Below are 56346 nucleotides of genomic sequence, written 5' to 3'. Positions count from 1 at the left end.
GGAGAGGACGCCGTTTCGCTGATTGACAAGGAGTCCTATGACGCGGTGGTGCTGGACCTTCAGATGCCGGGAATGGACGGACTTGAGGCCCTCAAGCGGATCAAGGAGAAAAACCCGGACGTTCAGGTGATCCTGCTCACCGGCCATGCCACGGTGGAAAAGGGCGTGGAGGCCATGAAGCTGGGCGCCATGGACCTGATCGAAAAACCGGCGGACCTGCCCACTATCATCGACCGGATCAAACGGGCCAAGGCCGAGAAAATCATCCTGGTGGAGAAAAAGAGCCAGGAACGCATTCAGGACATTCTGACCCGCAAGGCCTGGTAAACAGGCCGGCCGATGAAGGCACATCAAAATCGCTGTCGAACCCGGGGGTGAACCAACAATGGTCTTCGCTTTCGACAGCGTTTCTGCTTCCGATGTCGGAGAACTAAAGTGTTTTCTGCTGGTCCACCCATAAGGGGGGCAGGTGATTTTCTCCATGAAGGACGCTGACTTGCGTCTGTTCCTGTGAAATCCCCGCGACAATTCGGTTGACTTTGCGTTGTAAGTGCCTATAATCTTATAAAGTATGTTTATTTGAGAGCCTGCCGGGTTCCCAAACGGACCGGCAGGCTGTTTTACGATTGAAGGGAGCAATAATGCGGGTTGAGCAGGTTTATGAGAAGAGAAAAGGTCCGGTTGTTTCATTTGAATTTTTTCCGCCCCGGGATGAAAAAGCCCAGGGCACGTTTGACGCGGTGATAGACGAACTGACGCCGCTGAAACCCGACTACCTGTCGGTCACCTTTGGCGCGGGCGGTTCCACAAAAGACGGTTCCTACCAGACGGTCAAGCACCTGACCGCTGATGCCAACCTGCCGGTGGTGGCCTATGTGGCCGGCTACGGCCTGAGCCCGGACACCATTGTGAATGTGCTGGACAGGTACCGGGCCATCGGCATTGAAACCATTTTTGTTATTCGGGGGGATCAGCCCCGGGAGCCCGATTTTGTTTCCCACCCGGAGAGCTTCATGTATGCCTCGGACCTGATCGCCTTTATCGCTGAGCAGTACGATTTTTCCCTGGGATGCGCCGGCTATCCGGAAGGGCACCTTCAGGCGGAAAGCCTTGAAAAAGATATTGAATATCTCAAGCTGAAAGTGGACAACGGGGCCCGTTACGTGGTGACCCAGTATTTCTACGACAATACCTTTTATTTTGATTACGTGGAAAAATGCCGGGCCGCCGGCATCACGGTGCCCATCATTCCGGGCATCATGCCGGTTTATACCCTCAAGATGACCCGCATGCTGTCAAAGGTGTGCGGTTCTTCCATTCCCGCGTCCATGGAAACGGCCCTGGCCGATCTGGCTGACGCGCCGGCTGACAGGGTGGTGGATTTCGGTATTGAAAAGGCCGTGGAACAATGCCGGGGCCTGCTTGAACAGGGGGTGCCGGGGCTCCATTTTTACACCATGGACCGCAGCCGGTCCACACGGGAAATTCTCACCCGGCTGCGCAATGAAGGCCTGATGTAGTATCTGTTTGAAAGGGGAAGGCAGTTTGGCTTCACATCGTTTTTTGTTGTACAACATTCGATACGGAACGGGCAGTGGGGGATGGCGGTTTCACGCGCCGGTGCCCTTCAGCGGATATTTCCGCAAAACCCAAAAGGCGTTTCCGGAGATCGCGTCCTTTATCCGCTCCTGCGATCCCGACATGGTGGGCCTGGTGGAGGTGGACGGTGGTTCCGGCCGGCACAACGGCATCAACCAGGCCCGGCAGGTGGCCGAGGAACTGGGCTATCACTGCGTTTTTCAGACCAAGTACAAGCCCTCCCCGTTTTCCAGGGCCATTCCCATCATGGGCAAGCAGGGCAATGCCGTGCTGGCCCGGCATGACATTCTCGGGCACCGGTACCACTATTTTGAAAAAGGGATCAAGCGGCTGATCATCGAGGTGGAACTGGAAGACGTGGTCCTGTTCCTGGTGCATCTCTCCCTTCATCCCGGCCACCGGCAGCAGCAGCTTGCCGAGCTGGGCCTGCTGATACGGGGGGTGGGCAAACCGGTGATTGTGGGCGGCGACTTCAACGCCTTTGCCGGGTCGCGGGAACTGGCCGGCTTTCTTTCCGCCACCGGCCTGGTCAGCGCCAATGCCGCCAATGTGCGGACGTTTCCCAGCAAGCGGCCCCGGTGGGAGCTGGACTATATTTTTCACAGCCGGCAGGTGAGGGTGAACGACATGCACGCGCCCTCCGTCCGATTTTCCGACCATCTGCCCCTGGTGTGTGATTTTACCATAAAATAAGGGCGGCCCATGGTACCGTGGGACACGATTCTTATCGTTGCGCTGTACATCTATATCGCTGTTACCATCGTTTATCTGCTTTTAGACAACCGGGAAACCGCTTCCACCCTCTCATGGCTGCTGGTTTTTATCTTTCTCCCCGTTCTGGGATTGGTGGTCTATTTTCTTGTCGGCCGGGGCATGCGCAAAAAAACCACCCGCACCCTGGTGCGCCAGGACCTGGAGACCCGGCTCCAGGACAGCCACGAAAGCCTGGTCACCCAGCAGAAAGACGAAGCGGACGCCCTTCATGTCCGTTACCCCTCGCCGGAAACCCGCAAGCTGATCCGCCTGCTTGATCGCAACTCCGACTCCATTCTGACCCGGCACAACGAACTTTCGGTCTTTTTCAACGGCCAGGAAAAATTTGAGGTGCTGTTCAATGACCTGATGCGGGCCCGTCACTATATTCACATGGAGTATTTTATCTGGAAGGCCGATGACCTTACTGAAATGGTGGTGGCCGTACTCAAGGAGAAGGCGGTCCAGGGCGTGGCCGTGCGGGTGCTTTATGACGCGGTGGGAAACTATCTTTCAGGCCGGTACCTGCGGCGGCTGCGCCGGGCCGGCATCCAGATTTATCCCTATTATAATTTTGTCTCCCCCCTCAAGATCCACACCCTGAACTACCGGAACCACCGGAAAGTGGTGGTTATCGACGGAGAAACCGGGTACCTGGGCGGCATGAACATGGGCCAGGAATATGTGGACGGGGGAAAACGGTTTCCGGTATGGCGGGATACCCACATTCGTATCCAGGGCGAAGCCGTGGCTGTTCTGGAGGAGGTGTTTGCCGTGAGCTGGTTCAACACCACCGGTGAAACCATTGACGTCAAGGCGTTTGTGCCCCAGCCGCCGCCTGACATTACCCACATTCAGATCACCACCTCCGGCCCCGACTCCCAGTGGCACTCCATCAAACAGGTCTATTTTCTGCTGATCTCATCGGCGGAAAACTCGGTGTTTATTCAGACTCCCTATTTCATTCCTGATGCCAGCATTCTCATGGCCCTGAAAACCGCGGCATTAAGTGGCATTGATGTCCGCATCATGCTCACCGGCATGCTGGACAAGCGGGTTCCCTACTGGGCGGCGTTGACCTACATTGAGGAGCTGCTGCAGGCAGGGGTCCGTTTTTATTACTACACCGAAGGGTTCATGCACGCCAAAACCATCGTGGTGGACTCCCTTTGCTGCTCCGTTGGAACGGCCAATATGGATATTCGCAGTTTTGAGCTGAATTACGAGATCAATGCCCTGATCTATGACGCAAACGTGGCAAAGGTGTTTGAGGCCATGTTCAGGAAGGACCTGGCCGCGGCCCGGGAGTTCACGCTGGAAGACTATAGCCGTATGAGCCGCCTCAAAAAGTTTCGCAACTCCCTGGCCCGTCTGTTTGCGCCTCTGTTGTAAACATTCCGGCGCGACTCCGCTCCCGTCGATGGCCGGGTTACCGCTTGACGCTGCTTTGCGCTTCCGTTACACTCGGGTTCCAGGCTTCCAGGATATTGCTTGTTGCCGATTCAGAGAATTTTTTAACCGTTATGTGAACCGAAGGCGAAGCAATCTCCATGGGTTCTTGGGGACGGGAAAACCAATGGATGAAAAACGTCGTGTCACCCGGGCCACGGGCATCATCGGTTCGGCCACCCTGCTGAGCCGGGTTTTCGGCTATGCCCGGGACATGGCGCTGGCCGCCTTTCTCGGCGCCGGCATGGCGTCGGACGCTTTTTTTGTGGCCTTCCGCATTCCCAACCTGCTGCGGCGCCTTTTTGCCGAAGGGTCTTTGACCATCGCCTTTGTGCCGGTTTTCCTGGAGCAGATTCAGCACCAGGGCAGGGAAGAGGCCTTTGCCATGGCCCGGTCCGCCCTGCGGCTGCTTTCCGTTATCCTGGTGGGCGTGACGCTGCTGGGCATCCTGTTCTCACCGGAAATCGTTTACGTAATGGGGTTCGGGTTTGCCGATGTTCCGGAAAAATTCGACCTGACCGTCTCTTTGACCCGCATCATGTTTCCCTATGTTTTTTTTGTCTGCCTGGTGGCCCTGGCCATGGGCATTTTAAACGCCCTGGGCCACTTTGCCGCCCCGGCCCTGGCACCGGTGCTGCTCAACATCGCCATGCTGGCGGCCCTGTGGGCCGTGGCCATGGTCACCGACGACCCGGCCCTGCGGGCCATGGGCCTGGCCTGGGGGGTTATTGCCGGAGGCGTGCTGCAACTGGCGCTGCAAGTCCCTTTTTTGACCAGGCAGGGCCTTTTTTTCTGGCAGAAGGCCAGGCTCTACCATCCGGCCCTGAAAAAAGTGGGGATGCTCATGCTGCCGGCGGTGTTCGGGGCCGCGGTCTACCAGGTGAACATCGTCATCGGCACCCTGCTGGCCACCCTGCTGCCCGAGGGCAGCGTTTCTTATCTCTACTATGCCGACCGGCTGGTGCAGTTCCCCCTGGGCGTGTTTGCCATATCCGCGGCCATGGCCGTGCTGCCCAGTATCTCCCGCCAGGCCGCGGCCGGAGACTTTGATGCGGTCAAGGACACCTTCGGGTATTCCATGCGCATGATTCTTTTTATCTCTTTTCCCTCCATGGCGGGCCTGATCGTGCTGCGGGAGCCAATTGTGGCCCTGCTGTTTGAACGCGGGGGGTTTGACGCCCAGGCCACACGCCTGACCGCCGATGCCCTGTTCTACTACGTGGCGGGCCTCTGGGCCTTTTCAGCGGTCCGTATTGTGGTTTCCACCTTCTACGCCCTGTCCGATACCAAAACGCCAGTCGTCATGGCGGTGATTGCCATCTGCATAAATGCGGCCCTGAGCCTGATTCTCATGGGTCCCCTGGCCCACGGCGGCCTGGCCCTGGCCACCTCCATTGCCTCCATGGTGAACCTGCTGCTCCTCACCCGGGCGCTTGCGGCCCGCCTGGGTCATATCGGGCTGACAGGCATCCTGCGTTCGGCCACCAAATCGGCCCTGTGCGCGGCGTTGATGGGGCTGGCCGTCTGGCTGGCCCTCCCCTTTTTGATTCCGGCCGGCGCCGGTTCCGTCCGGCTGCTGGCAGGCACCGTGGCCTGCATGGTCCTGGGGGTTGTCTGTTTTGTTGTTTTTGCGTATATTCTGAAAAGCAGGGAACTTGGCAGCCTGGTTGCCGGAAAACGGAGCAAGGCCCGTGATACAGTGGTTGAAAAATAACGTAAACCGCATACTGCTGGCCCTGGCCGGCCTGTTTGCCTGTTTCATGGTGGGGGTGATCCTGTTTGCCGACAACGGTTTTCTGGACTACCGCCGCCTGCAGGCGAAAAACGAGGCCGTGGTGCAGGAGAATATTCGCATGCAGCAGGAGAACATGGAGATGCACCGGCTGGTCAAACGGTTAAAAGAGGACCTTGACTACATCGAACACGTGGCACGTAAAGAGCTGGGCATGGTGGGCAGAAACGAGCAGGTCTACACCCTGAAAAAATCAGGAGCGCTTCATGACAAATAACCCTCTTTTTTATACCCCGTCAGTGGCCCGGTTGTGCGCGCAACAGGGATACCTTGAAAAAAGCGCGGAAATCTACGCGTTTCTGCTGGACCAGGACCCGGAAAACCGGGATCTGCGCCAGGCCCTGGATGATGTGAATGCCCGGTTATCGCAACCGGACCAGAGCAAAGATACCGGGATACCGGAGAACCGTCTTGAAGCACTGGTCGGCACATGGGTCAGCCTGCTGGTGGAAAACAACCTGAGACAGAAGTTTGAAAATCTTCGGGACAGCGTCAAGCGGTTTAACCCGGATGCCTCCTGACACACCGGTCCTCTGCCCGGCCGGGCCGCACGCCCGGCCAGATACCCCTCCTGCTGAAGTCCGTTTTACGGCCCCATTGAAAGGAAGATCATGAACATTCTTGTCACCGGTGCCGCCGGTTTCATCGGGTTTCACCTGGCAAAGCGGTTGTGCGAAGACGGCCACACGGTTGTCGGGGTGGACAATATCAATGATTATTATGATCCCGGCCTTAAAAACGCCCGACTGGCCCTGCTGCACCCCTTTTCGAATTTCAGCTTTTTCCAAATCGATATCGCCGACCGCCCCTTCATGGCAAAGCTGTTTACCTCCCATAAATTTGACTGCGTCGTCCACCTGGCGGCCCAGGCCGGTGTGCGCTACAGCCTGGAACACCCGGAAACGTATATCGACAGCAACCTGGTGGGGTTTGGCAACATCCTGGAAGGGTGCCGGCATGCGAAAGTAAAGCATCTGGTCTACGCCTCCAGCAGCTCCGTGTATGGCCTGAACACCACCATGCCCTTTTCGGTGTTCCACAACGTGGACCATCCGGTAAGCCTGTATGCCGCCACCAAAAAGGCCAACGAACTGATGGCCCACACCTACAGCCATCTCTACGGCCTGCCCGCCACGGGCCTGCGCTTTTTTACCGTATACGGCCCCTGGGGACGGCCGGACATGGCCTATTTTTTATTTACCCGGGCGATTCTGGAAGGCACGCCCATCAAGGTTTACAACCAGGGCAACATGAAGCGGGACTTCACCTATATCGACGATATCGTGGAGGGGGTCGTGCGGGTAATGGACCGTGTGCCGGCGCCGGATCCCGAATGGTCGCCGGAGGCGCCTTGTCCTGCCACGAGCCGCGCTCCCTATCGGCTGTACAATATCGGCAACAATCAGCCGGTGAGCCTGATGGGTTTTATCGAAGCCATTGAAAAGGCCCTGGGCAAAAAAGCGGAAAAAACCTTTCTGCCTATGCAGCCGGGGGACGTGCCGGCCACCTGGGCCGACATTGATTCCCTGCGGCAGGCCACCGGTTTTTCCCCGGCCACTTCTCTGGAAAACGGAATAGCAAAGTTTGTCGCATGGTACCTTGATTATTACGGGACATGACGGCAGGCGATCCCTGATCCCTTTTCACGGGCCGCCGGCATCGGGCAACCCGTTATTTTTCCTTGACAGGGGTATTTGTTTTCACTACATATTCTGAAGGTTTTCGCCTGAACATGCCGTGGCATATCCGGTCGGCCTGAATATGCCGTGACCTGTTCGGACGAAAAGAGGCCCGATTCCCGTGTCCCGCGGCGTTGCCCTGTTGCAGCGCCTTTTACTTGCGGTTTACCCGTTGTTGCCCTGTTTCGGGCCCTACGGGCAAACCCGGAACAAGGAGCAACCCATGATCTACGATATTGAATTTGAAACCCTGCCCCGGGAGGCGCTTTCCGCCATTCAGCTGCAGCGGCTGGTATCCACCCTTGAACGTGTTTATGCCACGGTGCCTTTCTACCGGGACGGTTTTAAAAAAGCCGGGGTCAAGCCGTCGGACATCAAGAGCCTGGACGACCTGCGGCGCATTCCCTTTACCACCAAGCAGGACCTGCGGGACAACTACCCCTTTGGCCTGTTTACCGTACCCATGGACAACGTGGTGCGGATTCACGCCTCCTCCGGCACCACCGGCAAACCCACGGTGGTGGGGTATACCCGCCGGGACGTGGATACCTGGGCCACGCTCATGGCCCGTTCTCTGGCCGCGGCCGGGGCCTGGCGGGGCGACATCATTCACAACGCCTATGGTTACGGTCTGTTCACCGGCGGCCTGGGGGCTCATTACGGCGCGGAAAAACTGGGGGCATCGGTCATTCCGGTGTCCGGCGGCAACACCCGGCGGCAGGTCATGATCATGAAGGATTTCGGCCCCACCGTCCTGACCGCCACGCCCTCCTATACCCTGCACCTTGCCGAGGTGGCCCAGGAGATGGGCGTCAACTTCAACGACCTGAAATTCAGGGTGGGCGTGTTCGGCGCCGAGCCCTGGTCGGAGAACATGCGCCAGGAGATTGAGGCCAAGCTACACCTGAGCGCCGTTGACATCTACGGCCTTTCAGAGGTGATCGGCCCGGGCGTTGCCATTGAGTGCTGCGAGGCCAAGAAGGGGCTTCATATCTTTGAGGACCACTTTCTTGCCGAGGTGATTGATCCGGTGTCCGGGGAGGTGCTGCCCTACGGTGAACAGGGCGAGCTGGTGTTTACCTCCCTGACAAAGGAGGCCTTTCCCGTGATCCGGTACCGCACCCGGGACATCACCACCCTTCATGCCGAGCCGTGCATCTGCGGCCGGACCCATGTCCGCATGGAGCGGGTCAGCGGCCGGACCGACGACATGCTGATCATTCGGGGCGTCAACGTGTTTCCGTCCCAGATTGAAAGTGTGCTCATGGAGATGGAAGAGGTGGAGCCCCACTACCAGCTCATCGTGGACCGGAAAGACAACCTGGACGTGCTCACCGTGAAGGTGGAGGTGGGGGAAAAGCTCTTCTCTGACGAGGTGAAAAAGCTTCAGGAGACCGAGCGCAAGATCGCCCACAACATCAAGGAGCTGCTGGGCGTGTCCGCCGATGTCAAACTGGTGGAGCCCAAAACTATTGCCCGCAGCGAAGGCAAGGCCGTGCGCGTGATTGATAACCGCAAAATCTGATGAAAGATTTTAACCATACACCATAAGGGGGAACCATGCGGGTTGAGCAGATTTCCGTTTTTCTTGAGAACAGGACCGGTCGTCTTGCCGAGGTGACATCCATTCTGACCGAAGCCGGGGTTAATATTCGTGCCCTGGCCCTGGCCGACACCTCTGATTTCGGGGTGTTGCGCATGATCGTGGATGACAACGAAAAGGCCAAGCGCGTGCTGCGCGACAACGGCCTGACCATTGGTGCCCACGACGTGGTGGCCGTGGAGGTGGAAGACAGGCCGGGCGGACTTCACAGAATTTTAGACCTGCTGGGCAAGGTCGGGGTCAACGTGGAGTACATGTACGCCTTTGTGCGCAACAGCGGCAACAACGCCATCATGATCTTCCGGTTTGACGACACGGACAAGGCCCTGGCCACGCTGGCGCAGCACAACATTTCCGTGATCAACGGAAAGACCGTCCACACGATGTAGGGGTGCGGGCCCCGTTCCCCGCCGACAGGTGCGAACATTCTATTTTCTTGACGGATGGAGTGTTTGTTGGCATATTGGGGGGCATAACCGCTGGCAAGAAAAGAGGATTTTCGCCATGCCCTTTCTGACATTGAAGTTTAAGGAAACCATTGTAAACCGTTACAAGCTGGATCCTGAAAAGCCGCTTCACATCGGCAGGCGCAAGACCAACGACATCGTGATTGAAAACCTTTCGGTGTCCGGCCACCACGCCAAGGTGGAGTTTGTCAAGGAGGGCTTTGTCCTTACCGACCTGCAGAGCAAGAACGGCACCTATGTCAACAAAAAGGCGATCACCAGCTGTATGCTCAAGGACAAGGATGTGGTCCGCATCGGCATGCATACCCTCATCTATTCCGGCAAAGGCTAAAGGTGAAGGGCACCCCTAAAAATTATCTTTAGTCCCTTCCTTCGACGATCGGAAAAGTTTGTCTTTAAACTCCTGCATGGCCGTCACAATATCCAGTATTGCCTCGTGCATTCCGTCCGCGCTGTCGCTTAATTCAAAGTCCTTTTGCTTTTCGGCCTTCTCCTGGACCGTGGCTTTGATCGTTTTAAAACGTTGAGCGTATTTCTCAAGTTCCAGGAGATGTTCTTCCTTCATCTCTTCGATGATATCCGCATTGATCTGCCGGATGAGTTCATCGGCTTCAGCCATTAATTCTTCGATATCCCTTGATTTCAAATTTTCAGGCATGGTCGCGTCTCCCCGTTTGGCTTGGGTTCATGACAGTTTCATTATTGTCCAAAAACGGTTTTAATCATGGCAGGACAGTCTTCCGGTTGTTTATCGAAATCGCTATCGGTATCGGTGTCGAAATCGAATTGTCTTTACGGCAGTGCTCTTAAAGAATATTTCCCTTATCCTGTTTATCCGTGTACTTTTCCTGGCGGCAAGAAAAGTACCAAAAGAATCACGCCGCAGGCGTGACTTCCCTCGCGCAAACGGTTTTTTCGGCGCGGACTAAAAGGATACGTTAATTCCGGCCCCGTAATACGATGCCCGTATTTTGTAGAACTGGCCGAAGGGGAGATGGCCGTTGTAATATTCACCAAAAACCTGAATGCCCCGTTTCCCGGCATAGGGGCTGCGGATATTGATGCCGGCTTTGACATTCACATCGGTGTCCCAATCGGTCTCCTCCCAGGTATGGCAAAGTGCCCGGCAAAGCGCTTTCGCATTGGGTGCGTCTTTCTTCCAGTTGCAGACGTTGAAATCAGATGGCCCTTCCGGTGTTCATGCGGGAGAAATCCGTTTCATTTTTTTTCTTACGGCATTGACCGCCTCCATTCCTTCCGTATCCGAAACCGCAAAAATCTGAATCTTCATCGGGTCGATTAAAAAGCTCTTGGTCCCCAGCAAAACGCTGAAGCGGTCGCTTCGCATATGCTGGTCCAGTTGTTCACGGGTTTCCCATTCCGAAATCAGGTTGAAAACATTTTCATCCTGGATATCACTGTATATCCCATAGCTCAGGCAGCCTTTTTCTTCCCCGGCCGGCGTAACCATTGAAAGAAGTGTCTGTAAAACCTCTTTCTGCTTTTCAGGGAACACGTTCATGATGGTTCTGATTACGTTCATCATTGTTGAAAGAGATCCTTCGCTCTTCGGCATCTGACGCTTCATTATGCCCGTTGCGGCCGAATCGACGCGCGGAATGTTTCGACCGCCCGGACGGTTCAGCCCTTTTTCCCGCCCACGATCAGCAGGACAATACCCCCCGCGAGCGCGAGACCCCCTACGATCGGCGGCAATGGTATCGTTCGGGTTTTATCCGCCGATATTTCCAGTGGCCCGATATCGACGACCTTTTCCCTGGTCGTGTAGGAGATTCCCTGATACCCGAAAGCAAGGATCCCTATGGCAATAAGAATAATGGCAACAAGTGTGGTTACTTTCATTTGACCCCGCTTCTTATATTGTCTGATTTATGATATGCCGCCGGCTAAATAACGCGCCGGCCCTGAATAACCCTGACCAGAACGACGATGACGGCAACGACCAGCAGGAGATGAATAAACCCGCCCATGGTGTAGCTGCTCACAAATCCCAGCAGCCACAGGATTAACAGTATTACCGCGACTGTCCAGAGCATAAGATCCTCCTTGCGATTTGATTGTGAAACTGCTGCCGGTATTGTAAGCCCCGGCCGGCTGTCCAGGGAGAAAAACACTGATAAAAATCATCTATTTATCCATCAGTTTTTTGATCTGGCCGAGTTTTTCCTGAATCTTTCCCTCTTTTTTTTCTTCTTTGCCTACGGCTTCCAGATCACGATTGCCGGCGATTATCCCGGCGGCCTCCTTGAACTTGCCTTTTACCTGATGAATCTTGCCTTCTGCCTTTTCTCTGTTGCTCGATTTCATGGTTGTTTCCCCTGTTTGATTCCAAATTGAGTGGATGCCGTGTGAATCACGATGGTTCACTTGTCCTTGCTCAATGTTTTTTAATTCAATCTTTGTGCCATGTTTTGAGCACACCGGGTTTTGTCTTCTATGGGATTGATTTTTAATGACAATAACTCTGAAAAGTGTTTTCGTGGTTGTTATTAAAAACTATATAAAAAAGGTCATATCTAACCTGTGGGCGCATGTGACCTTTTTCTCACGGGAGGCTCTGAGAATTGAGATTCTGGTTTGGGGGGGCAACAGAATAGCTCACGGTTGATGTGGCTGCGGATGCAAGGCGCGGGACATGAAGCTGTAGTCGATCTACCGCCATGTGAAAAAATTTCATGAGCTGTTCGGGTTAAAGAAGCGGTATCCATTCCGTCCTGCCTGTTTGACCTGATACATGGCGATATCGGCATGCTTCAGAAGGAGAACCTCAGAGATGCCATCCCGGGGGTAGACGGCGATGCCGATACTCGTTGTCACGATGAGTTGATGGGTGTCGATGGAAAAGGGGTTTCGAAAACCGTCAACGATTTTCTGTGCAACCCGGTCCACGTCTTCTGTCCCCTTTAAGTCGGGAAGAATCAGCACAAACTCGTCGCCACCCAGGCGCGCAACCGTATCACTTTTTCTCAGTGCAGCGCTTAACCGCTCTGCCGCTGCCTGGAGAAGACGATCTCCCACATCATGGCCAAAGGTATCGTTCACGTCCTTGAAATTATCGAGATCAAGTATGATGGCCGCGATACCCTTTTGGTCCCTCCGGGCCTGGGCCAATGCAATACCCAGACGATCGGAGAAGAGCTTCCGGTTGGGAAGACCGGTCAGGGCGTCATGGTAGGCCATTTTCTGGATTTCCTCTTCGGTCTGCTTGCGCCTGGTGATATCCTGACAATAAGCAAGCACTCTGTCAGGCCCAATTGTTGTTGCAACCAGATTAATCCAGAAATTCTTTCCATTCTTCCCGCGTACCATAAGATCACCGTCTACGCGGCCCTCTGTTTTTAACTTTTTAAACGAGGCCATCCCCACGCCTGAAAAATCCGGAGCGAGAAAATCCTGAAGGCTTAATTCCAAAAGCTCTTCTTCCGTGTATCCGCTCATCCGGCATGCCGCCTGGTTGGCTTCAAGGCAACGGCCCGTGTGATCCGCCACGAATATGCCAAGAGGCGCTTTTTCCATATAGGTTCTGAATTTGTCTTCGCTCTCCCGCAAGGCCTTATCCGACAGCTCACGATTGGAGATGTCACGTATAATACCAACCGCATGCCATCCGTCATGGAGCTGCACGCCGGCAAGGGACAGTTCTACAGGAAATTCGTCTCCGTTTTTTCGCAGGGCTTTTAACCGCATGGTTTTTTCAACGTTATTGCCGCAACCTGAACGCTGGAACTCCGGGAACGCCGCCTCAAACAACCTTCGATAATGCTGAGGGGCAAGCAGGGAATGCAGATTCCGCCCCAGTGCCTCATCGCTGGTGTAACCAAGGATTCGTTCAGCCGCGGGATTCCAGTAGGAAACCCGCCCTTCGGCATCCATCATGAGAACGGCATCCCGTGCCGACACGTTGATCGCGCGCATCAGCAATTCGCTCTTGCGCAGCGCCTCGCTGGTCTGCCTGGACTCTGATGCCACTGCCTTCAACCACCGGGGTTTTCCTTTTAAAGCGACGGTATCTTCCGCCTGTCGGTGATAGTTTTTTGGCTGGCCGGTCATATACCGTCTCCTCAACCCGAATATTTCATGAAATATTAAGATTCATTGGTGTCCAAAAAACAGTTCCCAAAAGGACTTTGAAGCTTTATACATCACGTCGGGGCATCAATTGCAGGCCCCCGCCCATTACAGCGCAGGGGAAGCCAACGGCCAGGCTGCACGGATAAGCAGGATAATGGAAATAATCTTTGAGCGCACCGCCGTAAATACAATTCGATCCCGATTTCGATAGCGATCCCGATCCCGATCCCGATTTCGATTTCGATTTGGATTTGGATAAACAACCGGAACGCTGTCCTGCCAGGATTAAACCCTTTTTTGGACAATAATGATTCAGGTTAATCCCTGACCATCCCCAGACACTGGAGCATGGGGCGCAGCTCCTTTAGCCCAAAGGGTTTGAAGAGCCACCCGTCAACCCACTTTGAGGCCACTATTCCATGGCAGTCGTTCTTATCACGTCCCGTCATCATGATGATTTTGGTGCCATGCCGCTTTTTTTTGATCATTCGGCTCAGACGATAACCATTCACGTCCGGCATCTCCAGGTCCGTGAGCAGCAGGTCGTAGGGGCCGGTGGACAGCTTTTCCATGACTTCAGGTTTTTTTTGGGCGGTTTCCACCTCCTGAAATTTGAGCATGGCAAGTATCAGGGCCACGTATCTGAGGATAGTGCTGTCATCATCAATCACCAGGCTGCGGACAGGTTGAACGTTCTGATTGTTCTGCTCCAGAGAATGCGTCTGCCTGTCACCCGCATCTCCAAAGGGTCCCTTGCGGATAGCGGTCATGGTGTCGTGCGTCATTTCATCCCTCCTTATCGCGTTATTCATGCCTGCGCCATCTTGGGTTATACGGCATATTTCCAATCGTATTCGGGTTTGAGGGAGGTTCAGGAATAAAAAATCCCCATGGCTCTTTATTTGTGAACCGTTGTTATTCCCCTATCGCCTGAAGCGTGTTGGCACATAAGACCCAACCAGTTGTAAACATTCAAATTTCGTGCCAGGCGGGGAATGCAGGCGGCATTATCTCTTATGATTTTGATATTTAAAGGAAATCGCTTTAGAAAAGGTTCTTGGTGTGTCGTTAATTGCTGTTTGAAAAGGTCATATATAACCGATGGTCGTATATGGCCTTTTTTTGTTTTTTCTGAGGGTGTGGTGGTGAAAAGGAATGCGGAGGGGCTGGGCCTGATTCGGCTATCCAGGGTTATTTTATTGTTTTGGGGGGGGAGATATTGAGCTTACGCATGCGGGCGCGCAATGTGCTGCGGTCGAGCCCGAGAATTTCAGCGGCGCTGTTTTTACCGCCGACTTTCCATTGGGTCTGTTCAAGGACGCGTACAATATGGTCCCGTTCAACCGCTGCCAGGGTTTTTTCGCTTGAGCTTAACCCCCTGAACGGCCTTTTAAGCTCATCAACCAGACGCAGCTTGGTTCCCGACGAGTTGATCACCGCGCGTTCAAGAACGTTTTCCAGCTCCCGGACATTGCCGGGCCACGGATATGCCTGTAACGTCTCCATAATTTTTGAAGGAATCGTTTCAATGGTCTTGCCCATCCGCCTGGAAATTTTTTTGACGTAAAACTCAACCAGGAGCGGAATGTCGTCCAGGCGATCCCGGAGCGGCGGCATGGTAATCGGAAAAACATTTAACCGGTACCAGAGATCCTCACGGAAATTGCCATTACGGACTTCCTCTTCCAGATTGCGATTGGTGGCGGCAATAATCCGCGCATCGACTTTGGTGGAGTGGGAACTGCCCAGCCGTTCAAACTCGCCGTCCTGGAGTACGCGGAGCAGCTTGGGTTGCAGTTCCAGCGGCAATTCGCCGATTTCATCCAGAAAAAGGGTGGTGCCGTTGGCGACCTCAAAGCGTCCCGTGTGCCTGGCATGCGCCCCGGTAAAGGCGCCTTTCTCATGCCCGAACAGCTCGCTTTCGATCAGGTTTGTGGGCAGCGCCGCGCAATTTACTTTTAACATCGTCCGGTTTTTGCGGCGGCTCAAGTTGTGAATGGCCCGGGCAACCAGTTCTTTGCCGGTGCCTGTCTCGCCAAGAACCAGTACCGTGGTATCGCTGTCGGCGATTTGTTCAATTTTATAGAGTACGTATTTGAGCCCGTCACTTTGACCGATAATGTGCTCATGATTGTACTCCAGTTTGATCTCTTCCTGCAGATAGGCTCTTTCCGCTTCCAGTTGCTGCTTTAACTTTTTGATTTCGGAAAGGGATGTCTCAGCGATGCGATTTTTCTCTTCCGCCTCTTCCAGGGCAACGGTCAGTTCAGCCGTTTTCTTTTTAACCAGCCCTTCAAGGTTCCTTCTATAGCTTACCCGGTCGGTCACATCCTCAATGGCCAGCAGGATCAGTTGGGTCTGGTCTGGCTCAGTGTAAATCCGCCGGGCGTTCAGATGCATGATCTTCCGGCCGATAGTCGCAAAATCATGCTCCACTTCAAAGTCATGGAACAGTGTATTTCCGGGAAGGATATCTTCAAGCAGTTCTTTCAGCCTGGGGATGTTCCATTGCCGGTTGCCAAGATCATATATTAATGCCCCTTCCGTCTCCTTCGGGTTGACGCCGAATGTCAGGTAAAAGGAGCGATTGGCGATTACAACCTTCAGGGCAGGATCCAGCACCAGTAACGGTTCACGAATCGAATCCAGAACGATGTCGGCACCCTGAAGAAAGGCTTCTATCGTTCGCTGATCACATCCGGTTTGTCTTATTTTCTGACCCATGGTTTGTTTTCTTTTTTTCAGGGGAACGACTGCTGCTCATGAGGGGGTTTTTTGTGTAGAATGCAATGAAAGGTATGAAATGTCAAGAGAAAACAGACTTCCCTGCCTCATACGAGGGCGTTAAAGGGACCCTCGAAAAATTAAATTCACCGCAAAAAAGGAGACCGCCGGAAACAAAAATGGCGTTTGGGGTGGGGGAGGAAAAATTCTCATTTATGGATGGAAACTATTCAGCTTTGAAAAAGTCCTCCGGGGCCACAACCACGCCCTCAAAATTTTCAAAGGTCACATCGGTAAAGGCCAGGCCGTATTTTTCCCGCATGCGGGCAAACATTCCCAGGTAGTTGGTCACCAGCCGGTTTTCCCAGGCAAGGCCCAGCTTTTCGGCCCACTGCCGGATGTTCTCTTTATTCGCCTCGATTTCCAGAAAGTCGCCGTAGGGCAGGGTGTCCAGGCAGAGGACAACCGGTCCTGCCGTAAAGGTTTCCCGCCATTTTTCGTAGACCTGCTCCGGCAAAAAGCCCAGCCCGGCAAGGATCTGTTTTGTGTTTTCAAAATCGGTGACTTGAGTCTCAATCTCCCGGTACACCTTGAACTCGGTGTCCGCCACTTCCGGCGGGATTTTCAAAGTCAGGGTGGCCTGGCTGTCCTTTCGCAGCCGCAGCAGCACGTTACGCCGGATCAGGCTTTTTTCTCTGTCTTCAAACCGGATGTTGGTTTCAAATCGCTCGCCCTGGGAAACCGCGCCCAGGGCCAGAATGCGCTGTCGCACCGCAGCCTTGTCTTCCAGAAAGAATTTGACCTCGATCTCCATGTGGGACATGGGGCTTTCCTATTTGTTTTGACCGTACTTTTTAATGTCCGCTGCCAGCTGGCCGCAGGCGGCGGATATGTCGGCGCCTTTGCTTTGCCGGGTCATCACCGTGTACTGGCGGTCATGAAGAATCTGCTTGAAGCGTTCGATGGCGGCATCGTCAGGCCGTTTGAAGGCCGCGCCTTCGTGCTCGTTGAAAGGAATCAGGTTGACCTTGGCCTTGATGGACCGCAGCAGCTTGACCAGGCGCAATGCGTCTTTTTCCGAATCGTTGACCCCTGCCATCAGGATATACTCAAAGGTGATCTTGCGCCGGTTGGAAAGGGGGTAGGTCCGGCACGCCTCCAGCAGCACCTCAATGGGATAGGTCTTGTTGATCGGCATGAGCATGTCCCGGGTTTTATTGTCCGTGGCGTTCAGGGAGACGGCCAGGTTGACCGTGGTGGCCAGGCCCAGCGGTGCCATGCGGGGCACCAGGCCCGAGGTGGAGAGGGTGACCCGGCGGGTGGAAAACTGAAGGCCGCAGTCCCCGTCGCAGATGGTGTCCAGGCTGGTGATCACGTTGTCGTAGTTGGCCAGGGGCTCGCCCATGCCCATGAGCACGATGTTGGTCAGCCGCTCTTCCGGGGCCAGGGTTTTTAACGCGCCGAGAACCTGGCCGGTGATCTCCGCCGGGGTCAGGTTGCGCACAAATCCCTTTTTCGCGGTCATGCAGAAGGCGCACCCCTGGGCGCATCCCACCTGGGTGGAGACACACAGGGTGAAATGGTCCTCCTCGGGAATCAGCACGCTTTCAATATGCTCACCGTCGGACAGTTCAAACAGGTATTTGCGGGTGCCGTCGGCGGACTGCTGGGTTCTGGCAATTTTCAAGCGGCCGATAATAAAGGATTCTGCCAGAAGTGTTCGTACCGGCTTGGAAATATTGGTCATCTGGTCAAAACTCTCCGCCCGGTGAACAAAGAGCCATTTAAACACCTGGTCGGCCCGGTAGGGGGCGATATTGTGCGCGTTCAGCCAGTCGGCAAACCGGGCCCGGGTGAGGTTCTGAATCTCCTGTGGCAAGGCGGTGCTGTTCATGATGCCTTTTATAATGAATTTTGGCGGCCCTGTATAGTATAAATTTCTTGACATGCCGTTGCTAAAATATTAGTTTCAAGGGTTTAGTTTTCGGCCATCCGCTGTGGCAGGTCGCCCGCGGGTGGTTTTTCTTCCCGCTTCCTGTGACGCGGGTCTATCGGGCCGGCCATATTCGTTTCAAACGGGGCATGGGGCCGGTGAAAAAAGGAGTGCAACGGCGAGCATATGTTTGAGAACCTGAGCGACAAGCTGAATTCGGTTTTTAAGAAGCTTAAAGGCCAGGGAACGCTTACCGAGAAGAATATCGACGATGGCCTCAAGGAGGTGCGGTTTGCCCTGCTGGAGGCCGACGTCCACTACCGGATCGTCAAGCAGTTTATCGCCGACATTCGGGAACGGGCCGTGGGCGCCGATGTGCTGGAGAGCCTGACCCCGGGTCAGCAGGTCATCAAGATCGTTTACGAAGAGCTGACCCGGCTGATGGGGGAAACGCGGCAGGACCTGAACCTGACCGGCCAGGCCCCGGTGTCGGTGATGCTGGTGGGGCTTCAGGGCTCCGGTAAAACCACCACCGCCGCCAAGCTGGCCGTTTATCTGAAAAAGCAGGGCAGAAAGCCCTTTCTGGTGCCGGCGGACGTTTACCGGCCCGCGGCCATCGACCAGCTCAAAAAGCTGGGCAGCCAGGTCCAGGTGCCGGTGTTTGCGTCGGATCCCGGCATGAACCCGGTGGATATCTGCCGCCAGGCCCGGGTGGCGGCCCAGCAGCAGGGGTGCAACACGCTGCTTCTGGACACGGCGGGCCGGCTTCACATCGACGAAGCGTTGATGGAGGAGCTGGTCGGCATCAAGCAGGCCGTGTCGCCGTCGGACATTCTGCTGGTGGCCGATGCCATGACCGGCCAGGACGCAGTCAACATCGCCCAGTCCTTTAACGAACGGCTGGACATCGGCGGCGTGATCCTGTCCAAGATGGACGGCGACGCCAGGGGCGGCGCGGCGCTTTCCATCAAGGCGGTGACCGGCAGGCCCATCAAGTTCGTGGGCGTGGGCGAAAAGACAAACGCCCTGGAGGCGTTTCACCCGGACCGCATGGCCTCCAGCATTCTGGGCATGGGCGATGTGCTTTCGTTCATCGAAAAGGCCCAGTCCGTTGTGGACGAGAAAAAGGCGGCGGACCTTGAGCGAAAGCTGCGGAAAAACGAGTTTACCCTGGAGGATTTTCGGGACCAGATGACCCAGATTCGCAAGATGGGCTCCATCGGCGATCTGATGAAGATGATTCCAGGCATGGGCAAGGTCAAACAGATGAAGGACATGGAGGTGGATGACGGGCAGCTCTCCCGCATCGAAGCCATCATCAACTCCATGACAGCGGAGGAACGGCGGCGGCATGCCATCATCAACGGCAGCCGGCGGAAAAGAATAGCAAAGGGCAGCGGCACCAGCGTGCAGGAGGTCAACCGGCTGTTGAAGGACTACACGCAGGTGATGAAAATGGTAAAAAAAATCAACAAGGGCGGCATGCGCGGTCTGGGCCGCGGCATGATGCCGTTCTAAGGAGAAAAGAAAAACATGGCGGTAAAAATTCGATTGGCAAGATGTGGTCGCAAGAAACGTCCCTTTTATCGGATGGTGGTGGCGGACGAGCGGTATGCCCGGGACGGCCGGTTTATTGAAAAGGTGGGTACCTACAACCCCCTGGTGAATCCGGCGGAGGTCGTCGTGGCAAAGGACCGGGTCGAGCACTGGCTGGGCCAGGGCGCCCAGGCCACCCGCACCGTGAAGAGCATTCTGAAAAAAGAGGGCGTTGCGGTCTCATAGATTCTTCGCCCGTGCGTTTCGCGTTTGCGTTTTGCGATAAAAATGGTATACTTTCCACAAGATTAACTTTCACAGCCAGACCAGTGTGTTGTTGACCGTATACGTTGGAGTCGTCTAAACTGCAACGAACACAGCAAGGAGATGCGGCTATGTCCATGAAAGAGTTGATCGAGTACATCGCAAAGGCGCTTGTCGACAACCCCGACCAGACAGTGGTGACGGAAGTGGACGGCAGCCAGACCTCGGTTCTGGAGCTCAAGGTGGCCAAGGAGGATCTGGGCAAGATCATCGGCAAACAGGGCCGCACGGCCCGTGCCTTGCGCACCATTCTGAGCGCTGCTTCGGCCAAGCTCAAAAAACGCACGGTGCTCGAGATCATCGAGTAGCTTTTCCCATGAACAGCAGCGAATTCCTATGTGTGGGCAAAATCGTCGGTATTCATGGAATTCGCGGAACTGTCCGGGTCTATTCCCACTCCGGTGACATCGCGGAGTTCTCGCAGGGAAATACCCTTTTTCTACGAGGTCCCAAAGGCGACGAGCGGGTTTGCACCATTGAATGGTGCAAACCCCATGGTCGCCATTTCCTTTTGGGGGCTCTGGAACTGGACAGCCGCGAGCAGGCCGCGGCCGTGGTGGGATACGAACTATTCGCGCTGCGCGCCTCCCTGCCGCCCCTTGAGGACGACACCTATTACTGGGATGACCTGATCGGCCTGGCCGTGTTTGACAAAAAGACCTTGCTGGGCCGTATCACATCGATTATTCCCACGCCGGGCAACGATGTGTATGTGGTGACCGACGCCGATACCGGGAAGGAGACCCTGGTGCCCGCCCTCAAGTCCGTGGTCGGGCACATCGACCTGGCGGCCGGCACCATGCAGGTGAGCCTGCCGGAATCCCTGTAGCCCGTATCTTTCATGAAATTTTTGGTATGGGTGAATATCTGGATCAGAAACAGTATATCGTAATAGAAATTGCATTTTTTTAAAAACACAAACTGTCATGGACGACTTGAGGCCTTTTGAGCCAATTTTATACCGAAAAATTTCACCCTTCGGGCGAGTCACCTTGACCGCAGTTGCTGTGTTGCGGGACATTCGCGGTAGATTGACTACAGCTTCATGTCCCGCGCCTTGCACCTGCGGCCAAATCAACTCGTGAAAGATACGGGTAGCCCGTATCTTTCATGAAATTGAAATTTTTTAGCCCTGCCACAGGCGGGGCTTGCGGCATATTCGAACCGGCCCGAAAGGCCGGACAAAAAAGGCGTGCCATGAACTTTACGGTGTTGACGATTTTCCCGGAGATGGTGGATGCCTTTTCCCAGCATGGCATTGTCCGGCGGGCCGTAGAAAGCGGCACCATCTCGTGCCGGACCGTTGACATTCGCGACTATACAAAAGATCGTCACCGGACCGTGGATGATCGGCCTTACGGCGGGGGCAGCGGCATGGTGATGAAGCCCGAGCCCCTGGCAGCGGCCATTCGGGATGCCAGAAACGCCTATCCGTCGGCCCGTACAGTGCTCTTGACCCCCCAGGGCCGGGGGTTTACCCAGGAGGCGGCCCGGCACCTGGCCGATGCCGCCGAAGACCTGATTCTGGTGTGCGGCCGTTACGAAGGCATTGACGAGCGGGTCTGCCAGGGACTGATTGACGATGAGATTTCCGTGGGCGATTACGTGCTTTCCGGCGGCGAGGTGCCGGCCATGATCGTCATCGACGCGGTCACCCGACTGATTCCCGGTGCCCTGGGCGGCGAGGACTCGGCGGAAAAGGAGACCTTTGTGCAGGGACGGATCGAGCACGCCCACTACACCCGGCCCCCGGTATTTGAAGGGGAACCGGTGCCCGAAGTCCTGGTTTCCGGCAACCACGCCCGGATCGAAGCCTGGCGACTGGAAACCTCCCTGGTTCGCACCCTGCTCAAGCGGCCGGACCTGCTGCTGGAAAGAGCGTTGACCCCGGAGGAGAAAAAGGCGCTCAAAGCGTGGTGCCGGAAGGTTGAAACCCTTGTCGCCGATTAGCCCGGTTCGCCTCTACATTGCGCTGGTCCACCACCCGGTCCTGGGCCGGCAGGCGGAGACCATTGCCTCGGCCGTGACCAACCTGGACCTGCACGACATTGCCAGGGCCGCAAAAACTTACGGAGCGGCCGGTTATTTTGTGGTGACGCCCCTGGAAGACCAGAAGCGGCTGGTAAAACGGATCATCGCCCACTGGACCGACGGGAGTGGGTCACGGTATAACCCTTTGCGGGCACAGGCCTTTGAGCTGATGCGGGTGTGCGACAGCCTGGCCGAGGCAGCGGCCCTTGTGACCGCGGATACCGGCACGGCCCCCCTGGTGGCGGCCACCACGGCCCGGCTCCATCCGGGTGCGGTGACCATGGAGTATTTAAAAGACCGGCTTAACGCCTCCCCGGTGCTGCTGGTGTTCGGCACTGCCTGGGGCCTGGCGCCGTCGGTTCTCGATCAGGCCGACTGTGTGCTGGAGCCCCTGGCCGGAAAAAGTGCATATAATCATCTTTCTGTTCGGTCGGCTGTGTCGATAATGCTGGACAGACTGGCAGAAGATAGGGTATAAAGGCGGGTCAACGTCGGTTTCCGCATGTGCGGGAACGGCCAAATATAAGGTTTTTGGAGGAAAACATGGAAGCGATCAGACAACTGGAAAAAGAACATATGCGGTTGGACCTGCCGGATTTTTCGTCCGGCGACTCGGTCAAGGTGCATGTGAAGATCAAAGAAGGTGAAAAAGAGCGCATTCAGGTGTTCGAGGGCGTGGTGTTGAAACGGCACAACGGCTCCAAATCCACCGCCGCTACCTTTACCGTTCGAAAAACATCCTTCGGCATTGGCGTGGAGCGGATTTTTCCCCTGCACTCCCCCTCCATCGACAGGATCGAGGTGGTGAAAAGGGGCCTGGTGCGCCAGTCCCGGATTTACTATTTCCGCAAGCTGACCGGCAAGGCGGCCAAGATACGGGAAAAGCGGGACAGGTAGGTTCCAGTGTTGGACCGCCGGATCGGGTGTTACTGTTTTCCGGGTACGGACCGATTCATGAGAACATACGAAGACAGTGCCAGGAGTGACGGGTTTTCCATCATCGCCGGTCTTGACGAGGCCGGCCGCGGGCCCCTGGCCGGCCCGGTGGTGGCTGCTGCTGTCGTGTTCCCGGACGATTATACCAACGACCGGATCACCGATTCCAAGAAACTTTCCGCAAAAAAACGGGCGTCCCTGTATGACGACATCTACAGGGACGCCCTTACTGTTGGCATCGGCATTGTCGATGCCGTTGAAATCGACCGCATCAACATTCTTCAGGCCTCCCTGCTGGCCATGGCCATGGCCGTTGAAAATCTTTTTCCCCAGCCGGACTTTCTGCTGATCGACGGTACCTTTACCATTCCCCGGCCGGTTGGGCAGCGCCCCATTGTCAAAGGAGACAGCGCCAGCATCTCCATTGCCGCGGCCTCCATCGTGGCCAAGGTCTCCCGGGACAACATGATGGAGCGTTACCATCTTGATTATCCCGAGTTCGGTTTTTCTCAGCACAAGGGCTATCCCACCAAAGCCCACCGGAACGCTATTTTTCAATATGGTCCCACGCTTATTCACCGGGCCAGCTTCACTGTCAGACCATAAAGCTCTTTTTCTCCAAATCGAAATCGATGCAGCCGAAGGGCTTCAGCCTTCCATAAAATTGATCGTGCTCCCGAACACCGGCCGGCTGAATGGCGGTCTAAAGACCACTGCTGCCTCACACCAGGCGTTTGAAATCAAGCTTCCTGTTGATAAGTCTTGTATTTTCATGATATGCGTGGGCCGGTAAGCCCTCTTTAACTTGTCGGTATTCAGGGAAAAATGCAAAACGACTTTCTGTCTGAAAGCGCGCCACTGGCCTATCGTGAGTCGCAAACACTGTGCAACGGGTGCGGCTGGTACCACGGCGCGTGGCAATACCTTCGCATGCTCGGCATTGTGTCGCCGCCCTACCTGCAGAATGAATTTTACCGCAACGCCATAGCGCCGCTGGCGGTATCCGGTGATTTCCGGCGGGTGTGTATTTCCGGGGCCACGGACTACGCCATGGCCGACACCATTCTCGACCTGTGGCCCCTGCCGGAAGGCGCCCCGGCCATTACCGTGGTGGACCACTGCCCGACCCCGCTTTTTTTAAACCGCTGGTACGCGGACAGGGTGGGTGTAAAAATAGACACGGCGTGCCGGAGCATGCTGGACTACCGTAACGACGATTACTTTGATCTGATCTGCACCCACTCATTTTTCGGTTTTTTTGCCCCGGTGCAACGGGGCGGCCTTATTTGGAACTGGAGCCGCCTGCTGCGACCCGGCGGCCGGGTGGTAACATCGAACCGGATACGCCCCACGGCCGGGGATCGGGTCGGGTTTTCCGGGCAGCAGGCCGATGATTTTGTTGCCAGGGTGGTGAGCGCGGGACAGGAGTTGGAAGGGATTGATCTCTCCCGGGAGGAATTGAAAGTACTGGCACAGGCCTATGCGGACAATTATTTTTCTTATCCTGTTACCTCGGCTGAAGATCTTCGGGATATGTTCGGCGCCAGCGGGTTTGCTCTGGAACGGTTTGAGATCACCGGCAGGGAAAGCCCGGTGTCCGGACCGCCGTCCACGCAGGGAAAGTCGATGCGTGTAGATATTGTGGCAGTAAAACCTTAACCCAACAGGGGAGGAAAAGATGAAACTGCGAGTTTTTATTGCCGGGATTTGTCTGGTTTTGCTTTCAACCATTGTCGTGGCGTCAGAAGGCGATTTTTACCGGGGTAAAACCATGGACCTGGTGGTGGGATACGGTCCGGGCGGCGGATTTGACACCCTGGCCCGGCTGATCGCGCCGGAGATCGAAAAGCGGACCGGCGCCACCGTGGTGGTGAGAAACCTGCCCGGCGGCGGCGGGGCCGTGGCCCTCAACCAGGTGGCCAACGGTAAGCCCGACGGGCTGACCCTGATGCTGGTCAACGGCCAGGCGGCCGCGCTGGCCCAATTAATGTCGCAGGAAGCGGTGCGGTACGACCTGACCACCACACCCACCATCGGCCTGGTCTGTCCCGAACCGTCAGTGGTGCTGGTCGGGAAAGATTCGCCGTACAAAAGCATCGACGGCATGCTGCATGCAAAGCAGCCGGTCAAGTGGGCCGCCGGCAGTAAAATCGACAACATGGCCGACGTGGAGGCCTGTTTTTCTGAAGCGCTGGGGCTCAACTCCAGAATCATCATCGGCTACAAGGGCAGCAATGAAGCGGCCCTTTCCACCATGCGGGGAGAAACCGATGCCATTGCCATCAGCGCAACGTCAGGGAAAAAGTTTTCTCAGGACGGCCGGCTGGTGCCCCTGGCGATCCTGGCCAGGCAGCGCAGCAGTGTACTGCCCGACGTGCCCACTATTTTTGAAGTGGTGGAACTCGACGATGCCCATGCCTGGTGGATTGACTTTCGGGCGGGCATTTCCGATATCGGGCGGTACCTGGTCACTACGCCGGGTACGCCGCCGCAAAGGGTGGACTACCTGGTGTCTGTTGTAAAAGAGATCCTGACAGACCCGGCGTTTATCGAGTTTGTAAAATCCAAGAAGGCACTGATTGAATACGCCGAGGTGTCGCAGACCGACCGCTTGATCGAAAAGACGTTAAAGTCATTGGATAAAGACCGGATGGAGCGGGTCCGGCATGTGCTGCTTGAGAAATACTACTAATGACGGCTTCGTAAAAAGCCCACTTTCTGCGTTGCGCTGCCCCCCTCGTCACTGCGGCGTACAACAAGTACGCCTCATTCCTCGGGATTTGCGGCGCCTTGAACTTGAACTTTTTACTTTGCCGTCTTGTTCCTGACTTTTTACGATGGCATCACTGATGATTGAGCAGGTTGTTGCAGCGACTCACCTGATAGCCACGCCGGCCACCCTTTCGGTCATGCTGCTGGGCATTGTCCTGGGGGTGTTTTTTGGGATCATGCCCGGCATCGGGGGGCTGACCGCCCTGGCGCTCCTGCTGCCGTTTATCTATGACATGAACCCTGCCACCGGTCTCTGTTTTCTGGTGGCTACCCATGCCGCCGTGGATGCGGGCGGCGTGGTCACCTCCATCATGCTGGGTATTCCCGGTTCTCCTGCCAACGCGGCGGTGATTGAAGACGGGTTCGCCTTACGGCGGGAGGGCAGGGGGCTGTATGCCGTGGGCGCGGCCCTGACCGCCTCGGTGGCCGGCGGCCTTTTCAGCGCCGCCCTGCTGGTGGTGCTGCTGCCTGTACTCCAGACGGTTGTACTTTCTTTCGGCTCACCGGAAATCTTTCTGATCGTTCTGACCGGCCTCACCTATGTGGCGGTGCTGGGCCGGGGCTCCACCCTCAAGGCCTTTGTTGCGGTGGCCCTGGGCGTGTTTCTCTCTTCAATCGGTTATCAGCGCATCACCGGAGAACCGCGGCTGTGGTTCGGTGTCGAATACCTTCTGGACGGCGTGCGCCTGATTCCCCTAGTGCTGGGCCTGTTTGCCGTTCCGGAAATTCTCAACCTGTTTGCGTCAAAAAAAAGAATCGACGATACGGATAATCGCCGCGAGTCTATTTTTCAAATGTGGGCGGGCGCGCGGGAGGTGTTCAAGCGGCCCCTGCTGCTGGTCAAGTCCTCGGTGATCGGCATGGTGGTCGGCATTATTCCCGGCGTAGGAGGCGAAACCGCGCCGTTTCTGGCCTATGCCTCGGCAAAAAAGTCATCGAACGAAAGAATCGTGGGTGTCATCGCGCCGGAGAGCAGCAACAACGCCAAGGAGGGGGGCGCGCTGGTGCCGACCCTGGCCCTGGGGATTCCGGGAAGCGCGGGCATGGCCATACTGATGAGCGGTTTTTTGATACTGGGGATCAATCCCGGCCCCAAGTTCATCAACCAGCACATGGACATCGCCCTGGGACTGGTCTTTACCCTGGCGATCACCAACGTGGTGTCGGCCCTGGTGGTGATACCGCTGGCCGCCTATGTGGCAAAGATCATCAGGATTCAGGCTGTGATACTGGCGCCGGCCCTGTCGGCCCTGGTGATCTTCGGCACGTATGCGTCAAGCCATAATCCGTATGATGTGGCGGCGCTGTTTGCCTGCGGTCTGCTGGGCATCGGCATGCAGCGGTTTTCCTTCAGCCGGCCGATCCTGATTTTAAGTTTCATCCTGGCCCCGATCATTGAAACCTATCTGCACATATCCATACAGGCTTACGGCCTGGGCATGTTTGCGCGCCCCATCTTCCTGGTGCTGCTGGTGGTGCTGGTGTTAAGCGGTATCGGGCTGAAGAAAAAATAGTCCGCCTGTTTCATACTTCGGAGAAAAACAGGTCGAACTTGAAGTTGGCCGGCTTTTCAATGACGTCCACATATTCAAACGTCACCCGGAACGGGTATTCGGCCCGCTCTCGTATAATGGCGGTGATCCCCTGCTCATCGGTTGCGGTCAGCGGCGCTTTGACGACCAGCCGGACCACCAGCAGGTCGATCTCTTTTTGAATGATCTGAATCTGGTTGATCTTTTCGGCGCAGGGCCACTGGCGCATGCCGAACGACGGCCACCGGCGGGTGCCGTCGGGCATTTTCATCATGTTCCGCTGGCGGCCCATGATTCGTTTTAATACCGGCAGGCCCCGGCCGCAGGGGCAGGGCGCTCCCACCTGGGCGTAATCCAGAATCTCGTAGCGGATCATGGGCGTGGCGAAATTGTGAAGGTCGGTGATCACGACCCGGCCGATGTCACCGGGTTTGCAGGGGTTGCCCGCGTCGTCCAGCACCTCCAGCAGCACCCCCTCGGACATCACGTGATAATGCCCGTGGTCCGGGCACTGCAGGGCCATGTACCCGATCTCCATGGAGCTGTACATGTCCTTGACCTCCACGTTCCAGGCTCGCCGGCAGAGATCCCGCAGCTCGTCGGAGACGGTTTCCCCAAAGGTCCGGACCTGCCCCAGGTCCGGCAGGAGAATGCCTGCCTCGAGACATTTTTTCGCCATTTCCCGGATGTTGGAGGGGTAGCTCAGCAGGTAATAGATCCGGTGTTTTTGCAGCCACCGGATCTGGGTGTCAATGCTCTCTTTTATATTCAAGCGGGCCGCCGGTCCCGTGGGAAAGACCCGGCTGACCGCTGGACCCCAGCGGGCATCGTCCCGGTTTTCCACCCCTACACGGATTTCGGCATAGGGTCTTGAAAAATCCCGCTTATGCCACAAATGGTCCCGCAGGGAAAAAGCCATCCAGAAAAACTGGGAGGCGCTGGTGGAATAAATCTGAATGGGCTGACCGGTGGAGCCGGAGGACCTGGCAACCCCGATCCGGCCGTGGCCCTGAGGAACAGCGGTGCTGGTCATCTCTTTGATTCGGGATTGGATGTCCCCCCGCTGCAGCAGGGGAATTTTTAAAAACATTTCCGGTGTTATTTCAGTGTGGCCGTCAATACCCGCGGCTGTCAGCCGGTCGTGGTAGAACCGCGTGGACGAAACAGCATGACGCACCAGCCGGTTGACCTGGCGGAACTGGTTCGTTTCCAGGGCTTCGGCAGACCACCATTGGGTCCGGCCCAGCTGGTACATGATGGAAAGCCGGGCCGATGCTTCGGGCGACGGCAACGCCGGCCAGGATATGCCGGTGATAGTTGACTGGGGGATGGCGTCCATGCGTGTCGGTTTTTACCCCTTTTTGAGTACGGTTCTGTCATGTGCTGCATTTTTGCCACCATACCACAACACATACATTTTTTGCATGGCCAATCGATATATGATATGGATGATCATGCTCAATCAACGCCAGCAGTATGGTCGCCAGGGGGAGCAGGCGGCCGAGCGGTTTTTAAAAAAAGAGGGCTACACCATTGTGTGCCGCAACTATCGTACCCCCGTGGGAGAGATCGACATTATCGCAAAGGACAAGACCACACTTGCGTTTGTCGAGGTCAAGGCCCGGCGGACGGAGAGCTACGGCAGCCCCCGGCTGAGTATCACAAAGGACAAGCAGCGTAAAATCACCCGGGCGGCCCTGTGGTACCTCAAGGACACCGGGCAGGCCGGGGCCAGGGCCCGGTTTGACGTGGTGATTGTGCAGGGGCGGGACAATTCGGTGGAACTTATCAGGAACGCGTTTGACGCAAACTTGGCGGCTTCGTAAAAAGCCCAATTTCTGCGTTGCGCTGCATTCACTCGTCACTGCGGCGTACGCTAAGTACGCCTCATTCCTCGGAACTTGCGCGCCTTGAACTTGAACTTTTTACGAAGCCGCCTGGATTTTGGCTTTTTACAATGGCATCGATTTTGACGTAGTTCTATTTAATTTGATAGAAAAAACAGGTATACCTGACAAATGCAGGAAAAGGAGGCAACCATGGCAAGCACGGTCTTTTTTGTCGATCTGTCGGCAAGCTTCAAGGAGAATCTCGTTCAGAAACTGGGCAGGCTGGTGGAAGCCGCGGGCCTGAGCAAGGTGGTGGCCAAACGGGATCTGGCCGCGGTCAAGCTCCATTTCGGCGAGCTGGGGAACACGGCCTACATTCGCCCGGTGTTTCTGCGAAAGATTGTTGACCTGGTCAAGGGCCAGGGCGCCGTTCCGTTTCTGACCGACGCCAACACCCTGTATGCCGGCGCGCGCAGCGACGCCGTTCACCATCTGGAAACGGCCGTCCACAACGGGTTTGCCTATTCCGTGGTGGGGGCGCCCCTGATCATTGCCGACGGGCTGAGGGGGAAAACAGAGGTGGCCATAAAGGTCGACGGCAAGCGGTTTGACGAAGTCTATATCGGCGCCGAGATCGTCCGGGCTGATGCGTTTATATCCGTGGCCCATTTCAAGGGGCACGAGCTGTCCGGGTTCGGCGGCGCCATCAAGAACACCGGCATGGGGTGCGCCTCCCGCAAGGGCAAGCTGGCCCAGCACTCCACCCTATCTCCCAAGGTCAAGACCAAAACCTGCATCGGCTGCGGCGACTGCGTGGCCCATTGCGCCCATGGGGCCATCCGGCTGGTGAAGGAAGGGGAGAAAAAAGCCCTTATCAATGAGGAAAAATGCGTGGGCTGCGGCGAGTGCATCGTGGTCTGTCCCACCGGCTCGGTGCAGATCCAGTGGAACCAGGCCGGCCCGGCCTTTCTGGAAAAGATGGTGGAATACACCGTGGGTGTGCTCAAGGGCAAGGAGAAAAAGTCCCTGTTTATCAATTTTATTACCGATGTCTCCCCGGCCTGTGACTGCTTTCCTTATAATGATGCGCCCATGGTGAGGGACATCGGCATTCTGGCCTCCACCGACCCGGTGGCCATTGACCAGGCCTGCGCCGACATGGTCAATGCCGAACACGCCCTGCCCGGCTCATGTCTGAAGAGCAACCGGGAAGCAGGGGAAGACAAGTTTCGCAGTGTCTATCCCCACGTGGAATGGGAAATTCAACTGGACTACGCGGAAAAGCTGGGCCTGGGAACCCGGAAATACAAGATTGAAAAGCTGTAATAAACGACAGTGGCCCGCGAAAAGCGCGGGATGTTCATCAGGTGCAGCCCGGCAACAGGCAGCATGAGCACTCACATTAACTTTTGTTGAAGGAGACAGCGTCATGGAACCCTATGTTGACAAAATTATGGAGCTGGCGCGGGTGTTTGGCGTTAAATTGATTGTTGCCCTGCTGATTCTGGTGATAGGGCGCTGGGCAGCGCAAATCGTTGAAAAGGTGGTTTCAAAACTCATGGGCCGCCGCGGCGTGGACCCCACCATCACCTCGTTTGTGTCCCACCTGGCCTATTTTCTGCTGCTGGCCTTTGTTGTCGTGGCCGCCCTGGGGCAGCTGGGTATTCAGACCGCATCCTTTGTGGCCATCATCGGTGCCGCCGGCCTGGCCGTGGGTTTGGCCCTTCAGGGGTCTTTGGCCAATTTTGCCGCCGGTTTTCTGATGATCATCTTTCGGCCATTCAAGGTGGGTGATTATATTGAAGGCGGCGGCACCGCAGGTACCGTGGAAAAGATTCAGCTTTTTACCACCCAGCTGGCAACCCCGGACAACAAGACCATTATCGTGCCCAACGCGAAAATGACCGACGACAAAATCGTCAACTGGTCCATGAAGGGCACCCGCCGGGTGGACATGGTGTTCGGTATCGGATACGGCGATGATATCGACAAGGCAAGAAAGGTCATCTCCGAGGTATTGGCCAGCGACAGCCGCATTCTCAAGGAGCCGCCGCCCCAGATATCCATTGCCAGCCTGGGAGATAGCAGCGTGGATTTCACGGTGCGGCCCTGGGTCAATGCCGGGGATTACTGGGGGGTCTATTTTGACATAACCGAAAAAGTGAAAAAGGCCTTTGACCAGAACGGGATTTCCATTCCCTTTCCCCAGCGGGATGTGCATATGTATCAGCATACAGCATGATGTGACGAAAAGCCGGGGCGATACGGTTTTGCGCCGGCAATATAAACCAATTCGCAACACAAGGAGCAGCAGGATGTCAAGAAAAGCAGGCAGAACGGTAATGGCAATGGCATGCGTATTTATTCTGGGTGCCGGCCTGGTCTGGGCCGGCCCCAACATGAAGCCCGGCAAGTGGGAGATCACCACCACAACCGAAATTCCGGGCATGGGGCCGCAGGCCTTTACCCATGCCCAGTGCATCACCGAAGAGGACGCGGTGCCCATGGACAAGGAGCAGTCCAAGGATTGCGAAGTCAGGGAGATGAAGGTGAGCGGCAACACCGTGTCGTGGAAAATCGTCTGCAAGGGAGAGGGCGGCACAACCGAAGGGTCCGGCAAAATCACCTACAGCGGCGACACCATGAACGGCACCATGGAGACCTATGTGCCGGAAAACAACATGCGGATCAAAAGCACCATGAAAGGTAAGCGCCTGGGTGCCTGTGACGGCACCGCCACCACGGCTCCCAAAAGGAGCAAGAGCGGCAAGGGCAATGTTATAGAGGAAACCGCCACCAGCGACAAAACCCAGGCCGGCATCGATGAGGCGGGAAAAGCGGTGGGCAATTTTTTTAAAAAATTTAAGTAGTGAGACCCCGGCTTTTATGTTTCAATCCACGATAAACCGAAGGAACCGTGGAAAATGAAATTTCTGGTCATCGGCGGAGACGCGGCCGGCATGAGTGCCGCCAGCCGCGCCAAACGCAACGACAAGAACATGGAAGTCACGGTTCTTGAACGGAGCCATGACGTTTCCTACAGCGCCTGCGGCATGCCCTACAATATCGCGATGCCGGACAGGGCCATTGAAGACCTGGTGGTGCGCCAGGCCCTCGTGTTCCGGGAGAAACAGGGCATTGACCTGCTCACCGGTCACGAAGCCACAGCCATTGATCCGGCGGCAAAAAAGGTTTTCGGCACCACGGACCAGGGCGCTTCCTTTGAAATGGCTTATGACAGGCTGCTGATCGCCACCGGCGGGTCGGCCATGGTGCCGGACCTGCCGGGGTTTGACCTGCCCGGCGTCATGGTGCTCAAGAGCCTGGACGATGGCCGCCGGCTCAAGGCGTACATGGAGGAGCGCGGGGTGCGGCGGGTGGTGATCGTGGGCATGGGCTACATCGGCCTTGAGATGTGCGATGCCCTGGTGGAACGGTCGGTGGCCGTTGAGATGATCAAGCCGGGCAAGGGCTTTCTGTCCTGGCTGGGCGAGCCGTTGTCCGACGTGGTCCAGCAGGAGGTGGAATCAAAAGGGGTGAAGCTTCACATCGGCTGTGAAGTGCACCGAATTGAAAAACAGAAAAACGGTCTTGCCGTGATCTGCGACCTGGGCCAACTGGAGGCGGACATGGTCCTGGTGGCCATTGGCCTTTCGCCCAACAGCGATATGGCCGGGGCCGCGGGCCTGGAGCTGAGCGTGAAAAATTCCATTGCCGTGGACCGCACCCTGAAAACCTCCCATGACGATATTTACGCCGCCGGCGACTGCGCAGACGCCTATCATGTGGTCACCGGCGAAAAAACGTTTATTCCCCTGGCCCTGCGGGCCAACCGGGCCGGGTGGGCCGTGGCGGACAATATTCTCGGCGCCCGCGTGGAACTCGACGGCGTGGCCGGAACCGCCGTGTTCAAGGTGTTTGACCTGGAGGTGGCCCGCACCGGCCTGTTTCCAAGGGAGGCACAGCGGGCCGGGTTTGACCCGGTGGAGGTAGTGATTGAAAGCCGGTCCCGGGCCCACGCCCATCCCGGCGCCAGGCCGATTCACGTGCGCATGATCGGGGACCGGAAAACCGGCCGCCTGCTGGGGGCCCAGATGGTGGGAAAAGAGGGCGTGGCCCACCGGATCAACGCTGCTGCCGTGGCCCTTCACAACCACATGACCGTGGCCGCCTTTGCCCAGACCGACCTTGCCTATGCCCCGCCCTTTGGCCCGGTGTGGGACCCCCTGCTGACCGCAGCCACCCAGCTGCTCAAAAAAATCGGGTAGTACTTTTCTTTAACATCCTTTGCCCGGGTCGCTTCGCGACTTCCCTTGTTTTGCACTGAATCGCGGCGGGCAATGAACTCGTTCGCGGGTGGCCCCGGCAACTCGTTGCCGGGGTGCGAAGCACAAGAGGGAATGCGGTGATTCATTCGAATTGCCTGGGATAATCTGAGAGCCCTCTTGCCCTTCGGGCACGGGCAACCCCCGGTTTGCCCGTGTTACTCCAGTGCACTTTCCGCTCTGGTTAAACAGCCAGTTATCGACTACAATCGAAATCGGAATTCGATACCGATACCGATAGCGATCCCGATTTCGATTTTGAAAGGAAGGGAAAATCAATGATTACAAAACAACGGTATATATCTGTCTTTGCCATCTGCCTGCTGCTGGTGTTTGCGGGCTGTGCCGGGCTGGCGCCGCAAAATACCGTCACCCAGATATCCACCATTGACGCGCTTTTGACCGGGGCATACGACGGCAGCATGACCTGCGGGGAGCTGTTGAAGCACGGCAACCTGGGCATCGGCACCTTTGATCGTCTGGACGGGGAGATGGTGATGGCCGACGGCGTGGTTTACCAGGTTCGGGCCGACGGCAAAGTCTATGCGGCGGACAAGACCCTGACCACACCCTTTGCCGCGGTGTGCCGTTTTTCACCGGACCGCGCCGTGGCATTTGCGCCCGGCGCGACCTATGAGCAGGTGCAGGCGGCCCTGGACAAGGCCGCGCCCAATACCAACCTGTTTTGCGCTATTGATATTACCGGCACTTTTTCGCGCATGCATACCCGCAGTGTGCCGGCACAGACCAAACCCTATCCGCCCCTGGCCCAGGTCACCAGCCATCAGCCCGAGTTTGTCATGGAAAACGTGTCGGGCCGGATCGTGGGGTTTCGCAGCCCGGCCTATGTGAAGGGCATCGGGGTGCCGGGATATCACCTGCATTTCATCAGTGAAGACCGCACCCAGGGCGGCCATATTCTGGCTTTCGAGATGGCCAACGGCGCCGGGGCCGTGGACGTGTGCGACCGGTTTTTGCTGCTGCTTCCCGGCAAAGATGCCATGTTCGGCGCGGCCGACCTTTCCGTGGATCGGGCAAAAGAGCTGGAGGCCGTTGAAAAGTAGGCCTGCCGGGAAACGCTATTTTTTCTCCGGCTCCAGGTAGCACACCGACGCGGAAACCTCGGCTTTGTCCCTGCTTTCCAGCCGGGTCCAGCCGGTGTCGGAAAGAAATTTTTCCACGGCGGACAGCTCCGGCTCAAACACGAACACCATAATTTCGTCCCCCATCTTGAACCGGGTGGTGTCTCCCACCGGAAAGAGGGTCTCCTCCCGCAGGGACGCCGCGATCATCATGCCTTTGCCGGTGTAATCGCCGGAGATGTGGGTTTCAGCGGCCGCTTCGCCGGATGTATCCAGTCGCCACCGCTGAAGAAAGACATGGTGGGCCTTGAAACGGCGGGTCCAGGTGTCGATGTCGGCGGTGGCGCCAAAGGCCAGGGCCACATCGGCCTGGTGCAGCATTTTCGGCGTAAAGGAGGAGTCGGTCTTCAGTGCCGCGTAAAGCGTGATGCCACGGGCCTCCTGCTTGACTTTTTCCGTGAACAGGACGTTGACTTCGTCGTTGGCGGTCAGGGCCAGGGCGCCCCGGCGGGTGTCGATCTCCGCCCGCAACAGGTTGCGGGTCTGTAGCCCGTTGCCGTAGATCACCCGGGTGCAGTCCGCCTCCGCCGCATTGCAGTGGTCGGTGTTGGCATCGATGCAGACCACCTCCTGACCGTTCTCCTTGAAGAGTTTGGCCACGTTGCGGGCCACGTCATTGGCGCCCAGAATCACCCATCCCATTTGGCTGGGCCGCCGCAGCCCCAGCATGCCGGCCATCAGTCCGCCGGTGAGGCCCGCGAAAACAACGGTCACGGCAATGACCAGGAAAACCAGTGCCCGCAGTTCATAACCGCCGGAAAGTCCCCTGTCGGCAAAGGCGGCGGCAAAAAAGGAGGCCACGGCCGCGGCCACGATGCCCCGGGGGCCGATCCAGGCCACAAACAGCCGTTCTTTCCACGCCAGTTCGGAAAAGGCGGTGCCGGTAAATACCGCCGCCGGACGCACCAGAAACATCAGGGCCAGCACCACGCCCAGGCCGGGCCATCCCAGTTGGGTCACCTGGGCCAGGCGAACGTCGGCGGCCAGCAGCACGAACAGCATCCCGATGAGCAGAACGGTCAGCTCCTCCTTGAACTCCACCAGGCGTTTGATGCCCTGCATTCTGGTGTTGCCCACGATAATGCCCGCAACGGTCACAGCGGCAATGCCGCTTTCCGGAACAATTGTGTTGCTGAGCTGGAACAGGGCCAGCACGATGGAGAGGGTAAAGACGTTTTCGCTGCCTTCAGGCACCAGGGTGCGCACCCGGTAGAGCAGGACCAGCAGGCCGGCCGCCACTCCTCCGGAAATGGCGCCGAATCCCAGCCGGGACACCACGTGCCATATCCAGACCATGGGGCTGCCGTGGGACGGGCTTAACGCCGCCTCCAGGGCCACAATGGCTACCACCGCTCCCAGGGCGTCGATCAGCACACCCTCGGCCTCCAGCACGGTGGCCACGGAGCGCTTGACCTTGAGCCGCTTGAGAAGGGGATTGATCACCGTGGGACCAGTCACCATGACCAGGGTGCCGAACAGGATCGCGTTTTTCCACGGCCAGTCCAGGATAAAGCGGGCCGCCACCGCGCCGCCGATCACCGTGACCAGGCCGCCGAAAAGCACCAGCTGACGAATGGAGCGCTTTGCCCGCCGCAGCCGGTTGAATTTCAGGTTCATGCCGCCCTCAAAGAGAATGACAGCCACGGCAAACCCGGTGAGGATGGTCAAAGCAGGACCCAGGGCCTGAGGGTGAATGAGTTCCGCGCCGTCCGGGCCCAGGGCCACGCCGGCGGCCAGCAGCAGAACGATGCCCGGCATTCGAAGCTGGTGGGCCAGGGCCTGGGCGATCATGCCAAGGGCCAGGGCCAGGGCAAGGGTGAGGGCCGGGTTGTAGAAAAGGCCGGTTTCCATGAGGTGTCTTTCTCTGTCTGGTTGCGTGTAACCCTGAACAGGGTCATCATATTATCAAAGCCTCTGTTCCTGTCAACGGCCGGGAAGGACCTGGCGGGTTTTTTGATTCCCGGAGCGCCCCCGTGGTGGAATCTGTTGACACGACCCGGTGAGTGACGCTATATATTGACGATTCATTCCAGGCGCAGCCGACGTGTCCGTTTTTCTGTCCTGCCGAATCGTTTTGCCGGCACGGCGCGCCGTTTTAAAGCACCACAAGGAGGAACAACAGCATGGCTTCACCATCGCGGTATTACCAGATTAAACCCGGCAGAAAGCACATTCAAACATCAATTGTGCGCCTTGTTTTTTTGAGCCTGGGCCACGCCTTCCAGACCGCCTACCGGCTGGACCCGGAGGTGAAAAAAGAGATCGATGCCTGGCCGGAAACGGTGTGCATCGTCATGAACGTGGAGCCCGACGGGCCGTGCATGACCCTTGTCAAGCGCAACGGCACCTTTCAGTACCTGGGCGAAAAGGAGATCGTCAACGCCGATGTGGTGATCGCCATCAAGAACGTTGAATTTATCTTCCGCATGATGATGGGCCTGATGAGCATGCCCCGCATCATCGCGGAGAACCGCCAGTACGTCAAGGGTGACCTGGTCCTGGCCAGTTCCATCATCCGGTGCATGAACCGGGTCCAGGCCCTGATGCTTCCGGTGATCACCGGCCTTTACATCAAAAAGGTGCCTAAATTTTCGTGGCTCATGGTGCGAAACCGGATCATTTTCTGGACCTGGGGCGTTCTCGGACAGGTCAAATAACGCAATATACGCAGGAGCAATCCATGATTCCCAAGTATTTCGAGTATTTCAACTCCGTTAAGGTCGTGGCCGGAAAGCAGGCCCTGGCCCGGCTGCCCGAGGAACTGCTGAACCTGGGTGTCAAGAAGCCGATTCTGGTCACTGATAAAGGGGTGGTCAATGCCGGCCTGGTCAAGGTGGTGGAAGAGAACGTGGCCGGGTCCGGGGTCTCCATCGGCGCCGTTTACGACGAAACACCGGTGGACTCCTCCATTCACGCGGTCAATGCCATTGCCGCCATTTATCGGGAAAAGGGGTGCGATTCCATCATTGCGGTGGGCGGCGGCTCGGCCATTGACACGGCCAAGGGTGTCAACATCGTGCTGTCGGAAAACACCGACGACCTGATGAAGTTCACGGGCAACAACCGGGTCCGGGCCGTGATGAAACCGTTTGTGGTGATTCCCACCACCGGCGGCACCGGCTCTGAAGTGACCATGGCCGCGGTGATCGCCAACCCGGATCTGGGGGTAAAAATGCAGTTCACCACGCCCCTGATGCTGCCGGACTTCACGATTCTGGATCCGCGCATGACAAAGACCATGCCCCCCAAAATCACGGCGGCCACGGGCATGGACGCCATGACCCACGCCGTGGAAACCTTCATGAGCATTCAGCGCAACCCGGTGAGTGATGCCTTTGCCTGGTCCGCCATTGAACTGCTCGTGGCAAATCTGCCCAAAGCCGTGACCGACGGGGACGATGAAGATGTGCGGCTGGCCGTTGCCACCGGGGCCATGCTGGCCGGTATTGCCTTTTCCAACTCCATGGTGGGAGTGGTTCATGCCGTGGCCCATGCCCTGGGCGGTGTATGCCACCTTCCCCACGGCATTGCCAATGCCATTATTCTGCCTTTTGGCATGGAGTTCAACCTGCCCAAGGCCCGGGATGTTCTGTCCGACATGCTGCTGGTGCTGGCCGGCCCAGAGGTGTTTGCGGCAACACCGAAGAAACAGCGGGCCGAAAAGTCCATCGCCACCGTGCGGGACCTGATCAAGACCCTGAACCGGACCAGCGGCCTGCCCGTCTGCCTGGAACAGGCCGGTGTGCCCAGAAACAAACTGGAAAAGGTGGCCCGAATAGCGGTAAGCGACGGGGCCGCCAATTTCAATCCCATTGAGATTGAATACCAGGACGCGTTGAATATCCTTAATCGGGCCTATGCCTGACCCTATTAACCCGAGGTTTCGGGGGGAGTATTTATGCAAGAGCTTATCGGCACCAGTAACAAGGTACTGGAAGTAGACCTGACACAACAGACATTTGACGTGGTCACCATTACCGACCGGGACCGGAAGATGTACCTGGGCGGCAAGGGGCTGGGCCTGAAACTGATTTACGATCGCATGCCCATGGATGCCGACCCCCTGGGGCCGGACAATATCCTGGCGGTCATGCCCGGCGTGCTCATGGGCACCGGTGCCCCCTGTTCCGGCCGGTTTGCCGCGGTTGCCAAGTCGCCCCAGACCGGGGTCATGGTTTCTTCTTCCTGCGGCGGCCCCTTTGGCATGGCCTTAAAAACCGCGGGATGGGACGGGATTCTGATAAAGGGGACTTCCGAAAAGCCGGTCTGGCTGCTGCTGGATTCAAAGGGCGTCACCTTTAAGGACGCGGCCGATCTGTGGGGCAAGGACACTCAGGAGACCCAGGCCCTGCTGGCGAAAGAGGGCCAGTCCCTGGTGATCGGACCGGCCGGAGAGAACGGGGTGAGTTTCGCCAACATTGCGTCGGGCGAACGGTACCTGGGCCGGGGCGGCATGGGCGCGGTGATGGGCGCCAAAAGGCTCAAGGCCATTTGCGCCGTGGGCAAGGCCTTCAAGATTGTCCCCAAAAACAAGGCGGCCTTTGACAAGATCAAGAAGACGGCCACCGACTACATCAACCGCAATCCCTGGACCTCGGACGGCCAGCGCAAGTACGGCACCCTGAGCATTGTCAACATCACCCGTACCACGGGCATTCTGCCGGTGCGCAATTTCCAGGACGGCACCTCGGACAACGCTTATAAGCTCACCGGTGAGCTCATTCGGGAAAAATACAATACCAGCCACCATACCTGCAAACCCTGCACCATTTTATGCGGTAAAAAGGGAGTGTTTGACGGCAAGGAGATGCCGGTGCCCGAGTATGAGACAGTTGGCCTGATGGGCTCCAACCTGGAGATTTATGACCCTGTGATCATTGCCCGGTGGAACAAGGTTTGCGGGGACATGGGCATGGACACCATATCCGCCGGCGGCACCCTGAGCTGGGTCATGGAGGCCACGGAAAAAGATCTGGTGAAAAGCAACCTGAAGTTCGGCAGCCCCGAGGGCGTGGACGAGGCCCTGGCCGACATCGCCTACTGCCGGGGGTTTGGCGCGGAGATGGCAGGTGGCTCCAGGAGACTGTCCGAAAAATACGGCGGCACCGAGTTTGCCATGCACGTCAAGGGCATGGAGCTGTCCGCCTATGATCCCCGGGGCAGTTACGGCCATGGGCTTTCCTACGCCGTTGCCAACCGGGGGGCCTGCCATCTGAGTTCCACCATGATGGCCATGGAAAACTTCATGTGTTTTCTGGCGCCGCACACCACCCTGTCCAAGGCCCGGTGGACAAAGGTTTTCGAGGACATGTGGTGCTGCGTCAACTCCCTGCATACCTGCCTGTTCACCTCCTATGCCTATACCACGGAACTGCTGATCCCCAGAATGTCCAGCTGGATATCCACCCTGATCGGTATGCAGTTTTTCCCCCAGGTGCTGACCATGGTTGTGGACTTTTCAGTGGTTTATCGCAAGATGTGGCAGGCCGTGACCGGCATTTCCATTTCAAAGTCCGAATTCTTGAGGGCTGGTGAGCGCATTCACGTCCTGGAGCGGTATATGAATACCCGCATGGGGGCTTCGGTAAAAACCGACACCCTTCCCAAGCGGCTGTTGACCGAAAGCCGCAAGTGCGACAAAAAAGGCCGCACCGTGCCCCTGGAGGAGATGCGGGACCAGTACTACCGCCTGCGCGGATTTACGCCGGAAGGCAAGCCTTCGCCGGAACTGCTCAAAAAGCTTGAGATTGCCGCGTGAGTCTTTATCGAAAAAAAAGGAGAAGATGAATGATCCCCGCTTCCTACAGTTTCATACATAAGACCAAGGTTTTTTACGGCGCACTGGCCCTGGAGCAGATTCCGCCGGAGCTGGACCAGATTCCGGCAAGAAACCCCCTGGTGATCACTGATCCCAAAACCGAAAAAAAGGCCGTTCGCGCTCTGGCCGGGGCCTTTGCCCGGACATCCGCCCCAATCACGGTGTTTGATCAAACACCTGAGCTGGTTGAAGAAACGGCGATCAGGGAGATTGCGGATATCTACAGAAAGACCGGGTGCAATTCGATTCTGGCTCTGGGCGGGGTCTCGGTCATCGACACGGCCAAGGCCGTGGCCGTGGTACTGACCGGCAGGGAGCTGGCCGCCGCGTCGGGGGATGACAATATCGCAGGGCCTCTGCCGCCCTTTTTTGCCATTCCCACCATGGCCCAGGAAAAGGCGTCCCTTACCATGACCTTAAAAGTGGGGGCCGGAACCGGCGCCCATGAATTTGCCTCTTCGCTTCTGATGCCCCGGGCGGTTTTTATTGACAGCCGGGTCATGGCCTCCGCCACGGGCAAAGAGGTGGCAAAAAGCGGCCTGGCAGCGCTTTACCGGATCGTGGACGCGGCCACCGGCCCTCAGCAAAATCCGGTAAGTACCACCTTTGCCGCCTGCGCCCTGGAGATGCTCTCTGCGAATCTGCTCAAAGCGGTACGGGTCAACAGCAAAAAGCAGTCAGCGATTCTCACCGCTGCTGCCATGCTTTCGGAAATCGCGGCTTCCAACATCACCCAGGGTGTGGGGCTCGCCCTGTCCAGGGCCGTGGGCGCGGCCGGCAAGGTTTCCGAGGACCTGGCCGGAGCGGCCCTGGTGCCGGGCCTGATCAGGCTCCGCATGAAAGGCGCCGAAGATGCTTTGTCCCGGCTGCTGCTGGCCATGGAGGGACCGGAAGAATACGCGGCCACGCCCGCGGACCAGCGGCCCCAGGCCGCCCTTGAAGCAGTGGAAACCCTGATGCTCAAGGTACAGGCCTCGGCCGGCCTGAAGCTTACCCTGGCTTCTCTGGGCCTGATCACGGGCAGGGACGAAATCGCAAAGGCCGTGGCCGCAGATGCCGACACCCTTGGCCCGGAAACCGTCAGCCAGGCCCAGGTGATGGAGATGCTGGCGGCGGCGGAATAGTCTTTTTTTTGTTTGAAATTTGAAACGCCTGGTGTCCCAAAAAAAAGAGATGGGACACCAGGCGTTTTTCATTGGCGTCCAATCTATTTTCAAATTAGTAACTTAAGGTACTCTTAAGATCAGAAAAGAGTTGACATCTGATTAACCTCTGATGTATAAATTTCAATTTGATATGAAAGCACCATTAGGTTTGTCAACCATTCGTATTTTAAGGCTTTTTTGGCAGACAGGCCCCATGGCAATTATAGTGGGTGGGCTCTCCTTCTGGCCGGAGGCCTTTTGAGACAAGGGGTATGCATGGGCCTGTTGAGACGATTCTTGATGGTGCAGGTCATCGCATCCGTGCTTATTTTTTCCCATATGGTTTTGGCGGACAGCCCGAACCCGCCGGGCTCCTCCGGTGCGGGCAGTTCCCCGGTAACCAGATCAACCCCGCAGGCCCCTAAGCCAGCCGGTCCGGCGGTTAGCACCGTAACCCAGCAGGCGGTCAACCTGGGGGTGCTTTCCAGCGCCGGCCGTATCAACCAGGTGATCAATTTTCTCACCGGCCCCAACCCCAGCGGGGCTTTTCTTTTTCCGGTTTTTCAGCCGGCCGATTCCCACATATTTTCCACATCCCTTGAGATCACCCGGCCGGACAACACCACATGCTATGCCAGCGCCAGTTTTTTCCCCAACCAGGACGCGGTGTACGATTCGGTGGAGTATGTCAACAAAACCTGTACGGAGATGGAAAGGGTGGTGTTCAAGGACCTCAAGCGGGTCGGAATTTTGAAGAAAAATATTGTGGTTCTGGATGGGGGTACCCTGAAGATATTTCTCATGCCCGCAGGCAGCGGGTGTGTTGTCATAAAAAAAGAAGTTATTCAATAAGAAGTGGGGTGTATGTTTAACAGTTTTTGGGAAGGAGAAGGTAAATGAAAAAATGGCAAAGGTTTTTTAACCTGCCCGCCATGCTGCTTCTGGCCGTTTTAGTTGTAAACGGCATGAGCGGCGCGGCATGGGCGGCGGATTTGGGTGTACTGTTAGATGGTAGTGTCGTCAGCGGTACCCTGTCCGTGGACGATACGACTAACGCTGTGACCGTGGGCGGCAGCCTGACTGCCAGCGGTACGGTATCTGCCGGCAGCCTGTCGGTTACAGGCACGGTAGCGGCCGGAACGCTTGACGTGACCGGTGACGCCGATGTGGGTGGTGCCCTGACCGTTACCGGCACAGCCACGACCAACGGCATAGACAACACAGGCGATGTGGCCACGACCAGCCTGACCGCGACCGGAACGGTAGCGGCCGGAACGCTTGACGTGACCGGTGACGCCGATGTGGGTGGTGCCCTGACCGTTACCGGCACAGCCACGACCAACGGCATAGACAACACAGGCGATGTGGCCACGACCAGCCTGACCGCGACCGGAACGGTAGCGGCCGGAACGCTTGACGTGACCGGTGACGCCGATGTGGGCGGTGCCCTGACCGTTACCGGCACAGCCACGACCAACAGCATAGACAACACGGGCGATGTGGCCACGACCAGCCTGACCGCAACCGGAACGGTAGCGGCCGGAACGCTTGACGTGACCGGTGACGCCGATGTGGGCGGTGCCCTGACCGTTACCGGCACAGCCACGACCAACGGCATAGACAACACGGGCGATGTGGCCACGACCAGCCTGACCGCAACCGGAACGGTAGCGGCCGGAACGCTTGACGTGACCGGTGACGCCGATGTGGGCGGTGCCCTGACCGTTACCGGCACAGCCACGACCAACGGCATAGACAACACAGGCGATGTGGCCACGACCAGCCTGACCGCGACCGGAACGGTAGCGGCCGGAACGCTTGACGTGACCGGTGACGCCGATGTGGGCGGTGCCCTGACCGTTACCGGCACAGCCACGACCAACAGCATAGACAACACGGGCGATGTGGCCACGACCAGCCTGACCGCAACCGGAACGGTAGCGGCCGGAACGCTTGACGTGACCGGTGACGCCGATGTGGGCGGTGCCCTGACCGTTACCGGCACAGCCACGACCAACGGCATAGACAACACGGGCGATGTGGCCACGACCAGCCTGACCGCGACCGGAACGGTAGACGCTGCTGACATGACCACCGGATCTCTGACGGCCAGCGGAACGGTAGGTGCCGGCAGCCTGGACGTAACCAATGATGCCGATGTGGGTGGTGCTCTGACCGTTACCGGCACAGCCACGGTGAATAATGACATGGTCGTGACCGGCCTTGCCGATCTCCAGGGTGATGCCGATGTGGCTGGCACCCTGGATGTGGAGGGCGCCCTGACCGCCACCGGCACCACCAATACCATTGGTACTGTCGGCACGTCGATCAACACCATCACCGGCGCAAGCAGCACCATGATTGGTGATAATGCCGGTGTAAGTCTTACCACCGACAGCGCGAGTATGGCCGTGATCACTGGTCCGGGCGCTGGCACGGCCGTGAGAGCCACGGACACTGATATCAGAATGGGTGTGGCCGATGGCTTGGGAGGCAGCGCAGGTGTGGTTGCCGAAGTTGACAACGTCATTATGTCCGTGAGCGGCGGTGCCTTTACGATGGTGACCGACGACAGTGCGTCTATGGGCGTGATCGGTGGCGGCGGTATGACCGTCTCTGGTACGGGAGACAGCAGTTTAGTATCCCTTACCACGGAAGATGGACATGGCCTGACGGTTGACCAGTCCACCGGCACCACCACCCTGACCGGCGGTGCCAACTCAACCTCCTGGACACTGGATGACGGCGGCGCGGTCCTCAATGACAGCGTCAACGGCGATACGTTTACCGTTGATAACGCGGGCAATACGTGGATTGCCGGCGACGCTGATGTGGACGGGAGCCTGACGGTTGACGGAACGACCACGCTCAATGATGACCTGATCGTGGCTGGCGACTCCGACCTGAACGGCGCTCTGTCCGTGGCCGGTACTGCCACAATGGAGAGTGACCTGGTAGTGAACGGTGACAGCCAGATGGACGGCAGCCTGACGGTTGACGGCACGACCACGCTGAACGATGACCTGATCGTGGCCGGTGACTCCGACCTGAACGGCGCCCTGTCTGTTGCCGGGACCGCTACAATGGAGAGTGACCTGGTAGTGAACGGTGACAGCCAGATGGACGGCAGCCTGACGGTTGACGGCACGACCACGCTGAACGACGATCTGATCGTGGCTGGCGACTCCGACCTGAACGGCGCCCTGTCTGTTGCCGGGACCGCTACAATGGAGAGTGACCTGGTAGTGAACGGTGACAGCCAGATGGACGGCAGCCTGACGGTTGACGGAACGACCACGCTCAATGATGACCTGATCGTGGCTGGCGACTCCGACCTGAACGGCGCTCTGTCCGTGGCCGGTACTGCCACAATGGAGAGTGACCTGGTAGTGAACGGTGACAGCCAGATGGACGGCAGCCTGACGGTTGACGGCACGACCACGCTGAACGATGACCTGATCGTGGCTGGCGACTCCGACCTGAACGGCGCCCTGTCCGTGGCCGGTACTGCCACAATGGAGACCGACCTGGTTGTGGACGGTGACTCCACTATGCACGGCACCCTGGATGTGGAGGGTGCTCTGACCGCTACCGGCACCACCAACACCATTGGTACCGCCGGTGTGTCGGACAACACCATTACCGGTGACACCAACACCATGACCGGTGCCACAAGCAGCACGGTGACCGGTGATAACGCCGTCGTGGACCTGACCACCGACACGGCCAACCTGTACGTGGATAATGGTTCAGGGGCTTATGCCGGTGTAATGACAACAGCCGGTACGGTTGCCATGGGCGTGACAGATGGGGCAGGTGCCGGTGCAGGCGTTATTGCCGAGATCGATGAAGTGTCCATGGCAGTGATGGGCGGCGGTAACATGACGGTCAGCGGAACGGGCGTCAACAGCTATGTTGAAGCGATTACAGCTGACGGCGATGGCCTGACAGTTGACCAGGCCGGTGATACCACGACCCTGACCAGCAGCAACGCCAATGTGGAACTGACCACGGACAGCGCAGCCATTGGCGTGGACGGTGTGTCAGGTCTGGTTGCCACGGATACCGACGTTACCATGAGTATGACCGGCGGCGCGAGCATGACGGTGACCGACACCAGCACTACCATTACGGCGTCGGGTACCAACACTATCACAGGCGATGAGAATACTATCACCGGCGCAACTAGCAGTACGATGTCCGGCGACAACGCCATCGTGGATCTGTCCGCCGACACCGCGAACCTTTATGTGGACAATGGTTCCGGGGCTTATGCCGGTGTGATGACCACGGCCGGTACGGTTGCCATGGGCGTGATGGATGGCGCAGGCGCCGGTGCAGGCGTTATTGCCGATATCGATGAGGTGTCCATGACGGTGATGGGCGGCGGTAACATGACAGTCAGCGGCACGGGCGCCAACAGCTTCGTTGAAGCAATTACAGCTGATGGCGATGGCCTGACAGTTGACCAGGCCGGTGATACCACGACCCTGACCAGCAGCAACGCCAATGTGGAACTGACCACTGACAGCGCGATGGTGGGTGTGACCGGCGGCGGCAGCATGACTGCCACCGGCACGGGTGACACCAGCCAGGTGACCCTGCTGACGGCCGACGGCCATGGCCTGACGGTTGACCAGGCATCCCACACCACAACGCTGAACGGCGGTTCCAACTCCTCCTCGCTGACCCTGGAGGATGCCGCCGCGACACTGGCGGTGGGCACCGATACAACCGCTGAAATCCAGGTGCTCGAGGCCACCAACGATGGCACGACAACTGCCGTTACCATCGGCGGTGTTGACAACGTGTCCAACGACATTCTGGCAACCGCCAGCGGCGGCATCAACAACCTGACAGCCAATGCCGTGGACGGCACGAACAACATTGAGGCGGCTACCAACAACATCGGTGCTGCCACGGCCAACTCGGTGAACGTTATTGGTAACGCCGGCACATCGGCCAACACCATCACCGGTGCCACCAACACCATTGTGGGCGTGACCACGGTCACCTCCACCGGTACGGCCAACCAGATGATCGTGGATGCCACAAGCTCCCGGCTTGTCAGTGCCGACGGCACCCAGAGCGCGGCGGTGAGCAACAACGGCATTTTCATCGATTCGGTGGGGCCCAACGACGCCCAGGCCGGCCTTGAGGTGACGCCTACCCAAGCCAGCCTGTATGTGAACTCGGCAAGTGGCGCGCCCCATGGCATTCTGATCAGCCAGACCAGTACGGTGATTGCCGGCGGAACCGGTTCCACCTCGCTGACCCTGAATGACGACGGTGCCACCTTTGCCGAAGTGGGCACCGGTGAGCCTGTTATCGTGACCGGTGTGGCTGAAGGTGAGGATGACTTTGACGCGGTCAACTTCGTGCAGTTCAGGCGTGAAATTGACCGGCTGGACAAGCGGATGGATGAGTTTGCCGGCGGTGTGGCATCAGTTGCCGCCCTGGCGGCCATTCCCGGCCCCGTCAATGGTAAATGCTTTTCCGTTGGCGCCGGGTTTGGCCATTATGATGGTGAGGATGCTATCGCCATCGGCGGTAAGGCCTGCGTGTTCAGCAAGAACATCGTGGTCACCGGCGGCGCCGGCTTCAGCAACAGCCAGACCACCATCAACGCGGGTATCGGTTTCAGTTTTTAGCCGATAATCGCTTTTAACCCATTACACCATGCCGCCTGCATGAATGCGGGCGGCATGGTTTTTTTTGGCCTCAGGCGAAGCAATCTCGAACTCGGCTTGTGTCTTTGCGAGCGCAGCGAAGCAATTTTGTTCATATAAGGAGGAGATTGCTTCGTCGCTTTCGCTCCTCGCAATGACGCTTATTTTAATTAAAGAGGTTGTTTTGCCTTAGAAATGGAAAAAGAAGGAAAGAACCGGTCAATGACCCGGTCAATAAAGGCGGCGTGGCTGTTAAAGGCAATGGGCGGCATGACGCCCGGTGGGAAAAAAGCGGCTTCTTCGGCATCATCTCCGGCACACGGAACGCCGGCGTAGTCGATGACAAGGTAACCCACGATCAGCACCGTGCCATAGGTGGCGCTGTTGTTGGTTTCCACCCCCAGAAGGGTATCAATGGTGCCGGAGATGCCGGTCTCCTCTGCCAGTTCCCGCAGGGCGGCCTGATCCGGCGCTTCTGACAGTTCAACGAACCCGCCGGGCAGTGCCCATTCACCCTTGCGGGGTTCCACGCTTCGCTTGACCAGCAGAATGCCCGTGTCTTTATCGGCCACCACCACGGCCGTGGCAGGCACCGGGTTCTCGTAAATCGGGGCATCACAGCGGGTACAAAAAGGACGCTCACGGCCTTCGTAGAGCCGTTTTTGAAGAGGTTGCGCGCAGAAGGGGCAATAAAGTTTTTCTTTCACAGGAACCGTTGGAAGTTTTTATACATTAAGGGGACCTTTAAAGGTTAATTTCACCGCAGAGACGCAAAGGACGCAGAGTAAAGAGTGAGCGCTGCGTGTAAAGCAGAAGGCATAATCAGTTGCGCGCTTTGCGTCTTTTCGGTGTAAAAGTAATGGGTCTCAGTCGTCGAAATTGCCGGCAGGCCCCTTGTCTGATGTCAGGCCGGCAGCTTTCTGTTTGATTTTTTCCGGGGTCCAGTCATCGGGGGCTTCAATCCTTTCGGCCAGAGGGCCGGGATCGTGGGAACCGGCGGCAAGAATCGCATCAATCACCATGGGAGCGGTATCCGTTGCATTCAGCACCGATGTCAGCATGGTGTATATGAAATCCTCCACCCCCTGGGCCATACGCTCCTTGATTTTCGCGGGCTGGGCATGCAGCAGGTTTTCAAAGGGCAGGTTGAGCTTTTTGTAGTCCCCTGCCTTCAGCCCTTTTTCGTCCGCGTATGCCCTCATTTTCGCCCACATCTCGTCGGTGACCCCGGCATCGGGCTTTTTGACAAAGTTGCCGGCAGCATCCAGAAACGCGTTGCCATAGTCATTGACTTCAAGCCCCCAGGAAATCATCTGCAGGGCCGTGGCCACGTTGGCCTTGGTGGTCCGGGTTTCGTTGGCAATGCGCCGCAGCCGGTCCGAGCTGTTTCCTGAGGTGCCGTGCTGGGCGCCGTATACCCTGTAAGGCTCGATGGCCCTGTGAATCTCGGCGGTAAGCTCCACCTGGATGCCCTGGTCGCTGGCCTCGATGCCGTGCGTGGTGCCGTTGTTCAGGGCGATCCAGTCTGGAAAGATGCCGTGGGCATTGAGCCCCTGGATCAGGAAAAGGGCCTCCTCTTTTGTGGAAAGCCCGGTCTTGCCCTTGATCTCGCCCACTTCGGTCTCCAGTCCCGCCCATTTGGGAACAAAGGGGCTGAGTTCAATGTTGGCCAGCAGGTTCTGGTCGTCGGGCATGTGGGAGGCGTCAATGGCGATGGAGGTGATGCCCGCCTCAAAAAGGGAGGGTATCTCCACCCTGGCATCGGCGATATCCTTTTCATTTTTAATGCCGTAATGGTCCGCGTGAATGGCTACCGGCACGGTGATCCCCATCTCGTTGCAAAAGGCATCCACCTGGCGGGCCATGTTCCAGTAGTTGACCGCGCAGTAGGCGCTTCGTCCGCCCTCGGACTTGGCGATTTCAATGATGATCGCGGCATTGGCCCGCTGCGCGGCCCGCAGGGCGCCCCGAATGACAAAGCTGTTTCTGCCGTTGGCCGCCATGGTTACGGCCTTGCCTTTTGCTGCCAGGGCCCGGTTGATGTATCGTCCGCTGACGATCAGCGCCCTGGAGTTGGGAAACAGCCGGACGATGTTGGGGGGCCTTCCCACTTTGACCGCGTTCAGGTAATCACTGGAATAGATGCTGTTCGGCATGTTTACTCCTCCGTTTACCGGCGTTGCGCCCAGCGCCGGATGTTTTATTTCTGTTTTTCCCCGGCTTCAAGCGTCTTGAGGGTTTGCTCAATGCTTTGACGCACCTTTTCGTTGTATTCCCGGGCCTCTTTTTCAAAGGCTTTCCGCCTTTCATGAAAGGCATCAAAGCGTTCCTGGAACCGCTCCATTTTCCGGTGGTAATTTTCTATTTTGTCCGGTGTGTCAGCGGCCTCCTTCAGACGAATCAGTTCAGCCTGCTCCGCCTTAAGGGCTTCAAACTCTTTCTGGATGGACTGTTCTTGGGCTTTGAGGGCCGCTGCTTTGGACTCGCCGAAATCGTTGGCGCCGTTACTGCCGTCCGATGTGGCAGGGGCCGGAGCCGCCACCGCCGGTGTACCGGCCGGCTCCTGTGGAGAGGATTTCAGTTCCTCTTTGATTTCGACCTGCTTGCGGTACCGGGGAGGGACGGACTCAAGACTGTTGGCGTAATGGACCCGGCCCTGGTCGTCTATGTACTTATAGATATCCGCAGACGCCACCTGCCCGGTGAGTAAGAGAGCAGCAAAAGCAGGGAGAAAAAAAGAAAAAACCGGGTACTTCATCAAACGCCTCCATGGTCTGAAGAAAGAAAAGGCAAGGCCTGACCTGTTCGAGGGTCATTCTACCCTGCCTGTTTTACGAAAGTCAAGGAGGTGTGAAGCCGCCCGGCAGCCACTGTGTCCGTAGGGCCCCTGCACGCGCATGCCCCGGTCAGGCTAGCCGACCATGAAGCTCCACAAAATTCCGGCCGCGCAGGCAGAGCCGATGACGCCCGAGGAGTTGCACGCCATGGCATGCATGAGAAGATAGTTGCCTTTGTCCTCGTGCTGTCCCATCATGTGAACCTCCCGGGCCGATCCGGGAACGGCCGACACGCCCGCGGCCCCCAGCAGGGGATTGATTTTCTGTTTTAGAAGGAGGTTCATGAGTTTGGCAAAGATAATGCCCGAGGCTGTGGCCACGGAAAAGGCGACGGCGCCCAGGGCAAAGATGCCGACGGACTTGGGGGTCAGAAACACGTTGGCCTGTGTGCTGGCGCCCACGGTCATGCCGAGAAAAATGGTGGCCGCGTCCATGATAACGGTTCGGGCGCTCTGGGCCAGTCGCTCGGCCTCGCCGCACTCCTTTAAAAAGTTGCCGAAAAAGAAGGGCCCCAGCAGGGGGATCGACGCCGGCGCCGTGAGGCAGCAGAGCATGATACCCACCACCGGAAAGATCATTCGCTCTTTTTTGGAGACCTCCCGCATGTTGGGCATGCGGATCAGCCGTTCTTTGCGGGATGTGAGCAGCCGCATGATGGGTGGCTGGATCACCGGAATCAGGGCCATATATGAGTAAGCCGCAATGGCAATGGGGCCGATCAGGTGGGGGGCCAGCTTGGCTGTCAGGAAGATGGAGGTGGGACCATCGGCACCGCCGATAATGGCAATGGAGGCCGCCTCGTTGGGCAGAAAACCCAGGCCCAGGGCCGAGAGCAGGGTGAAAAACACACCCACCTGGGCTGCCGCGCCCAGCAGCATGAGCCGGGGCATGGCCAGCAGGGAGGAAAAATCGGTCATGGCGCCCAGGCCGAGAAAGACAATGGAGGGATAGACACCGGACGTGACTCCGAAGTATAAATAGTGCAGCACGCTGTTGTCTTCGTAGATGCCCAGGCCGAACCCCTCGAAAAAGGGAATGTTGCCGATGATCACCCCCAGGCCGATGGGAATCAGCAGCAGGGGCTCGAACCGTTTGGCGGCCCCCAGGTAAACCAGAAGACAACCGATGGCCAGCATCAGCACGTAGCGTTCATCAGCAAGGAAAAAGCCGGTGTTGTGAAGAAAGTTCAGGGTCAGGTCAAGCATGGCGCACCTATTCGGCAGTCATGGGGTTACAGGTTCCACGTGAAGCGGCCCTCGCTCCCGGTCACCAGGAGTCCGGTCTCGCGAAGGGTTTTAATGGTCAGGTGGGGGTGGGGCAGCCCTTTTTCCCGGGATACCCGGTAGAGGTCGGACAGTTGAAAAGACGACCCCAGCTGCCTGGCACAGTCCTTGTACACGGCGGCGATCCGGCGGGCTCCTTCGACGGAGAAATCATGCTCCGGAACCGCCAGAGGCGTGGTGACGGGTTGCTCTACAATGGGGAGGCTGTTTTTCCTGAAAGCCCCTCCGACCCGTTCTGAAAAGGCGATCATGGCCGGTACCCGGGAAATAATAAATGAGAGAAGCGCCAGGCAGGAAATGTCGATGGTAATGCCCAGGGCCGCCATGGCCCAGCCGTTTTGTTCGGCGATGCGGTCAAAACTGAACAGGGTTAACAGTGTGGCCGGATCCATTAAGACAAGCCTCCTTTAATAAACATAACAGTATGGAGTCGATTCTATGTGAAAAGCCATACAGAAAACTCTACTTTTAATCCATAAACCGGGTAGGGTGTCAATAGAAAAATCAGAAAAGGGAACAGGGACAGGGCAATCGATTGTCCGGCCCGTGGTGCTGTCGTCTTTGTGAAGGCCGGTAAAAAGGCGGTTCAGACTTGCTTTTTATTCGTAAACGGTGGTAAGAGATAAGGACTTTTTTACCATCGGCAGGCAGAAGGGACAACTTCATGAAAAAAGGCGATAGCGGACCTGGACAGGCATTTATATGGACGGTTCTGATATCGGCGGTGATGGCTTTTGTATTGGCTTCACCTTGCTATGGAGTGGTTGATACTGTTGATCTCAAGCTTGAATCGTCCGGTTTTTATCTTGAAAGTCCGGCTGCGCCGGGCTGCGACATCGACGTGGAGCCGGACACCGGCCCCGTCGGGGAGGATGGCGTGGATACGCCGCCAGCGCCTTTGCCATCAGAAGATGCGGCAGGAGATACCGTCGACACCGGAACCGTTGATACCGATGATGATTTCGGTGATTTTGACGAGTTTGACGAGTTTGATGCACCGGAACAGCCTCCCGTGTTTGATCCCCTGTCCGGTTATAACCGGGTGATGACCCAGGTAAACGACCGGCTCTACTACTGGGTGTTAAAACCGATGGCCCGGGGATATAAGGTGGTGATGCCGAAGCCGGTGCGGCGCGGCATCGGCAATGCGTTTGAAAACCTGGGGTTCCCGGTACGGTTTGCCAACAATGCCCTGCAGGGCAAGGTGCACAGTACCGGCGTGGAGACCGCGCGGTTTTTGATTAACACTACCCTGGGCATCGGCGGCCTGTGGGACCCGGCCCAGCAGTGGATGGGGGTTGGTCCGTGTGATGAGGATTTTGGCCAGACCCTGGGACGTTACGGTCTGGGCGGCGGATTTCACGTGGTGCTGCCCGTGTTCGGCCCGTCCAACGTGCGGGATACGGTGGGCAGGGTGGCCGATGGGTTCTTAAACCCCGTGGCCTACCTGGAGGATGCGGATACGTCCCTGGCGATTTCCGCAGTAAGGACCATCAACGATACATCCCTTCGACTCGGCCAGTACGAGGCACTTACAAAAGATGCCGTCGACCTGTATATTCTGATGCGGGATGGATATGAACAGTATCGGAGAAAAAAGATAGAGGAATAGACCATGAGACATTTTTTTTCAGTGTTGGTTTTCGGCCTGGTGATGGCCATTACTGTTTTATCGGTTCTGCCGGCCGCGACCCAGGAGACAGATGAGAGGACCCGTCAGGTGGAGGCCCTTCTGAAGGACCGGCTGGACGCTGTTCTGGTCGTGCTGAAAAACACCGATCTGGCGCAGGCTGAAAAGCAGGACCGGATCATGTCTATCATCGAGCCGGTCATCGATTTTCCCCTGATGGCTAAGCTGACCCTGGGCCGGCAGCACTGGTCAAAACTTTCCGCTGATCAGCAGGCCGAGTTTGTCGACCTTTTTGTCGACCGGCTCAAACGCTCCTACCTTGACAAGACCGCCCTCTACTCCGATCAGCAGGTGACCTATGAACAGGCCGTGCTTGAAGGCAACAAGGTTTACGCGGCCATGAACATCATGACAGAGAACAAGACCGTGGTGGTGCTGTATAAGTTCTATTCCGCTCATGATGCCTGGAAGGTCTATGACGTGGAGGTGGAGGGGGTCAGCTTCATCAAGAGTTACATGGCCCAGTTTAATGCCATTTTGAAAAACGGAACAGTGGAAGACCTGTTTACCGAACTTAAAAAACCGGTTACGGAATAATGCCCCGACTGATGCCGCTGGTCGATCGATTCTACACCTTTCTGCTGCGCCACCCCTGGCGGATGCTGGTCTGCTTTGTGCTGTGTATCGCGGTGCTGGCCTGTTTTTCCAGGAATTTCCAGATCGACGCCTCCGCCGACACCCTGGTCAACGAACACGATGAAGACATTCAATACGCCCGTGAGATAACGGACCGTTACGGCATCGGGGATTTTCTGGTTATCGCCTACACACCGCGGGCCGACCTGTTGTCTCCTGGTGTGCTGGCCGATATAGCGGCCCTGCGGGACCGGCTGGCGGCCCTGGCGCCGGTGGCTTCAGTGGTCACCCTGCTGGATGTGCCCCTGCTGGAAAGCCCACCGGTGGCCATCAAGGAGCTGGCCGGCAGCCTGCCCACACTTGTGTCGCCGGGTGTGGACCTGGATCTGGCCAGAAAGGAGCTGTCCACCAGCCCCCTGTACCAGCGCATGCTGGTGAGCCCGGATTTAAAGACCACCGGCATTCAGATCAACCTGAAAGTTGATCAGGACTATATCGACCTGGTTATGGAACGGGACCGGCTGGGCAATAAAAAGCGGGAGGCAGGCCTTTCGCCGGAAGAGGACGATACCCTGCGCCGCCTGGAAAAAACGGTGCTGGAGGCCAGAAAGGCGTATACCCGGGACAACCGGGAGCTGATAGCCCAAATTCGGGCCATCATGGCGGCCCACGAGGCGGACGCCGATCTGTTCCTGGGTGGGGTGAGCATGATCGCCAGCGACCTGATTCAGTTCATCAAAAACGATTTAAAGATTTTCGGCGCCGGCGTCTTCTGCCTGCTGGTGGGGGTTCTGGGCCTGGTGTTTCGCCGGATTCGCTGGGTGGTGCTGCCCATGCTCTGCTGCGTGTTTGCCGTGGTGGCCATGATGGGGCTGCTGGGGCTTTTCAGCTGGAAGGTCACGGTGATCTCCTCCAATTTTATCTCTCTGCAGCTGATCATCACCATGGCCGTGGCCATTCACCTGATCGTCCGGTACCGGGAACTGCTCACTGAGCAGCCCGATGCCGACCAGAAAGAGCTGGTCATGGAAACGGTGCGGTCCAAGCTCAGACCCTGTATCTACACCACGCTCACCACCATGGCCGGATTCGCCTCCCTGGTGCTGTGCGACATCAAGCCAGTGATCACCTTCGGCTGGATGATGGTGGGCGGACTGGTGGTCTCCCTGCTGATCACCTTTCTGTTTTTCCCGGTGGCGCTCTCCCTGTTGCCCAAAACACCGCCGCCCCCGGTTTCTGCGGGAGGCCGCCTGCTCACCGTCGGCACGGCCCGGTTCACCCGTTTTCACGGCACCCTGATACTCCTGGTCAGCCTGGGGGCACTGGCGCTCAGCGTGGTCGGCATCTCCCGGCTTACCGTGGAAAACGCTTTTATTAATTACTTCAAGTCTTCAACCGAGATATATCAGGGCATGAAGGTGATCGACCAGCAGTTGGGCGGCACCACGCCCCTGGATGTGATCATCGATTTCCCGGCGGACGGGAATGACACTCCTGCAGGAACAGGCGCGGCTGCGGATACCGCCGCCGATACGTTTGACATGTTTGAAGAGTTTGAAACCGATACCCAGGAGGCCCAGTACTGGTTTACGCCACACCGCATGCAGCGGATTATGGCGGTTCATGACTACATGGAAAGCCTGCCGGTCACCGGCAAGGTCCTCTCCCTGGGCACCATGCTCAAGGTGGCCCAGCGGCTGAACAATGGCCGGCCCCTGGACAGCTTTGAACTGCCGTTGATTTACAACGAAATGCCCGACCAGTACAAAGAGCAGCTGATTGATCCCTTTGTGTCGGTGGAACAGAACCAGGCCCGGTTGATGGTGCGCATTGTCGACACCGCGCCATCTTTGCGCAGAAATCAGCTGCTGGAAAAGATCGATCATGACCTGACTGAAAAGTTGGGATTTGCGCCGGGCCAGGCCCGGCTCACCGGTATGCTGGTGCTCTACAACAACATGCTCCAGAGCCTGTTTGACTCACAGATACTGACCCTGGGACTGGTGCTGATCGCCCTGATGGGCATGTTCCTGGTGCTGTTCCGTTCCTTCAAGGTCTCGGTGATCGCCATTGTTCCCAACCTGCTCTCCATTGCCGTGGTGCTGGGAGTGATGGGGTGGCTGGGGTTCCCGCTGGACATGATGACCATCACCATTGCCTCCATCAGCGTGGGTATTGCCGTGGATGACACCATTCATTACATTCACCGGTTCCGGGAGGAGTTTGCGGCAACCGGCAGTTACTATACCGCCATGGAGCGGTCCCACGATACCATCGGCTATGCCATGTACTATACCTCCATCACCATCATCATCGGGTTTTCCATTCTGGCCCTGTCCAATTTCATCCCCACGATTCTCTTTGGCCTGCTCACCGGTCTGGCCATGCTGATTGCCCTGATGGCGGCCCTGACCCTGCTGCCGCAGCTGATCATAAAGCTTCGGCCCTTCGGACCGGAAACCGCCTAACCTCCAATATTTTACCCTTCGGACGAGTCGTCCTGGTCCCGCCATTGGCGGGACTGTGTTGCGGGACATTCGCGGATATACAGTAGGGGCGAACCTTGTGTTCGCCCATTGATGGGCAACTACAGGGGGTGCCCCTACAATGTTTCTGCGGCCAAAGCAGCCCGTGACATATCCGGGCTGAAAAAGGGTGCTGTGGCTGAGAAAACGGGGGGGCGGATATCGCAGACATCCGTCCGGGCTCGGGGATCATGGATTTGCCGGCAGCGGCAAGGCGTGTCAGGCGGGCCTGCCCTTTTTGACCTTCTGCATCAGTTCCCCGGCAATGGTCTTCAACTCCATGCG

General features: G+C 57.3%; 55 protein-coding genes and 1 pseudogene (2 of these 56 cut by a window edge). 37 read left to right on the top strand and 19 right to left on the bottom strand.

Annotated elements, in window-relative coordinates; genetic code table 11:
- The 11 genes from DOLE_RS11970 to DOLE_RS11920 all read left to right on the top strand — a co-directional run.
- On the top strand, positions 1–327 hold the 3' portion of the coding sequence (locus DOLE_RS11970) for a response regulator (protein WP_012175747.1). 102 nt of this gene lie to the left of the window's left edge; only the last 327 of its 429 coding nucleotides appear in the window; its start codon lies off the left edge, out of view; it ends in the stop codon at positions 325–327.
- Positions 328–641: 314 nt separating this feature from the next.
- Positions 642–1520 (top strand): methylenetetrahydrofolate reductase [NAD(P)H], encoded by an 879-nt coding sequence (metF, locus tag DOLE_RS11965; protein ID WP_012175746.1) that lies wholly within the window; start codon positions 642–644, stop codon positions 1518–1520.
- A gap of 25 nt (positions 1521–1545) precedes the next feature.
- Positions 1546–2292 (top strand): endonuclease/exonuclease/phosphatase family protein, encoded by a 747-nt coding sequence (locus tag DOLE_RS11960; protein ID WP_012175745.1) that lies wholly within the window; start codon positions 1546–1548, stop codon positions 2290–2292.
- A 9-nt stretch (positions 2293–2301) separates the two neighbouring features.
- The gene (cls, locus tag DOLE_RS11955; RefSeq protein WP_012175744.1) at positions 2302–3744 is read left to right on the top strand and encodes a cardiolipin synthase; all 1443 of its coding nucleotides are present in this window, start codon (positions 2302–2304) and stop codon (positions 3742–3744) included.
- Between the two features lie 184 nt (positions 3745–3928).
- Positions 3929–5515: a murein biosynthesis integral membrane protein MurJ gene (murJ, locus tag DOLE_RS11950; protein WP_012175743.1), complete on the top strand. Its 1587-nt coding sequence runs from the start codon at positions 3929–3931 to the stop codon at positions 5513–5515.
- Positions 5493–5810: an FtsB family cell division protein gene (locus DOLE_RS11945; protein ID WP_012175742.1), complete on the top strand. Its 318-nt coding sequence runs from the start codon at positions 5493–5495 to the stop codon at positions 5808–5810. The genes murJ and DOLE_RS11945 overlap by 23 nt, the downstream gene beginning before the upstream one ends.
- The gene (locus DOLE_RS11940; protein WP_012175741.1) at positions 5800–6114 is read left to right on the top strand and encodes a hypothetical protein; all 315 of its coding nucleotides are present in this window, start codon (positions 5800–5802) and stop codon (positions 6112–6114) included. Before DOLE_RS11945 ends, DOLE_RS11940 begins: the two co-directional genes overlap by 11 nt.
- A 90-nt stretch (positions 6115–6204) precedes the next feature.
- Complete coding sequence (locus tag DOLE_RS11935; protein WP_012175740.1) at positions 6205–7212, top strand: NAD-dependent epimerase; 1008 nt, start codon at positions 6205–6207, stop codon at positions 7210–7212.
- A 283-nt stretch (positions 7213–7495) separates the two neighbouring features.
- On the top strand, positions 7496–8797 hold the full coding sequence (locus DOLE_RS11930; RefSeq protein WP_012175739.1) for a phenylacetate--CoA ligase family protein: 1302 nt from the start codon (positions 7496–7498) through the stop codon (positions 8795–8797).
- A gap of 35 nt (positions 8798–8832) precedes the next feature.
- Positions 8833–9264 carry an ACT domain-containing protein gene (locus tag DOLE_RS11925; protein ID WP_012175738.1) on the top strand — a complete coding sequence of 144 codons (432 nt, stop codon included), beginning with the start codon at positions 8833–8835 and terminating at the stop codon, positions 9262–9264.
- Positions 9265–9379: 115 nt separating this feature from the next.
- Positions 9380–9673, top strand: a complete 294-nt coding sequence (locus tag DOLE_RS11920; RefSeq protein WP_012175737.1) for an FHA domain-containing protein — start codon at positions 9380–9382, stop codon at positions 9671–9673.
- A 15-nt stretch (positions 9674–9688) separates the two neighbouring features.
- On the opposite strand, the gene DOLE_RS18450 is transcribed toward DOLE_RS11920, so the two are convergent.
- The 11 genes and pseudogenes from DOLE_RS18450 to rlmN form a co-directional block, all read right to left on the bottom strand.
- Positions 9689–10000 carry a hypothetical protein gene (locus tag DOLE_RS18450; protein WP_012175736.1) on the bottom strand — a complete coding sequence of 104 codons (312 nt, stop codon included), beginning with the start codon at positions 9998–10000 and terminating at the stop codon, positions 9689–9691.
- A 267-nt stretch (positions 10001–10267) separates the two neighbouring features.
- A pseudogene (locus DOLE_RS17985) lies at positions 10268–10462 on the bottom strand (DUF1207 domain-containing protein); the annotation flags it as partial.
- Between the two features lie 78 nt (positions 10463–10540).
- Entirely contained in the window at positions 10541–10930 is a 390-nt protein-coding gene (locus tag DOLE_RS11910) for a putative quinol monooxygenase (protein ID WP_232362704.1), read from the bottom strand.
- A 53-nt stretch (positions 10931–10983) separates the two neighbouring features.
- Positions 10984–11205 (bottom strand): hypothetical protein, encoded by a 222-nt coding sequence (locus tag DOLE_RS11905; protein WP_012175734.1) that lies wholly within the window; start codon positions 11203–11205, stop codon positions 10984–10986.
- Between the two features lie 44 nt (positions 11206–11249).
- On the bottom strand, positions 11250–11399 hold the full coding sequence (locus DOLE_RS18225; protein WP_153304421.1) for a lmo0937 family membrane protein: 150 nt from the start codon (positions 11397–11399) through the stop codon (positions 11250–11252).
- A gap of 91 nt (positions 11400–11490) precedes the next feature.
- Positions 11491–11730 carry a CsbD family protein gene (locus tag DOLE_RS11900; protein ID WP_232362703.1) on the bottom strand — a complete coding sequence of 80 codons (240 nt, stop codon included), beginning with the start codon at positions 11728–11730 and terminating at the stop codon, positions 11491–11493.
- Between the two features lie 306 nt (positions 11731–12036).
- Positions 12037–13413 carry a diguanylate cyclase domain-containing protein gene (locus DOLE_RS11895; protein ID WP_012175731.1) on the bottom strand — a complete coding sequence of 459 codons (1377 nt, stop codon included), beginning with the start codon at positions 13411–13413 and terminating at the stop codon, positions 12037–12039.
- A 338-nt stretch (positions 13414–13751) separates the two neighbouring features.
- Positions 13752–14219 carry a response regulator gene (locus DOLE_RS11890; RefSeq protein ID WP_012175730.1) on the bottom strand — a complete coding sequence of 156 codons (468 nt, stop codon included), beginning with the start codon at positions 14217–14219 and terminating at the stop codon, positions 13752–13754.
- A gap of 406 nt (positions 14220–14625) precedes the next feature.
- Entirely contained in the window at positions 14626–16158 is a 1533-nt protein-coding gene (locus DOLE_RS11885) for a sigma-54-dependent Fis family transcriptional regulator (protein WP_012175729.1), read from the bottom strand.
- A gap of 226 nt (positions 16159–16384) precedes the next feature.
- Positions 16385–16981, bottom strand: coding sequence for a class IV adenylate cyclase (gene cyaB, locus DOLE_RS11880; RefSeq protein WP_012175728.1), 597 nt, complete (start codon positions 16979–16981; stop codon positions 16385–16387).
- 9 nt (positions 16982–16990) lie between these two features.
- Positions 16991–18052, bottom strand: coding sequence for a 23S rRNA (adenine(2503)-C(2))-methyltransferase RlmN (gene rlmN / locus DOLE_RS11875; RefSeq protein WP_041280535.1), 1062 nt, complete (start codon positions 18050–18052; stop codon positions 16991–16993).
- Positions 18053–18277: 225 nt separating this feature from the next.
- On the opposite strand from rlmN, the gene ffh reads away from it, so the two are divergent.
- The 11 genes from ffh to DOLE_RS11820 all read left to right on the top strand — a co-directional run bounded on the left by ffh (position 18278) and on the right by DOLE_RS11820 (position 27204).
- Entirely contained in the window at positions 18278–19609 is a 1332-nt protein-coding gene (ffh, locus tag DOLE_RS11870) for a signal recognition particle protein (protein ID WP_012175726.1), read from the top strand.
- Positions 19610–19624: 15 nt separating this feature from the next.
- On the top strand, positions 19625–19873 hold the full coding sequence (gene rpsP / locus DOLE_RS11865) for a 30S ribosomal protein S16 (RefSeq protein WP_012175725.1): 249 nt from the start codon (positions 19625–19627) through the stop codon (positions 19871–19873).
- Between the two features lie 155 nt (positions 19874–20028).
- A complete protein-coding gene (locus DOLE_RS11860) occupies positions 20029–20259 on the top strand; it encodes a KH domain-containing protein (protein WP_041281124.1) in 231 nt (76 codons plus the stop codon).
- 8 nt (positions 20260–20267) lie between these two features.
- On the top strand, positions 20268–20780 hold the full coding sequence (gene rimM, locus DOLE_RS11855; protein WP_012175723.1) for a ribosome maturation factor RimM: 513 nt from the start codon (positions 20268–20270) through the stop codon (positions 20778–20780).
- Positions 20781–21148: 368 nt separating this feature from the next.
- A complete protein-coding gene (trmD, locus tag DOLE_RS11850; protein WP_041280534.1) occupies positions 21149–21901 on the top strand; it encodes a tRNA (guanosine(37)-N1)-methyltransferase TrmD in 753 nt (250 codons plus the stop codon).
- Entirely contained in the window at positions 21888–22460 is a 573-nt protein-coding gene (locus tag DOLE_RS11845) for an RNA methyltransferase (RefSeq protein WP_012175721.1), read from the top strand. The genes trmD and DOLE_RS11845 overlap by 14 nt, the downstream gene beginning before the upstream one ends.
- 65 nt (positions 22461–22525) lie before the next feature.
- On the top strand, positions 22526–22879 hold the full coding sequence (gene rplS, locus DOLE_RS11840; RefSeq protein WP_012175720.1) for a 50S ribosomal protein L19: 354 nt from the start codon (positions 22526–22528) through the stop codon (positions 22877–22879).
- Positions 22880–22936: 57 nt separating this feature from the next.
- Positions 22937–23524 (top strand): ribonuclease HII, encoded by a 588-nt coding sequence (locus DOLE_RS11835; RefSeq protein WP_012175719.1) that lies wholly within the window; start codon positions 22937–22939, stop codon positions 23522–23524.
- 219 nt (positions 23525–23743) lie between these two features.
- Entirely contained in the window at positions 23744–24577 is an 834-nt protein-coding gene (locus tag DOLE_RS11830; protein WP_012175718.1) for a class I SAM-dependent methyltransferase, read from the top strand.
- Positions 24578–24596: 19 nt separating this feature from the next.
- Positions 24597–25610, top strand: coding sequence for a Bug family tripartite tricarboxylate transporter substrate binding protein (locus DOLE_RS11825; RefSeq protein ID WP_012175717.1), 1014 nt, complete (start codon positions 24597–24599; stop codon positions 25608–25610).
- 157 nt (positions 25611–25767) lie between these two features.
- Positions 25768–27204 (top strand): tripartite tricarboxylate transporter permease, encoded by a 1437-nt coding sequence (locus tag DOLE_RS11820; protein ID WP_167320876.1) that lies wholly within the window; start codon positions 25768–25770, stop codon positions 27202–27204.
- Between the two features lie 10 nt (positions 27205–27214).
- On the opposite strand, the gene DOLE_RS11815 is transcribed toward DOLE_RS11820, so the two are convergent.
- A complete protein-coding gene (locus tag DOLE_RS11815) occupies positions 27215–28561 on the bottom strand; it encodes a phenylacetate--CoA ligase family protein (protein WP_012175715.1) in 1347 nt (448 codons plus the stop codon).
- A 115-nt stretch (positions 28562–28676) separates the two neighbouring features.
- Here DOLE_RS11815 and DOLE_RS11810 point away from each other — a divergent pair, with 115 nt between their 5' ends.
- From DOLE_RS11810 to budA, 6 genes are all read left to right on the top strand, one after another.
- The gene (locus DOLE_RS11810) at positions 28677–29048 is read left to right on the top strand and encodes a YraN family protein (protein ID WP_012175714.1); all 372 of its coding nucleotides are present in this window, start codon (positions 28677–28679) and stop codon (positions 29046–29048) included.
- Between the two features lie 213 nt (positions 29049–29261).
- Positions 29262–30377: a DUF362 domain-containing protein gene (locus tag DOLE_RS11805; RefSeq protein WP_041281122.1), complete on the top strand. Its 1116-nt coding sequence runs from the start codon at positions 29262–29264 to the stop codon at positions 30375–30377.
- A gap of 103 nt (positions 30378–30480) precedes the next feature.
- Entirely contained in the window at positions 30481–31293 is an 813-nt protein-coding gene (locus DOLE_RS11800; RefSeq protein WP_012175712.1) for a mechanosensitive ion channel family protein, read from the top strand.
- Between the two features lie 73 nt (positions 31294–31366).
- Positions 31367–31921 carry a DUF3617 domain-containing protein gene (locus DOLE_RS11795; protein WP_012175711.1) on the top strand — a complete coding sequence of 185 codons (555 nt, stop codon included), beginning with the start codon at positions 31367–31369 and terminating at the stop codon, positions 31919–31921.
- A 54-nt stretch (positions 31922–31975) separates the two neighbouring features.
- A complete protein-coding gene (locus DOLE_RS11790; protein WP_012175710.1) occupies positions 31976–33319 on the top strand; it encodes an FAD-dependent oxidoreductase in 1344 nt (447 codons plus the stop codon).
- 335 nt (positions 33320–33654) lie between these two features.
- The gene (gene budA, locus DOLE_RS11785) at positions 33655–34440 is read left to right on the top strand and encodes an acetolactate decarboxylase (protein ID WP_012175709.1); all 786 of its coding nucleotides are present in this window, start codon (positions 33655–33657) and stop codon (positions 34438–34440) included.
- 15 nt (positions 34441–34455) lie between these two features.
- Here budA and DOLE_RS11780 read toward each other — a convergent pair whose 3' ends face one another.
- Positions 34456–36369 (bottom strand): cation:proton antiporter domain-containing protein, encoded by a 1914-nt coding sequence (locus tag DOLE_RS11780; RefSeq protein WP_012175708.1) that lies wholly within the window; start codon positions 36367–36369, stop codon positions 34456–34458.
- 272 nt (positions 36370–36641) lie between these two features.
- On the opposite strand from DOLE_RS11780, the gene DOLE_RS11775 reads away from it, so the two are divergent.
- From DOLE_RS11775 to DOLE_RS11750, 6 genes are all read left to right on the top strand, one after another.
- A complete protein-coding gene (locus tag DOLE_RS11775; protein WP_012175707.1) occupies positions 36642–37175 on the top strand; it encodes a hypothetical protein in 534 nt (177 codons plus the stop codon).
- Positions 37176–37198: 23 nt separating this feature from the next.
- Positions 37199–38383 carry an iron-containing alcohol dehydrogenase gene (locus tag DOLE_RS11770; RefSeq protein WP_012175706.1) on the top strand — a complete coding sequence of 395 codons (1185 nt, stop codon included), beginning with the start codon at positions 37199–37201 and terminating at the stop codon, positions 38381–38383.
- Positions 38384–38416: 33 nt separating this feature from the next.
- On the top strand, positions 38417–40276 hold the full coding sequence (locus tag DOLE_RS11765) for an aldehyde ferredoxin oxidoreductase family protein (RefSeq protein ID WP_012175705.1): 1860 nt from the start codon (positions 38417–38419) through the stop codon (positions 40274–40276).
- Positions 40277–40305: 29 nt separating this feature from the next.
- The gene (locus tag DOLE_RS11760) at positions 40306–41460 is read left to right on the top strand and encodes an iron-containing alcohol dehydrogenase (protein ID WP_012175704.1); all 1155 of its coding nucleotides are present in this window, start codon (positions 40306–40308) and stop codon (positions 41458–41460) included.
- A 279-nt stretch (positions 41461–41739) separates the two neighbouring features.
- Positions 41740–42333, top strand: coding sequence for a hypothetical protein (locus tag DOLE_RS11755; protein ID WP_153304420.1), 594 nt, complete (start codon positions 41740–41742; stop codon positions 42331–42333).
- Positions 42334–42377: 44 nt separating this feature from the next.
- The gene (locus DOLE_RS11750) at positions 42378–47132 is read left to right on the top strand and encodes a YadA-like family protein (protein ID WP_012175702.1); all 4755 of its coding nucleotides are present in this window, start codon (positions 42378–42380) and stop codon (positions 47130–47132) included.
- 188 nt (positions 47133–47320) lie between these two features.
- Here the strand turns inward: DOLE_RS11750 and DOLE_RS11745 are convergent, their stop codons facing one another.
- The 5 genes from DOLE_RS11745 to DOLE_RS11725 form a co-directional block, all read right to left on the bottom strand.
- The gene (locus DOLE_RS11745; protein ID WP_232362702.1) at positions 47321–47743 is read right to left on the bottom strand and encodes an NUDIX hydrolase; all 423 of its coding nucleotides are present in this window, start codon (positions 47741–47743) and stop codon (positions 47321–47323) included.
- A gap of 273 nt (positions 47744–48016) precedes the next feature.
- Entirely contained in the window at positions 48017–49306 is a 1290-nt protein-coding gene (locus DOLE_RS11740; RefSeq protein WP_012175700.1) for a class II fructose-bisphosphate aldolase, read from the bottom strand.
- A 44-nt stretch (positions 49307–49350) separates the two neighbouring features.
- Positions 49351–49908, bottom strand: coding sequence for a DUF4124 domain-containing protein (locus tag DOLE_RS11735; RefSeq protein WP_012175699.1), 558 nt, complete (start codon positions 49906–49908; stop codon positions 49351–49353).
- 153 nt (positions 49909–50061) lie between these two features.
- Positions 50062–51192: a sodium ion-translocating decarboxylase subunit beta gene (locus DOLE_RS11730; RefSeq protein WP_012175698.1), complete on the bottom strand. Its 1131-nt coding sequence runs from the start codon at positions 51190–51192 to the stop codon at positions 50062–50064.
- Positions 51193–51218: 26 nt separating this feature from the next.
- Entirely contained in the window at positions 51219–51662 is a 444-nt protein-coding gene (locus DOLE_RS11725; protein ID WP_012175697.1) for a hypothetical protein, read from the bottom strand.
- 272 nt (positions 51663–51934) lie between these two features.
- On the opposite strand from DOLE_RS11725, the gene DOLE_RS11720 reads away from it, so the two are divergent.
- The 3 genes from DOLE_RS11720 to DOLE_RS11710 are packed head-to-tail and all read left to right on the top strand — an operon-like array spanning position 51935 to position 56004.
- Positions 51935–52882 carry an MlaA family lipoprotein gene (locus tag DOLE_RS11720; protein WP_012175696.1) on the top strand — a complete coding sequence of 316 codons (948 nt, stop codon included), beginning with the start codon at positions 51935–51937 and terminating at the stop codon, positions 52880–52882.
- Positions 52883–52885: 3 nt separating this feature from the next.
- Positions 52886–53497 carry a Tgt2/MlaC family protein gene (locus DOLE_RS11715; RefSeq protein ID WP_012175695.1) on the top strand — a complete coding sequence of 204 codons (612 nt, stop codon included), beginning with the start codon at positions 52886–52888 and terminating at the stop codon, positions 53495–53497.
- Positions 53497–56004, top strand: a complete 2508-nt coding sequence (locus DOLE_RS11710) for an efflux RND transporter permease subunit (RefSeq protein WP_012175694.1) — start codon at positions 53497–53499, stop codon at positions 56002–56004. The genes DOLE_RS11715 and DOLE_RS11710 overlap by 1 nt, the downstream gene beginning before the upstream one ends.
- Before the next feature lie 276 nt (positions 56005–56280).
- On the opposite strand, the gene DOLE_RS11705 is transcribed toward DOLE_RS11710, so the two are convergent.
- Positions 56281–56346 carry the 3' portion of a hypothetical protein gene (locus DOLE_RS11705; protein WP_012175693.1) on the bottom strand. 492 nt of this gene lie beyond the right edge of the window, so 66 of the gene's 558 nt are visible here — the last part of the coding sequence; the start codon falls outside the window, past its right edge; the stop codon is at positions 56281–56283.

This window comes from Desulfosudis oleivorans Hxd3, from assembly GCF_000018405.1.
Taxonomy (GTDB): domain Bacteria; phylum Desulfobacterota; class Desulfobacteria; order Desulfobacterales; family Desulfosudaceae; genus Desulfosudis; species Desulfosudis oleivorans.
The sequence above is the reverse complement of the archived record's forward strand: the minus strand, read 5'-3'. Positions and strand labels throughout refer to the sequence as shown.

What these genes read in the sequence shown, in the direction of transcription:
- metF (WP_012175746.1), top strand. Translation starts at nt 642, where the DNA reads ATGCGGGTTGAGCAGGTTTATGAGAAGAGAAAAGGTCCGGTTGTTTCA.
- cls (WP_012175744.1), top strand. Translation starts at nt 2,302, where the DNA reads ATGGTACCGTGGGACACGATTCTTATCGTTGCGCTGTACATCTATATC.
- murJ (WP_012175743.1), top strand. Translation starts at nt 3,929, where the DNA reads ATGGATGAAAAACGTCGTGTCACCCGGGCCACGGGCATCATCGGTTCG.
- DOLE_RS11940 (WP_012175741.1), top strand. Translation starts at nt 5,800, where the DNA reads ATGACAAATAACCCTCTTTTTTATACCCCGTCAGTGGCCCGGTTGTGC.
- DOLE_RS11935 (WP_012175740.1), top strand. Translation starts at nt 6,205, where the DNA reads ATGAACATTCTTGTCACCGGTGCCGCCGGTTTCATCGGGTTTCACCTG.
- DOLE_RS11930 (WP_012175739.1), top strand. Translation starts at nt 7,496, where the DNA reads ATGATCTACGATATTGAATTTGAAACCCTGCCCCGGGAGGCGCTTTCC.
- DOLE_RS11925 (WP_012175738.1), top strand. Translation starts at nt 8,833, where the DNA reads ATGCGGGTTGAGCAGATTTCCGTTTTTCTTGAGAACAGGACCGGTCGT.
- DOLE_RS11920 (WP_012175737.1), top strand. Translation starts at nt 9,380, where the DNA reads ATGCCCTTTCTGACATTGAAGTTTAAGGAAACCATTGTAAACCGTTAC.
- DOLE_RS18450 (WP_012175736.1), bottom strand. Translation starts at nt 10,000, where the DNA reads ATGCCTGAAAATTTGAAATCAAGGGATATCGAAGAATTAATGGCTGAA.
- DOLE_RS11910 (WP_232362704.1), bottom strand. Translation starts at nt 10,930, where the DNA reads ATGAAGCGTCAGATGCCGAAGAGCGAAGGATCTCTTTCAACAATGATG.
- DOLE_RS11905 (WP_012175734.1), bottom strand. Translation starts at nt 11,205, where the DNA reads ATGAAAGTAACCACACTTGTTGCCATTATTCTTATTGCCATAGGGATC.
- DOLE_RS18225 (WP_153304421.1), bottom strand. Translation starts at nt 11,399, where the DNA reads ATGCTCTGGACAGTCGCGGTAATACTGTTAATCCTGTGGCTGCTGGGA.
- DOLE_RS11895 (WP_012175731.1), bottom strand. Translation starts at nt 13,413, where the DNA reads ATGACCGGCCAGCCAAAAAACTATCACCGACAGGCGGAAGATACCGTC.
- DOLE_RS11890 (WP_012175730.1), bottom strand. Translation starts at nt 14,219, where the DNA reads ATGACGCACGACACCATGACCGCTATCCGCAAGGGACCCTTTGGAGAT.
- DOLE_RS11885 (WP_012175729.1), bottom strand. Translation starts at nt 16,158, where the DNA reads ATGGGTCAGAAAATAAGACAAACCGGATGTGATCAGCGAACGATAGAA.
- cyaB (WP_012175728.1), bottom strand. Translation starts at nt 16,981, where the DNA reads ATGTCCCACATGGAGATCGAGGTCAAATTCTTTCTGGAAGACAAGGCT.
- rlmN (WP_041280535.1), bottom strand. Translation starts at nt 18,052, where the DNA reads ATGAACAGCACCGCCTTGCCACAGGAGATTCAGAACCTCACCCGGGCC.
- ffh (WP_012175726.1), top strand. Translation starts at nt 18,278, where the DNA reads ATGTTTGAGAACCTGAGCGACAAGCTGAATTCGGTTTTTAAGAAGCTT.
- rpsP (WP_012175725.1), top strand. Translation starts at nt 19,625, where the DNA reads ATGGCGGTAAAAATTCGATTGGCAAGATGTGGTCGCAAGAAACGTCCC.
- DOLE_RS11860 (WP_041281124.1), top strand. Translation starts at nt 20,029, where the DNA reads ATGAAAGAGTTGATCGAGTACATCGCAAAGGCGCTTGTCGACAACCCC.
- rimM (WP_012175723.1), top strand. Translation starts at nt 20,268, where the DNA reads ATGAACAGCAGCGAATTCCTATGTGTGGGCAAAATCGTCGGTATTCAT.
- trmD (WP_041280534.1), top strand. Translation starts at nt 21,149, where the DNA reads ATGAACTTTACGGTGTTGACGATTTTCCCGGAGATGGTGGATGCCTTT.
- rplS (WP_012175720.1), top strand. Translation starts at nt 22,526, where the DNA reads ATGGAAGCGATCAGACAACTGGAAAAAGAACATATGCGGTTGGACCTG.
- DOLE_RS11835 (WP_012175719.1), top strand. Translation starts at nt 22,937, where the DNA reads ATGAGAACATACGAAGACAGTGCCAGGAGTGACGGGTTTTCCATCATC.
- DOLE_RS11830 (WP_012175718.1), top strand. Translation starts at nt 23,744, where the DNA reads ATGCAAAACGACTTTCTGTCTGAAAGCGCGCCACTGGCCTATCGTGAG.
- DOLE_RS11825 (WP_012175717.1), top strand. Translation starts at nt 24,597, where the DNA reads ATGAAACTGCGAGTTTTTATTGCCGGGATTTGTCTGGTTTTGCTTTCA.
- DOLE_RS11820 (WP_167320876.1), top strand. Translation starts at nt 25,768, where the DNA reads ATGATTGAGCAGGTTGTTGCAGCGACTCACCTGATAGCCACGCCGGCC.
- DOLE_RS11815 (WP_012175715.1), bottom strand. Translation starts at nt 28,561, where the DNA reads ATGGACGCCATCCCCCAGTCAACTATCACCGGCATATCCTGGCCGGCG.
- DOLE_RS11810 (WP_012175714.1), top strand. Translation starts at nt 28,677, where the DNA reads ATGCTCAATCAACGCCAGCAGTATGGTCGCCAGGGGGAGCAGGCGGCC.
- DOLE_RS11805 (WP_041281122.1), top strand. Translation starts at nt 29,262, where the DNA reads ATGGCAAGCACGGTCTTTTTTGTCGATCTGTCGGCAAGCTTCAAGGAG.
- DOLE_RS11800 (WP_012175712.1), top strand. Translation starts at nt 30,481, where the DNA reads ATGGAACCCTATGTTGACAAAATTATGGAGCTGGCGCGGGTGTTTGGC.
- DOLE_RS11795 (WP_012175711.1), top strand. Translation starts at nt 31,367, where the DNA reads ATGTCAAGAAAAGCAGGCAGAACGGTAATGGCAATGGCATGCGTATTT.
- DOLE_RS11790 (WP_012175710.1), top strand. Translation starts at nt 31,976, where the DNA reads ATGAAATTTCTGGTCATCGGCGGAGACGCGGCCGGCATGAGTGCCGCC.
- budA (WP_012175709.1), top strand. Translation starts at nt 33,655, where the DNA reads ATGATTACAAAACAACGGTATATATCTGTCTTTGCCATCTGCCTGCTG.
- DOLE_RS11780 (WP_012175708.1), bottom strand. Translation starts at nt 36,369, where the DNA reads ATGGAAACCGGCCTTTTCTACAACCCGGCCCTCACCCTTGCCCTGGCC.
- DOLE_RS11775 (WP_012175707.1), top strand. Translation starts at nt 36,642, where the DNA reads ATGGCTTCACCATCGCGGTATTACCAGATTAAACCCGGCAGAAAGCAC.
- DOLE_RS11770 (WP_012175706.1), top strand. Translation starts at nt 37,199, where the DNA reads ATGATTCCCAAGTATTTCGAGTATTTCAACTCCGTTAAGGTCGTGGCC.
- DOLE_RS11765 (WP_012175705.1), top strand. Translation starts at nt 38,417, where the DNA reads ATGCAAGAGCTTATCGGCACCAGTAACAAGGTACTGGAAGTAGACCTG.
- DOLE_RS11760 (WP_012175704.1), top strand. Translation starts at nt 40,306, where the DNA reads ATGATCCCCGCTTCCTACAGTTTCATACATAAGACCAAGGTTTTTTAC.
- DOLE_RS11750 (WP_012175702.1), top strand. Translation starts at nt 42,378, where the DNA reads ATGAAAAAATGGCAAAGGTTTTTTAACCTGCCCGCCATGCTGCTTCTG.
- DOLE_RS11740 (WP_012175700.1), bottom strand. Translation starts at nt 49,306, where the DNA reads ATGCCGAACAGCATCTATTCCAGTGATTACCTGAACGCGGTCAAAGTG.
- DOLE_RS11735 (WP_012175699.1), bottom strand. Translation starts at nt 49,908, where the DNA reads ATGAAGTACCCGGTTTTTTCTTTTTTTCTCCCTGCTTTTGCTGCTCTC.
- DOLE_RS11730 (WP_012175698.1), bottom strand. Translation starts at nt 51,192, where the DNA reads ATGCTTGACCTGACCCTGAACTTTCTTCACAACACCGGCTTTTTCCTT.
- DOLE_RS11725 (WP_012175697.1), bottom strand. Translation starts at nt 51,662, where the DNA reads ATGGATCCGGCCACACTGTTAACCCTGTTCAGTTTTGACCGCATCGCC.
- DOLE_RS11720 (WP_012175696.1), top strand. Translation starts at nt 51,935, where the DNA reads ATGAAAAAAGGCGATAGCGGACCTGGACAGGCATTTATATGGACGGTT.
- DOLE_RS11715 (WP_012175695.1), top strand. Translation starts at nt 52,886, where the DNA reads ATGAGACATTTTTTTTCAGTGTTGGTTTTCGGCCTGGTGATGGCCATT.
- DOLE_RS11710 (WP_012175694.1), top strand. Translation starts at nt 53,497, where the DNA reads ATGCCCCGACTGATGCCGCTGGTCGATCGATTCTACACCTTTCTGCTG.